This is a genomic window from Burkholderia sp. LS-044, assembly GCF_004803625.1.
In the GTDB taxonomy this organism is placed as follows: Bacteria; Pseudomonadota; Gammaproteobacteria; order Burkholderiales; family Burkholderiaceae; genus Burkholderia; species Burkholderia cepacia.
This window is the reverse complement of sequence record NZ_SSWO01000010.1, coordinates 1-55969: the sequence shown is the minus strand read 5'-3', so window position 1 is coordinate 55969 and position 55969 is coordinate 1. Positions and strand designations below refer to the sequence as shown.

58 protein-coding genes and 1 tRNA gene (1 of these 59 cut by a window edge) are annotated in these 55969 nt (G+C 64.8%); 37 read left to right on the top strand and 22 right to left on the bottom strand.

The features are described from left to right. From E9536_RS24660 to E9536_RS24610, 11 genes are all read right to left on the bottom strand, one after another. On the bottom strand, positions 1-228 hold the beginning of the coding sequence (locus E9536_RS24660; RefSeq protein ID WP_136471033.1) for a glycosyl transferase. The gene continues 1665 nt to the left of window position 1, outside the view; only the first 228 of its 1893 coding nucleotides appear in the window; the start codon lies at positions 226-228; its stop codon lies beyond the left edge, outside the window. Between the two features lie 229 nt (positions 229-457). After that, positions 458-1219 (bottom strand): SDR family oxidoreductase, encoded by a 762-nt coding sequence (locus E9536_RS24655; protein WP_027786852.1) that lies wholly within the window; start codon positions 1217-1219, stop codon positions 458-460. Positions 1220-1241: 22 nt separating this feature from the next. Next, positions 1242-1823 carry a TIGR00730 family Rossman fold protein gene (locus E9536_RS24650; RefSeq protein WP_021161118.1) on the bottom strand — a complete coding sequence of 194 codons (582 nt, stop codon included), beginning with the start codon at positions 1821-1823 and terminating at the stop codon, positions 1242-1244. Then, positions 1820-2578, bottom strand: a complete 759-nt coding sequence (locus E9536_RS24645) for a TetR/AcrR family transcriptional regulator (RefSeq protein WP_021161119.1) — start codon at positions 2576-2578, stop codon at positions 1820-1822. Before E9536_RS24645 ends, E9536_RS24650 begins: the two co-directional genes overlap by 4 nt. 206 nt (positions 2579-2784) lie before the next feature. Continuing rightward, positions 2785-3321 carry a diacylglycerol kinase gene (locus tag E9536_RS24640; RefSeq protein ID WP_136471031.1) on the bottom strand — a complete coding sequence of 179 codons (537 nt, stop codon included), beginning with the start codon at positions 3319-3321 and terminating at the stop codon, positions 2785-2787. Beyond that, on the bottom strand, positions 3318-4352 hold the full coding sequence (locus tag E9536_RS24635; RefSeq protein ID WP_136471029.1) for a glycosyltransferase family 1 protein: 1035 nt from the start codon (positions 4350-4352) through the stop codon (positions 3318-3320). Before E9536_RS24635 ends, E9536_RS24640 begins: the two co-directional genes overlap by 4 nt. A 31-nt stretch (positions 4353-4383) precedes the next feature. Then, a complete protein-coding gene (locus E9536_RS24630; protein WP_027786856.1) occupies positions 4384-5322 on the bottom strand; it encodes a UDP-2,3-diacylglucosamine diphosphatase in 939 nt (312 codons plus the stop codon). 243 nt (positions 5323-5565) lie between these two features. Further along, positions 5566-6072 (bottom strand): RDD family protein, encoded by a 507-nt coding sequence (locus E9536_RS24625; RefSeq protein WP_060086020.1) that lies wholly within the window; start codon positions 6070-6072, stop codon positions 5566-5568. Between the two features lie 6 nt (positions 6073-6078). Continuing rightward, complete coding sequence (locus E9536_RS24620) at positions 6079-6837, bottom strand: DUF3106 domain-containing protein (protein ID WP_027786858.1); 759 nt, start codon at positions 6835-6837, stop codon at positions 6079-6081. Positions 6838-6863: 26 nt separating this feature from the next. Further along, on the bottom strand, positions 6864-7304 hold the full coding sequence (locus E9536_RS24615; RefSeq protein WP_059697926.1) for a DUF3619 family protein: 441 nt from the start codon (positions 7302-7304) through the stop codon (positions 6864-6866). Continuing rightward, entirely contained in the window at positions 7301-7864 is a 564-nt protein-coding gene (locus E9536_RS24610; RefSeq protein WP_027784998.1) for an RNA polymerase sigma factor, read from the bottom strand. Before E9536_RS24610 ends, E9536_RS24615 begins: the two co-directional genes overlap by 4 nt. Positions 7865-8219: 355 nt before the next feature. On the opposite strand from E9536_RS24610, the gene E9536_RS24605 reads away from it, so the two are divergent. The 6 genes from E9536_RS24605 to E9536_RS24575 all read left to right on the top strand — a co-directional run bounded on the left by E9536_RS24605 (position 8220) and on the right by E9536_RS24575 (position 15227). Continuing rightward, positions 8220-9983: an acetolactate synthase 3 catalytic subunit gene (locus E9536_RS24605; protein ID WP_027786860.1), complete on the top strand. Its 1764-nt coding sequence runs from the start codon at positions 8220-8222 to the stop codon at positions 9981-9983. A 111-nt stretch (positions 9984-10094) separates the two neighbouring features. Further along, positions 10095-10586 carry an acetolactate synthase small subunit gene (gene ilvN / locus E9536_RS24600; RefSeq protein WP_011352712.1) on the top strand — a complete coding sequence of 164 codons (492 nt, stop codon included), beginning with the start codon at positions 10095-10097 and terminating at the stop codon, positions 10584-10586. 104 nt (positions 10587-10690) lie between these two features. Beyond that, positions 10691-11707, top strand: coding sequence for a ketol-acid reductoisomerase (gene ilvC, locus E9536_RS24595; protein ID WP_021162800.1), 1017 nt, complete (start codon positions 10691-10693; stop codon positions 11705-11707). A 127-nt stretch (positions 11708-11834) separates the two neighbouring features. Then, positions 11835-12479, top strand: coding sequence for a phosphatidylserine decarboxylase (locus tag E9536_RS24590; protein ID WP_060357711.1), 645 nt, complete (start codon positions 11835-11837; stop codon positions 12477-12479). A 15-nt stretch (positions 12480-12494) separates the two neighbouring features. Further along, a complete protein-coding gene (gene pssA, locus E9536_RS24585; protein WP_021162801.1) occupies positions 12495-13367 on the top strand; it encodes a CDP-diacylglycerol--serine O-phosphatidyltransferase in 873 nt (290 codons plus the stop codon). 315 nt (positions 13368-13682) lie between these two features. After that, positions 13683-15227 (top strand): 2-isopropylmalate synthase, encoded by a 1545-nt coding sequence (locus E9536_RS24575; protein ID WP_027786861.1) that lies wholly within the window; start codon positions 13683-13685, stop codon positions 15225-15227. Between the two features lie 71 nt (positions 15228-15298). Here the strand turns inward: E9536_RS24575 and E9536_RS24570 are convergent, their stop codons facing one another. The 3 genes from E9536_RS24570 to E9536_RS24560 all read right to left on the bottom strand — a co-directional run bounded on the left by E9536_RS24570 (position 15299) and on the right by E9536_RS24560 (position 18421). Further along, positions 15299-16849, bottom strand: coding sequence for a SulP family inorganic anion transporter (locus tag E9536_RS24570; RefSeq protein ID WP_124545850.1), 1551 nt, complete (start codon positions 16847-16849; stop codon positions 15299-15301). A 35-nt stretch (positions 16850-16884) separates the two neighbouring features. Then, entirely contained in the window at positions 16885-17526 is a 642-nt protein-coding gene (locus tag E9536_RS24565) for a carbonic anhydrase (RefSeq protein WP_060357710.1), read from the bottom strand. A 382-nt stretch (positions 17527-17908) separates the two neighbouring features. Continuing rightward, complete coding sequence (locus E9536_RS24560) at positions 17909-18421, bottom strand: hypothetical protein (RefSeq protein ID WP_027786864.1); 513 nt, start codon at positions 18419-18421, stop codon at positions 17909-17911. 169 nt (positions 18422-18590) lie between these two features. Between E9536_RS24560 and E9536_RS24555 the strand changes: the two genes are divergently transcribed. The 28 genes from E9536_RS24555 (at position 18591) to E9536_RS24415 (ending at position 45352) form a co-directional block, all read left to right on the top strand. Beyond that, entirely contained in the window at positions 18591-19850 is a 1260-nt protein-coding gene (locus E9536_RS24555) for a branched-chain amino acid ABC transporter substrate-binding protein (RefSeq protein WP_060207749.1), read from the top strand. Between the two features lie 118 nt (positions 19851-19968). Next, positions 19969-20238, top strand: coding sequence for a 30S ribosomal protein S15 (gene rpsO, locus E9536_RS24550; protein WP_006398792.1), 270 nt, complete (start codon positions 19969-19971; stop codon positions 20236-20238). 290 nt (positions 20239-20528) lie between these two features. Further along, positions 20529-22676: a polyribonucleotide nucleotidyltransferase gene (gene pnp / locus E9536_RS24540; protein WP_136471027.1), complete on the top strand. Its 2148-nt coding sequence runs from the start codon at positions 20529-20531 to the stop codon at positions 22674-22676. A gap of 152 nt (positions 22677-22828) precedes the next feature. After that, the gene (locus E9536_RS24535) at positions 22829-23848 is read left to right on the top strand and encodes an NAD(P)H-quinone oxidoreductase (RefSeq protein ID WP_136471025.1); all 1020 of its coding nucleotides are present in this window, start codon (positions 22829-22831) and stop codon (positions 23846-23848) included. 141 nt (positions 23849-23989) lie between these two features. Beyond that, the gene (gene tpiA, locus E9536_RS24530; RefSeq protein WP_021162811.1) at positions 23990-24745 is read left to right on the top strand and encodes a triose-phosphate isomerase; all 756 of its coding nucleotides are present in this window, start codon (positions 23990-23992) and stop codon (positions 24743-24745) included. Between the two features lie 72 nt (positions 24746-24817). Continuing rightward, positions 24818-25198: a preprotein translocase subunit SecG gene (gene secG / locus E9536_RS24525; protein WP_027786867.1), complete on the top strand. Its 381-nt coding sequence runs from the start codon at positions 24818-24820 to the stop codon at positions 25196-25198. Positions 25199-25310: 112 nt separating this feature from the next. Beyond that, positions 25311-25395: transfer RNA gene (locus tag E9536_RS24520), tRNA-Leu, on the top strand. A 153-nt stretch (positions 25396-25548) separates the two neighbouring features. Further along, positions 25549-25908, top strand: a complete 360-nt coding sequence (locus E9536_RS24515; protein WP_006398798.1) for an NADH-quinone oxidoreductase subunit A — start codon at positions 25549-25551, stop codon at positions 25906-25908. Positions 25909-25970: 62 nt separating this feature from the next. Next, positions 25971-26450: an NADH-quinone oxidoreductase subunit B gene (locus tag E9536_RS24510; protein ID WP_006398799.1), complete on the top strand. Its 480-nt coding sequence runs from the start codon at positions 25971-25973 to the stop codon at positions 26448-26450. 21 nt (positions 26451-26471) lie between these two features. Further along, the gene (locus E9536_RS24505) at positions 26472-27074 is read left to right on the top strand and encodes an NADH-quinone oxidoreductase subunit C (protein WP_006478264.1); all 603 of its coding nucleotides are present in this window, start codon (positions 26472-26474) and stop codon (positions 27072-27074) included. Positions 27075-27083: 9 nt separating this feature from the next. Then, a complete protein-coding gene (locus E9536_RS24500; RefSeq protein WP_006478265.1) occupies positions 27084-28337 on the top strand; it encodes an NADH-quinone oxidoreductase subunit D in 1254 nt (417 codons plus the stop codon). 185 nt (positions 28338-28522) lie between these two features. Next, a complete protein-coding gene (gene nuoE / locus E9536_RS24495) occupies positions 28523-29008 on the top strand; it encodes an NADH-quinone oxidoreductase subunit NuoE (RefSeq protein WP_006756903.1) in 486 nt (161 codons plus the stop codon). Further along, positions 29005-30315 (top strand): NADH-quinone oxidoreductase subunit NuoF, encoded by a 1311-nt coding sequence (gene nuoF / locus E9536_RS24490; RefSeq protein ID WP_006478267.1) that lies wholly within the window; start codon positions 29005-29007, stop codon positions 30313-30315. The genes nuoE and nuoF overlap by 4 nt, the downstream gene beginning before the upstream one ends. Positions 30316-30397: 82 nt before the next feature. Continuing rightward, on the top strand, positions 30398-32728 hold the full coding sequence (gene nuoG, locus E9536_RS24485; protein ID WP_060086025.1) for an NADH-quinone oxidoreductase subunit NuoG: 2331 nt from the start codon (positions 30398-30400) through the stop codon (positions 32726-32728). Then, positions 32729-33796: an NADH-quinone oxidoreductase subunit NuoH gene (gene nuoH / locus E9536_RS24480; RefSeq protein WP_027786869.1), complete on the top strand. Its 1068-nt coding sequence runs from the start codon at positions 32729-32731 to the stop codon at positions 33794-33796. 10 nt (positions 33797-33806) lie between these two features. Beyond that, a complete protein-coding gene (gene nuoI / locus E9536_RS24475) occupies positions 33807-34295 on the top strand; it encodes an NADH-quinone oxidoreductase subunit NuoI (RefSeq protein ID WP_009691265.1) in 489 nt (162 codons plus the stop codon). 103 nt (positions 34296-34398) lie between these two features. Beyond that, on the top strand, positions 34399-35049 hold the full coding sequence (locus tag E9536_RS24470; protein WP_021162815.1) for an NADH-quinone oxidoreductase subunit J: 651 nt from the start codon (positions 34399-34401) through the stop codon (positions 35047-35049). 18 nt (positions 35050-35067) lie between these two features. Continuing rightward, complete coding sequence (nuoK, locus tag E9536_RS24465; protein ID WP_006478272.1) at positions 35068-35373, top strand: NADH-quinone oxidoreductase subunit NuoK; 306 nt, start codon at positions 35068-35070, stop codon at positions 35371-35373. A 17-nt stretch (positions 35374-35390) separates the two neighbouring features. Beyond that, positions 35391-37445, top strand: coding sequence for an NADH-quinone oxidoreductase subunit L (gene nuoL, locus E9536_RS24460; RefSeq protein ID WP_021162816.1), 2055 nt, complete (start codon positions 35391-35393; stop codon positions 37443-37445). 17 nt (positions 37446-37462) lie between these two features. Beyond that, on the top strand, positions 37463-38953 hold the full coding sequence (locus E9536_RS24455; RefSeq protein WP_021162817.1) for an NADH-quinone oxidoreductase subunit M: 1491 nt from the start codon (positions 37463-37465) through the stop codon (positions 38951-38953). A 36-nt stretch (positions 38954-38989) separates the two neighbouring features. Beyond that, on the top strand, positions 38990-40444 hold the full coding sequence (gene nuoN / locus E9536_RS24450; RefSeq protein WP_027786870.1) for an NADH-quinone oxidoreductase subunit NuoN: 1455 nt from the start codon (positions 38990-38992) through the stop codon (positions 40442-40444). Then, positions 40444-40740: a DUF2818 family protein gene (locus E9536_RS24445; protein ID WP_021162819.1), complete on the top strand. Its 297-nt coding sequence runs from the start codon at positions 40444-40446 to the stop codon at positions 40738-40740. Before nuoN ends, E9536_RS24445 begins: the two co-directional genes overlap by 1 nt. A gap of 36 nt (positions 40741-40776) precedes the next feature. Next, positions 40777-41367, top strand: a complete 591-nt coding sequence (locus tag E9536_RS24440; RefSeq protein ID WP_059697917.1) for an NUDIX hydrolase — start codon at positions 40777-40779, stop codon at positions 41365-41367. A gap of 136 nt (positions 41368-41503) precedes the next feature. Continuing rightward, positions 41504-41926, top strand: a complete 423-nt coding sequence (locus E9536_RS24435) for a DUF1178 family protein (protein ID WP_136471023.1) — start codon at positions 41504-41506, stop codon at positions 41924-41926. A 104-nt stretch (positions 41927-42030) separates the two neighbouring features. After that, positions 42031-43227 carry an acyl-CoA dehydrogenase family protein gene (locus E9536_RS24430; RefSeq protein WP_060086026.1) on the top strand — a complete coding sequence of 399 codons (1197 nt, stop codon included), beginning with the start codon at positions 42031-42033 and terminating at the stop codon, positions 43225-43227. 19 nt (positions 43228-43246) lie between these two features. After that, positions 43247-44380, top strand: coding sequence for an acyl-CoA dehydrogenase (locus tag E9536_RS24425; protein ID WP_136471021.1), 1134 nt, complete (start codon positions 43247-43249; stop codon positions 44378-44380). A 37-nt stretch (positions 44381-44417) separates the two neighbouring features. Beyond that, positions 44418-44879, top strand: coding sequence for a MaoC family dehydratase (locus E9536_RS24420; protein WP_060207752.1), 462 nt, complete (start codon positions 44418-44420; stop codon positions 44877-44879). Continuing rightward, positions 44876-45352 (top strand): MaoC family dehydratase, encoded by a 477-nt coding sequence (locus E9536_RS24415; protein ID WP_136471019.1) that lies wholly within the window; start codon positions 44876-44878, stop codon positions 45350-45352. The genes E9536_RS24420 and E9536_RS24415 overlap by 4 nt, the downstream gene beginning before the upstream one ends. 47 nt (positions 45353-45399) lie before the next feature. Here E9536_RS24415 and E9536_RS24410 read toward each other — a convergent pair whose 3' ends face one another. Then, positions 45400-46092, bottom strand: a complete 693-nt coding sequence (locus E9536_RS24410; protein ID WP_059688508.1) for a glutathione binding-like protein — start codon at positions 46090-46092, stop codon at positions 45400-45402. Positions 46093-46296: 204 nt separating this feature from the next. Continuing rightward, a complete protein-coding gene (locus tag E9536_RS24405) occupies positions 46297-47088 on the bottom strand; it encodes an enoyl-CoA hydratase (protein WP_027786878.1) in 792 nt (263 codons plus the stop codon). 202 nt (positions 47089-47290) lie between these two features. Between E9536_RS24405 and E9536_RS24400 the strand changes: the two genes are divergently transcribed. Beyond that, positions 47291-47947, top strand: coding sequence for a glutathione S-transferase (locus E9536_RS24400; RefSeq protein WP_059697911.1), 657 nt, complete (start codon positions 47291-47293; stop codon positions 47945-47947). Positions 47948-47989: 42 nt separating this feature from the next. Here the strand turns inward: E9536_RS24400 and E9536_RS24395 are convergent, their stop codons facing one another. Both E9536_RS24395 and E9536_RS24390 read right to left on the bottom strand, forming a co-directional pair. Next, positions 47990-49162 carry a pyridoxal phosphate-dependent aminotransferase gene (locus tag E9536_RS24395; RefSeq protein ID WP_027786880.1) on the bottom strand — a complete coding sequence of 391 codons (1173 nt, stop codon included), beginning with the start codon at positions 49160-49162 and terminating at the stop codon, positions 47990-47992. Between the two features lie 34 nt (positions 49163-49196). Further along, on the bottom strand, positions 49197-49676 hold the full coding sequence (locus E9536_RS24390; protein WP_021162828.1) for a putative toxin-antitoxin system toxin component, PIN family: 480 nt from the start codon (positions 49674-49676) through the stop codon (positions 49197-49199). A 57-nt stretch (positions 49677-49733) separates the two neighbouring features. Here E9536_RS24390 and yaaA point away from each other — a divergent pair, with 57 nt between their 5' ends. Continuing rightward, positions 49734-50516 (top strand): peroxide stress protein YaaA, encoded by a 783-nt coding sequence (gene yaaA, locus E9536_RS24385; RefSeq protein ID WP_021162829.1) that lies wholly within the window; start codon positions 49734-49736, stop codon positions 50514-50516. 137 nt (positions 50517-50653) lie between these two features. Beyond that, on the top strand, positions 50654-51808 hold the full coding sequence (locus E9536_RS24380; RefSeq protein ID WP_136471017.1) for a M14-type cytosolic carboxypeptidase: 1155 nt from the start codon (positions 50654-50656) through the stop codon (positions 51806-51808). 82 nt (positions 51809-51890) lie between these two features. Here the strand turns inward: E9536_RS24380 and E9536_RS24375 are convergent, their stop codons facing one another. The 4 genes from E9536_RS24375 to E9536_RS24360 all read right to left on the bottom strand — a co-directional run bounded on the left by E9536_RS24375 (position 51891) and on the right by E9536_RS24360 (position 55699). Continuing rightward, complete coding sequence (locus E9536_RS24375; protein WP_060193485.1) at positions 51891-52544, bottom strand: hypothetical protein; 654 nt, start codon at positions 52542-52544, stop codon at positions 51891-51893. Positions 52545-52683: 139 nt separating this feature from the next. Continuing rightward, on the bottom strand, positions 52684-53358 hold the full coding sequence (locus E9536_RS24370; protein ID WP_124545855.1) for an energy-coupling factor ABC transporter permease: 675 nt from the start codon (positions 53356-53358) through the stop codon (positions 52684-52686). Positions 53359-53433: 75 nt separating this feature from the next. Further along, the gene (locus tag E9536_RS24365) at positions 53434-54270 is read right to left on the bottom strand and encodes a response regulator transcription factor (protein ID WP_060349728.1); all 837 of its coding nucleotides are present in this window, start codon (positions 54268-54270) and stop codon (positions 53434-53436) included. A 211-nt stretch (positions 54271-54481) separates the two neighbouring features. Further along, on the bottom strand, positions 54482-55699 hold the full coding sequence (locus tag E9536_RS24360) for a DUF2863 family protein (protein WP_027786884.1): 1218 nt from the start codon (positions 55697-55699) through the stop codon (positions 54482-54484). Between the last annotated feature and the right edge of the window lie 270 nt (positions 55700-55969).

Here is a 55969-nt window from a genome sequence, read left to right as displayed (position 1 = left end):
GCCCGGCAGCACGTACGCGCAGATCAGCGCGGCGACGAACAGCCATGCGCGCCAGCCGAGCAGGAACGAGCGCTCGTGCGTGGTGCTGGTTGCGACGGTCGAGGCGGCGTCGGGCGTGCCGGCAACGTCGAGCGTTGCAGTGAGGTCGGTGTCGGCGGTCGAGCGGGTGTGCTGAGCCGGAGCGGGCACAGACGTGCGTCGCCGGCCGGGCGCTGCGGTTCCGGGCATGGAAAAGATCTCGGGTCGAGTCGAGCCGGTCCGGCGACATGGGCAGGACCGATTAGGGCCACATCAAGGGATAACGGACAGGTGTTGATGACGCCTGTCTGAATGCCCGCTAGTAGACCATGGAATTGTTACGAGAGTTTACTGATAGTGTCACGAAATTGTGGAGATTTGTGGTGTCGTGACGACTGATCCTCTCGGGCGGCGGTTTTTGCTGCGCCGCAGTACGGTATTACCGGCCGCCGCCGACGTCGAGCAGGGCACCCGTCGTGTAGGACGCCGCGTCGCCAAGCAGCCAGACGATCGCTTCGGCGATCTCCTGCGCTTCGCCCGCGCGGCCGAGCGGCGTCGTTGCGCCGAGGCGGGCCGCACGGCCCGGCTGGCCGCCGCTCGCGTGAATTTCGGTCTCGATCAGGCCGGGGCGTACCGCGTTGACGCGCACGCCGTGCGGGCCGAGTTCCTTCGCAAGACCGATCGTCAGCGAATCGACCGCGCCCTTCGAGCCCGCGTAGTCGACGTATTCGTTCGGCGAGCCGAGCCGGGAGGCGATCGACGATACGTTGACGATCGCGCCGCCGCGACCGCCACGGTCGGTGGACAGCCGGCGCGCCGCTTCGCGCGCGCACAGGTACGCGCCGAGCACGTTGGTGTCGAACATCCGCCGCAGCCGGTCGGCCGGCATGTCGGCGAGCGGCATCGACGGCGCGACGATGCCCGCGTTGTTGACGAGCGCGTCGAAGCGGCCGAATGCGGCCGTGACGGTGTCGAACATCGCGACGACGTCGGCTTCGTTCGCGACGTCGCCCGCGACGACGCATGCACGGCCGCCCGCGTCGCGGACGGCCTGCGCGGTGAGTTCGGCCGCCGCCGCGTCGCGCGCGTAGTTGATGCCGACGTCCCAGCCGCGCCCGGCCGCGAGCACGGCGGTCGCGCGGCCGATGCCACGGCTCGCGCCGGTGATGAGGACGGCCTTGCGGTCGGACGGTGCGGTCATCGCGTGCGGGTTCCGGTGGCGCTTACTTGGCTGCGTCGGGCGCCCACTTGTCGCGGGCGGGCGGCTGGTAGCGACGCAGTCGCTCGATCAGCTCGACGGGTTCGGATTCGACGCACAGCGCGTCGAAATAGGCCGGACGCATGAAGCCTTCGTCGACCGTATGGCGCAGCAGCGCGATCAACGGATCGTAGAACGAATCGATGTTGTAGACCGCGACGGGCTTGCGGTGATAGCCGAGCTGCGCCCACGTGTAGACCTCGAATAGCTCTTCGAGCGTGCCGGCGCCGCCGGGCATCGCGACGAACGCGTCGGAGAGGTCGGCCATCATTTTCTTGCGGTGGTGCATGTCGGGCACGACGTGCAGTTCCGACAGCCCCGTATGGCCGACTTCCTTGTCGACGAGCAATTCGGGGATCACGCCGACCGCACGGCCGCCGGCCGCCATCACTTCGTCGGCGATCACGCCCATCAGGCCGACGCGGCCGCCGCCGTAGACGAGCGTGAGGCCCGCATCGACGAGCGCGCGGCCGAATGCGCGCGCGGCGTCGGCATAGATGGGCCGGACGCCGGACGACGAGCCGCAGTAAACACAGACTGCCTTCATTGCTTGGAATCCTTGGCGGGGGCCTGCCCGGTGACGACGGGGCTGTCTGCCGGTCGCGGCGAGCCGTCGCGCGGCGGCAGGTAGTCGGTGAACTGGCGCTTCGGCAGCTTGCCGGAGACCAGGTCGTCGAACAGCTGGCGCGAACGGCCGCGCAGATACGGTGCCATCACGGAGATCACGTGCATGCTGACCTGATGCAGTTCCTCGCGGATCGCGTCCTGGTCGTTGTACTTGCGCGGATGCATCACGTACTGATACGACAGCCAGTACGTCGAAATGACGGCCATGTTGGTGGCGATGACCTCGATCTCGGCGGGTGTCGCGACCATCTCGGCGTCGGATACGAGCAACTCGCACATGTCGCGCGCGAAGCGCACCTTGTGGCTGATGATCTGCTTGAAGTGCGTCTCGAGCGTGCGATTGCGCGCGAGCAGGTCGTTGAGGTCGCGATACAGGAACCGGTAGGTCCACATGAAATCGGCCATGTACTGCAGGTACGACCAGGTTTCGTCGATCGTCGGACGGTGATCTTCGGGAAAGCGCAGCCGCCGTTCGATCTGCTGCTCGAACTGCGCGAAGATGCTGTTGATGATGTCGTCCTTGTTGCGGAAATGGTAGTACAGGTTGCCTGGACTGATTTCCATTTCCTCGGCGATCGTCGTGGTCGTGACGTTCGGCTCGCCGATCTCGTTGAAGAGTTTCAACGACAACTCGAGAATCCGTTCGCGGGTGCGGCGGGGAGGTTTCGCTTCCATGTCGTCCGGCCCTGTGTGTGCCGGACTGGCGGGCGCTGCAATCGATGCTGCGTGATTCGTCCGGCGCGGGTTGCTGTTCTATGTCTAGCGGACGATTATAAACCGGGGTTTCGCCACACCGGGCGCATTTCGTGTGCGCGGCCCCGCACGGCGCATGGTGCAGCGCCGCACGCGGGCGGTGCGCGGCGCGTGCGCCCGGCGCTTGTCTAGAAGCCCAGCCAGTGTGCGACGACCGGGCCGAGCACGAAGGCCCACGTCGTCACGCATGCGAACAGCGCGACCGTCACGGCCGCGCTGCCGAGGTCCTTCGCACGTTTGGAGAGTTCGTGGCGTTCGAGCGAGATGCGGTCGATCGCGGCCTCGACGCTCGAGTTCAGCAGCTCGACGATCAGCACCAGCAGCACCGACGCGATCAGCAGCGCGCGCGAGGCGGCCGGCACCGGCGCAAACGCACCGATCGGGAGCATCAGCGCGGCGAGCGTGAGTTCCTGGCGAAACGCGCTCTCCTCGCGGATCGCGACGCGAAAGCCGTTCAGCGAATGCTTGAGCGCGTACCAGGCGCGCGTGATGCCGCGGTGGCGCTTGTACGGGTTCGGCGGCAGCGGCGTCAGCCGATCGTCGGGGCCGAGCGGCTCGTGCGCGTGCATGTCCGCATCGGCATGCGGCTCTTCCTCGTCGAACGGACGGTGCCGTTGCGGCGTGGCGTCGGGGGGCGGGGACTTGTCGTTCAGGTCTCGTTTCAAACGGCGGCACCTTCTGCTGGCGAGTACGCGGTCTTCGGCAGCGGCTTCAGATGCGACGCGAACTGCTCGGACGCCGCGCGCCACGAAAAGCGTTCGGCCCATGCGCGCGCAGTCGCGCGTTCGATCTTCAGCGCTTCGAGGCAGGCTTCCTGCAGGTCCTCGTGCATCGCGCCGGCGTCGCCTTCGCCGAGCACGTCGATCGGGCCCGTCACGGGATAGGCGGCAACCGGCGTGCCGCAGGCGAGCGCCTCGAGCAGCACGAGGCCGAACGTGTCGGTGCGACTCGGGAACACGAACACGTCGGCCGCAGCATACACCGTCGCGAGCTCGGCCTGTGACAGCACGCCGAGATAGTTTGCCTCCGGATAACGCGACTTCAGCTCCGCGAGCGCGGGGCCTTCGCCGGCGACCCATTTCGAGCCGGGCAGGTCGAGGCGCAGGAACGCCTCGACGTTCTTCTCGATCGCGACGCGGCCGACATAGAGGAAGATCGGCCGCGCGGTATTGAGCACCTTCGATTCCATCGGCCGGAACACGTCGAGGTCGACGCCGCGGGTCCACAGCACGACGTTCGTGAAGCCGAATTTCTCGAGATCCTGCTTGACCACCGGCGTCGGCGCCATCACCGCGAGCGACGGGCCATGGAACCAGTGCAGGAAGCGATAGGTCGCCGCGAGCGGGATGCCGAAGCGCGCCTGCACGTACTCCGGAAAGCGCGTGTGATACGCGGTCGTGTACGGCAGCTTGCGCGAACGTGCATAGCGCCGCGCGGCGAGGCCGAGCGGGCCTTCGGTCGCGATGTGCAGCGCGTCGGGGGCGAACGCGTCGATCCGCGCGCGCAGCTTGCGGTACGGCAGGATCGACAGGCGGATCTCGGGGTAGGTCGGGCAGGGCACCGTGCGGAATTCGAGCGGCGTCAGCAGTTCGACGCGGTGGCCGAGCGCGGTGAGTTCGCGCGACGTGCTCTTCAGCGTGCGCACGACGCCGTTGACCTGCGGTTCCCACGCGTCGGTGACGATCATGATCTTCATCGCGGCAATGTCCTGTAGGTGCGGGGTTGTGTCAGGCAGTGGCCTTGGCCTTGCGCGACGTGGTTTCCGACGGTGCGGTGCGCATCACCGTCCAGTAGACGATCTTCAGTTCGCCTTCCATCGTTTCGACGAGTGCGGACAGGCTCTCGACCCAGTCGCCGTCGTTGCAGTACAGCACGCCGTCGATGTCGCGGATCTCCGCCTTGTGGATGTGCCCGCACACGACGCCGTCGCAACCGCGGCGGCGCGCCTCGTCGGTCATCACGGTCTCGAACTGCGAGATGAAGTTGACGGCGTTCTTGACCTGGTGCTTCAGGTACTGCGACAGCGACCAGTACTGGAAGCCGAGCCGGCTGCGGATCCGGTTGAACCAGCGGTTCAGCACGAGGATCAGCGTGTAGAGCGTGTCGCCGAGGTACGCGAGCCATTTCGCGTGCTGGATCACGCCGTCGAACAGGTCGCCGTGCACGATCCACAAACGTTTGCCTGCGAGCGTCGTGTGGAACGCCTCGCCGCGCACCTGGATGTCGCCGAACGCGAGGTCGCAGAACTGCCGCGCGCCTTCGTCGTGGTTGCCCGGGATGTAGACGACCTGCGTCCCCTTGCGCGCCTTGCGCAGGATCTTCTGCACGACGTCGTTGTGCGCCTGCGGCCAGTACCAGCCCTTTTTCAGTTGCCAGCCGTCGATGATGTCGCCGACGAGGTACAGGTACTCCGAATCGTTGTGGCGCAGGAAGTCGAGCAGGTACGGCGCCTGGCAGCCGCTCGAGCCGAGGTGGATGTCGGACAGCCAGATGGTGCGGTAGCGATGCGCGGACGAATCGGGGTCGTCATGCCGCGTGGCGTGACCGGCAGGCGGTTCTTGCGACACCCGCCCGTCGGTTGCGGCGGAACCGGACAGGAAGGCGGTGGCGGCGCGGGCGCCGAGAGGGTGACGGAACAGGGAGGTCGCAGACGTTTTCTGGCCCATGCATGACTCGCGCCGGTTGACATTACCGGCATTCCGCCATGCGGGCGTGACTGTGCCGTGACAGTCACGAGACGTTCTTATTACGACCGCTGCAAGGTGTTTAGCAGTGAATGGCGGGGCGTTGTGTGGCCTGCCGTACGGAACGTCCGGCGCTTGTCCGGCAAGGCTGTCTCGGGCCGGGCGGGAGTCGCCTCGGCGACGTGCTTTCGTCTGGAGAATGCGGTGCGTCAGCGCTTCAACGTGTCAACGCGGGATGGCGACGACGCGCGTGCGTGCGATCCGGTCGTGCGGAAACTGGCGGCCGGCATGCAGCCGGGCCGCGCCGGCCCACACGACGATCCACGCGGCGGTGAGCGCGAGCGTGACGGGTACCGACAGGCCGAGGAGCGGATGCAGCGCGAGCGGCGGCAGGAACCACAGCCAGCCGAGCGCATAGCGGACGAGCGCGTGGCCCGCGCTCAGCGGCCGGCCGCTCGACGATTCGAGCCGCAGCCGCCATGTCTTCATCGGCAGCGTCTGGCCGCCGTGGGTCCAGAACCAGACGAAGTACGCGCCGACCACGAGCGCGATCCAGGCGGCGAGCAGGTTGTGATGGACGAGGCCGTTGCGTTGCTGCGTCGCGAGGCTGAACGCGAGTCCGGCGAAGAACACCACACCGAACAGCAGCACGCCTTCGTAGAGCAGCGCGGCGAGACGCCGCCGCACGGACGGCGCGGCGGCCGGGGTTTCGGGGGCGCGGGCGTTCGCCACGGCCGCTCAGGAGCCCTTGAACAGCGAGGGCGCGTCGGCGGGTGACACCGGCGCCACGGCGGCCGGCGCGGACGCGGTGCCGGCCGTCGACGACGCGGGCACCGGCTGCGCGGCGGCGGCCGAGACGGGCGCCGGCGCGGTGGCTGCGCCGCTTGCGGCGTGATCGTGCGAATTGACGAGGCGACGGACGTCACGGTCGGCGACGGTCGGCGGTGCGCTGACGACGCTCGGCCGGCGGCGGCGCTCGGCGGCCGCGAGACGTTCCTTCTGCTCCTCGGGGAGTTGCTGGTACGCCTTCCAGGCCCGCTCGCGTGCCTGCGCGGACAGCTCCTTCGCACTCTGGTAGTTCTCGCGCGCGACGCGGCGCTGCTCGGGCGTCATCCGCGCCCATTCGGTCATCCGGTCCTGCAGGCGCTTTTGATCATCGGGCGTCAACTTCGCGAAACGCGACGCGATCTTCAGCCATTTGCGCTTGCGTGCGTCGCTGAAGCCATCCCACTGGTCGGCGAACGGCGCGAGTGCCGCGTGTTGCGCCGGCGTGAGGCGCGCCCAGGACAGCGGGCCGGACGCGGCCGGCAGCGGCAGGGGCAGCGGGGGCAGTTCGGTGGTCAGCCCGGTCGCGGCCGATGCGGGCGCGGCAGGGCTGTTGGCCGCGGCGGTGGGCGTCGCGGGGGCCGGGTGGAATCGTGGGTACGTGGCGACGTAGGAAACGGCGATCGCGATTACGCATCCGAAAAATACGGCCAGGCCGCGCTTCTGACTCACCCGTGCGATCCCCTCGTTATTGTCTGTTAGTGCGCACGCGACAGATACGCGTTGAACCCGTGATCGAGATACGCGTTGAGCGGCAGGTCGTCGCTGAGCATCGCCGCGTCGATGTCGGCGAGTTCGGCGGTGCGCTGCATGTCTTCCCAGTAGGCGATGCCGACGAGCCCCGCGAGCAGCAGCGCCAGCGGCCACGCGCGCAGCAGGCGGCGCGCGAACGACGCGTACGGGCGGCCGGCCTGCGGGCGGCCCGCGGGCGCCGTGCCGTACGCACCGGCCGCGCCGGCGAAGGCCGGCACGAACACCGGCACGGTCGCGGCTTCGGGCTTCTTGCGCGCGAGCGCAGCCCGGCGGGCGGCGGCCAGACGGTCGGTGGTCGCGGCAGGCAGGTCGGCCGCGCGCTCGTCCAGCGCGCGGCGCACCTTCAGCGCGAATTCGTGTTCTCGATTTGCGGGAGCGGAGCTCATAGCGTGATTCCTTTGGCCTTGAGCGCTTGCGCCAGGGTGTGGGTGGCTCGCGAGCAGTGCGTCTTGACGCTGCCCTCGGAGCACCCCATTGCGGCGGCAGTCTCGGCGACATCCATATCTTCCCAATAACGCATCAGGAACGCTTCCCGTTGACGCGTCGGAAGTTTCTGGATTTCTTCGTCGATCAGGGCCAGAACCTGCTCTCGTTCGAGGCGGTGCTCGCTGCTTTCGACGCCCGCGTTGTCGTCCGCGGATTCGAGGGTTTCGAGCGGGTCGAAATCGTCGTCGTCGGTGTTGTTCAGCGACGAGAACAGCGTGACCCACGTGTTGCGGACCTTCTGCCGGCGGAACCAGTCGTGGATCGCGTTCTGCAGGATCCGCTGAAAAAGCAGCGGCAGCTCGGCCGCCGGCCGGTCGCCGTACTTCTCCGCAAGCTTGATCATCGCGTCCTGCACGATGTCGAGCGACGCATCGTCGTCACGCACGGCGTACGCGGCCTGCTTGAACGCGCGCCTTTCGACGCCCGCCAGAAAGTCGGCGAGTTCCTTGTCTGATGCCATTCCGTGAAGGTATGCGCTGCGGGCCGCTGCGTGGTGAAAAAGGTCGAAAAATTTCGTAAAACCCGCGGATGCTATCAAATTTTCGTGCCGCTTGGCACCGGGGCGGGCGCCGCACGTTGCGCGCGAGCCGCGGCGGCGGGGTGCCGGGCGGGGCCCATGATGCGCTGCGGGATATTTTGCTTGACGACCCATTCGCGACCCGCTATCGTCAGCGATTCGCAACATGAAGTGATGGTCTCATTTGAGGCTGGCCCAAGAAGCCTGCCCTTCAAACTGGACGCGCCGCTTGAACCCGAGCCACAAGCCCGGCAGAGAGCACCCGATCAATTTTTTGCCGAAAATTCGAAAGGTCAAAATGAACATGCCCAGCGCGGAATTCTCCACGTCGGAACCCCTTTCCCCTCCCGATAGCGACTCCATCGGCGGCACCGTGCTCATGAAGGCACTGGCCGATGAAAACGTCGAATTCATCTGGGGCTACCCCGGCGGCTCGGTACTCTACATCTACGACGAGCTTTACAAGCAGGACAAGATTCAGCACGTGCTGGTGCGCCACGAACAGGCGGCCGTGCACGCAGCCGATGCGTATGCGCGTTCCACCGGCAATGTCGGCGTCTGCCTCGTGACGTCGGGCCCCGGTGTCACCAACGCGGTGACCGGCATCGCAACGGCGTACATGGATTCGATCCCGATGGTCGTGATCAGCGGCCAGGTGCCCACGGCCGCGATCGGCCAGGACGCTTTCCAGGAGTGCGACACCGTCGGCATCACGCGTCCGTGCGTGAAGCACAACTTCCTCGTGAAGGACGTGCGCGACCTCGCGGAAACCGTCAAGAAGGCGTTCTACATCGCTCGCACCGGCCGTCCGGGCCCCGTGCTGATCGACATCCCGAAGGACATCTCGAAGACGCCGTGCCAGTACGAGCCGGTCAAGAGCGTGTCGCTGCGTTCGTACAACCCCGTCACGAAGGGCCATTCGGGCCAGATCCGCAAGGCCGTGTCGCTGCTGCTGACGGCGAAGCGTCCGTACATCTACACGGGCGGCGGCATCATCCTCGCCGACGCGTCGCGTGAACTGAACCAGTTCGCGGACCTGCTCGGCTACCCGGTCACGAACACGCTGATGGGCCTCGGCGGCTATCGCGCGTCGGACAAGAAATTCCTCGGCATGCTCGGCATGCACGGCACCTACGAAGCGAACATGGCGATGCAGCACTGCGACGTGCTGATCGCGATCGGTGCCCGCTTCGACGACCGCGTGATCGGCGATCCGGCGCACTTCGCGTCGCGTCCGCGCAAGATCATCCACATCGACATCGACCCGTCGTCGATCTCGAAGCGCGTGAAGGTCGACATCCCGATCGTCGGCGACGTGAAGGAGGTGCTGAAGGAGCTGATCGAGCAGTTGCAGACGGCCGAGCATGGCCCCGACACCGAAGCCCTCGCGCAATGGTGGAAGGACATCGAGGGCTGGCGCGCGAAGGACTGCCTGAAGTATGACCGCGAAAGCGAGATCATCAAGCCGCAGTACGTGGTCGAGAAGGCGTGGGAGCTGACGGACGGCAATGCGTTCGTGTGCTCGGACGTCGGCCAGCACCAGATGTGGGCGGCGCAGTTCTACCGTTTCAACAAGCCGCGTCGCTGGATCAACTCCGGCGGCCTCGGCACGATGGGCTTCGGCCTGCCGGCAGCGATGGGCGTCAAGATGGCGCACCCGGACGACGACGTGCTGTGCATCACGGGCGAAGGCTCGATCCAGATGTGCATTCAGGAGTTGTCGACCTGCCTGCAGTACGACACGCCCGTGAAGATCATTTCGCTGAACAACCGCTATCTCGGCATGGTTCGCCAGTGGCAGCAGATCGAATACAGCAAGCGCTATTCGCATTCGTACATGGATGCGCTGCCTGACTTCGTGAAGCTCGCCGAAGCGTACGGCCATGTCGGCATGCGGATCGAAAAGACCTCGGATGTGGAGCCGGCGCTGAAGGAAGCGCTGCGCCTGAAGGACCGCACCGTGTTTCTCGACTTCCAGACCGATCCGACCGAAAACGTCTGGCCGATGGTACAGGCCGGCAAGGGCATCACCGAGATGCTGCTCGGATCGGAAGACCTGTAACGGCGCGACGCGCGCCTGGGCCGAAGCGGCCGCCTTCACGAAGGGCGGTGCGGCACGCGGCGGCGCGCGGCGCGAGTGAATCGACACGGACACATTCTGGAAGAAGCGAACATGAGACACATCATTTCCGTCCTGCTGGAGAACGAACCGGGCGCGCTGTCGCGCGTGGTCGGTCTGTTTTCCGCACGCGGCTACAACATCGAAACCTTGACGGTGGCGCCGACCGAAGACCAATCGCTGTCGCGGCTCACCATCGTTTCCATTGGCTCCGACGACGTGATCGAACAGATCACGAAGCATCTGAACCGCCTGATCGAGGTGGTGAAAGTGGTGGACCTGACCGACGGTGCACACATCGAACGCGAGCTGATGCTGATCAAGGTACGTGCAGTGGGCAAGGAGCGCGAAGAAATGAAGCGGATGGCGGACATTTTCCGCGGCCGCATCATCGACGTGACCGAAAAGACCTACACGATCGAATTGACGGGCGCGAGCGACAAGCTCGACGCATTCATCCAGGGGCTGGACGCGGGCGCGATCCTCGAGACCGTGCGCACCGGCAGCTCCGGCATCGGACGCGGCGAGCGCATCCTGAAGGTGTGATGCCGACATTGCCAAAGTGGCACGCCGGGTGCGCCGTCATGTCCCGGCCCGCAGTACTCCATCCGAACGAATTGTTGAATTTTTGAATTAGCGAAGGAACCATCATGAACGTTTTCTACGACAAAGACGCTGACCTCTCCCTCATCAAGGGCAAGCAAGTCACGATCATCGGCTACGGCTCGCAAGGCCATGCACACGCGCTGAACCTGAAGGACAGCGGTGTCAACGTGACGGTCGGCCTGCGCAAGGGCGGCGCGTCGTGGAGCAAGGCCGAGAACGCCGGCCTGTCGGTCAAGGAAGTCGCGGAAGCGGTGAAGGGCGCCGACGTCGTGATGATGCTGCTGCCGGACGAGCAGATCGCCGACGTGTACGCGAAGGAAGTGCACGAGAACATCAAGCAAGGCTCGGCGCTGGCATTCGCGCACGGCTTCAACGTCCACTACGGCGCGGTGATCCCGCGCGCCGACCTCGACGTGATCATGATCGCGCCGAAGGCGCCGGGCCACACCGTGCGCGGCACGTACTCGCAAGGTGGCGGCGTGCCGCACCTGATCGCGGTTGCGCAGAACAAGTCGGGCGCGGCACGCGACATCGCGCTGTCGTACGCTGCGGCGAACGGCGGCGGCCGTGCCGGCATCATCGAGACGAACTTCCGTGAAGAAACCGAAACCGACCTGTTCGGCGAGCAGGCCGTGCTGTGCGGCGGTACCGTCGAGCTGATCAAGGCTGGTTTCGAAACGCTGGTCGAGGCAGGTTACGCGCCGGAAATGGCGTACTTCGAGTGCCTGCACGAACTGAAGCTGATCGTCGACCTGATCTACGAAGGCGGCATCGCGAACATGAACTACTCGATCTCGAACAACGCCGAGTACGGCGAGTACGTGACGGGCCCGCGCATCGTCACGGAAGAGACGAAGAAGGCGATGAAGCAGTGCCTGACCGACATCCAGACGGGCGAGTACGCGAAGAGCTTCATCCTCGAGAACAAGGCAGGCGCACCGACGCTGCAGTCGCGCCGTCGCCTGACGGCCGAGCACCAGATCGAGCAGGTCGGTGCGAAGCTGCGCGCGATGATGCCGTGGATCGCGAAGAACAAGCTCGTCGACCAGACGAAGAACTAAGCACCGCGTGCTGTTCCGGCCCCTCGAATAGAGGGCCGGTACCAAAAAGCCGCCCGAAGGCAGCAGTGCCCCGGGCGGCTTTTGTTATGCTACGGGCTTTGCAATTCACCGAACACAGAACGAATCCATGAACTATCCTCATCCGATCATCGCGCGCGAAGGCTGGCCGTTCATCGCGATTGCTGCCGTCATCGCGCTGTTGATCCACGCCGTCGGGGGCTTCGGCTTCGCGTGGCCGTTCTGGCTGCTGCTCGTCTTCGTCGTCCAGTTCTTCCGTGATCCGCAGCGCCCGATCCCGGCGCAGCCGAACGCGGTGCTGTGCCCGGCAGACGGTCGCATCGTCGCGGTCGAAACCGCGCAGGATCCGTACGCGAACCGCGAAGCGCTGAAGATCAGCGTGTTCATGAATGTCTTCAACGTCCATTCGCAGCGTTCGCCGGTCGATGGCGCGATCTCCAAGGTCGAGTACTTCCCGGGTGCGTTCCTGAACGCGGCGATCGACAAGGCATCCACCGAGAACGAGCGTAACGCGGTCGTGATCCAGACGGCGACCGGCAAGACCGTGACTGCCGTGCAGATCGCCGGCCTCGTCGCACGCCGGATTCTCTGCTACGTGCGCGCCGGCGAGCCGCTGTCGCGCGGCCAGCGCTACGGTTTCATCCGCTTCGGTTCGCGCGTCGACGTGTACCTGCCGCTCGGCAGCCGCGCGAAGGTGTCGATCGGCGAGAAGGTCTACGCGTCGTCGACGATCCTCGCCGAGCTCGAACAGTAAGCGGCGGGGCGCACGATGGCCGCATTCAAACCGCGTCGGCCGCGCAACGGCGCCGGCCAGACGCCACGCCCGTTCCGCCGCAACAAGGGGATGGCCGCCGATCCGGTGCCGATCGAGAGCCGCCGCGCCGCGCGCCAGCGGTTCCTGAAGACGCGCGGCATCTACCTGCTGCCGAACGCGTTCACGACCGCCGCGCTGTTCTGCGGCTTCTTCGCGGTCGTGCAGGCGATGAACGTGCGCTTCGAGATCGCCGCAATCGCGATTTTCGTGGCGATGGTGCTCGACGGGATGGACGGGCGCGTCGCGCGCATGACGCATACGCAGAGCGCGTTCGGCGAGCAGTTCGACAGCCTGTCGGACATGGTGTCGTTCGGTGTCGCGCCCGCGCTCGTGATGTACGAGTGGGTGCTGAAGGATCTCGGCCGCTGGGGCTGGCTCGCCGCGTTCGTCTACTGCTCGGGCGCCGCGCTGCGCCTCGCGCGTTTCAACACGAACATCGGCGTCGTCGACAAGCGTTTCTTCCAGGGGCTGCCGAGCCCGGCCGCCGCCGCGCTGATCGCGGGCTTCGTGTGGCTCGCCACCGACAACCGCGTGCCGATGAAGCTCGGCTGGCTGCCGTGGGTCGCATTCGTGCTGACGATCTATGCGGGCGTGACGATGGTGTCGAACGCGCCGTTCTACAGCGGCAAGGCGCTCGACGTGCGGCACCGCGTGCCGTTCGCGGCGATCCTGCTGGTCGTCGTCGCGTTCGTGCTCGTGTCGTCCGACCCGCCGCTGATGCTGTTCTGCCTGTTCGTGCTGTACGGGCTGTCCGGCTACGTGTTCTGGGCCTACATGGCCGTGCGCGGGCGGGCAAACCCCGCGCGCTCGTCGCAGCGCGATCACTGACGCGCGTTGTTTACCCGGAAACGGCGGCCTCGGGGCCGCCGTTTTCATTTGTCCCCTGTTCGGCCCGGACTGCCGGAAACCCCGGGTGCCGTCCGATTGCGCACCCAACGGAATGCCGCTATAGTCTTCGGCATGACTGCATTTTCCCGCCTCTCCCTCCTTCTAGCCGGTGCGCCGCTACGCGCGCTAGCTTCGGCGCGCCTGCCGCGCTGACCGTTCCCGCCCTCCGTCAAGCTTCGTCTGTTGTTGAGCGTCGCCAACGGTGGCGCGATCTCGTTACGTTTGACTTCCGTATAAAGAGCCCTGGAGCCCCCCATGACAGACAAGCTGATCATTTTCGATACGACGTTGCGTGACGGCGAACAATCGCCCGGCGCGTCGATGACGAAGGAAGAGAAAATCCGCATCGCGAAGCATCTCGAGCGGATGAAGGTCGACGTGATCGAGGCCGGCTTCGCGGCCAGCTCGAACGGCGATTTCGACGCGATCCACACGATCGCCGGTCTCGTGAAGGACAGCACGATCTGCTCGCTGGCGCGGGCCAACGACAAGGACATCCAGCGTGCGGCCGACGCGCTGAAGCCGGCCAACAGCTCGCGGATCCACACGTTCATCGCGACGTCGCCGCTGCACATGGAGAAGAAACTGCGCATGACGCCGGACCAGGTGTTCGAGCAGGCGCGTCTCGCGGTGCGTTTCGCACGCAAGTTCACCGATAACGTCGAATTCTCGCCGGAAGACGGCAGCCGTTCGGACCTCGACTTCCTGTGCCGCGTGCTGGAAGCCGTGATCGCCGAAGGGGCGACGACCATCAACATCGCCGACACGGTCGGCTACGGCGTGCCCGAGCTCTACGGCAACCTCGTGAAGACGCTGCGCGAACGCATTCCGAACTCGGACAAGGCGATCTTCTCCGTGCATTGCCACAACGACCTCGGGATGGCGGTGGCGAACTCGCTCGCCGGCGTGAAGATCGGCGGCGCGCGCCAGATCGAGTGCACGATCAACGGTCTCGGCGAGCGCGCGGGCAACACGTCACTCGAGGAAATCGTGATGGCCGTGAAGACCCGCAAGGACTACTTCGGCCTCGACGTCGGCATCGACACGACGCAGATCGTGCCGACGTCGAAGCTCGTGTCGCAGATCACCGGCTTCGTCGTGCAGCCGAACAAGGCGGTGGTCGGCGCGAATGCGTTCGCGCACGCATCGGGCATCCACCAGGATGGCGTGCTGAAGGCGCGCGACACCTACGAGATCATGCGCGCGGAAGACGTGGGCTGGACTGCGAACAAGATCGTGCTCGGCAAGCTGTCGGGCCGTAACGCGTTCAAGCAGCGCCTGCAGGAGCTCGGCGTGTCGCTCGACAGCGAAAGCGAACTGAACGCGGCGTTCATGCGCTTCAAGGATCTGGCCGATCGCAAGGCCGAGATCTTCGACGAGGACATCATCGCGATCGTGTCCGAGGAATCGGCGCTCGCACACGAGCAGGAACACTTCAAGTTCGTGTCGCTGTCGCAGCACTCGGAAACGGGCGAGCAGCCGCACGCGAAGGTCGTGTTCGGGGTCGACGGCAAGGAAGTTACCGGCGAGGCGCGCGGCAACGGCCCGGTCGACGCGACGTTCAATGCGATCGAGAGCGAAGTCGGCAGTGGTTCCGAGCTGCTGCTGTATTCGGTGAACGCGATCACGACCGGTACGCAGGCGCAGGGTGAAGTGACTGTCCGGCTGTCGAAGAGCGGGCGGATCGTCAACGGCGTCGGCACCGATCCGGACATCGTCGCCGCATCCGCGAAGGCGTATATCTCCGCGCTGAACAAGCTGCATTCGAAGGACGACAAGGTCAATCCGCAGCGCTCGTAAGCGCCGCGCGTCGCGCATCACCGAAACGCCCCGTGCGGCCCTGCGCCGCCGGGGCGTTTTTCATGCGCCGCTCATTCGGCGGCCGGCGCACGGAACAACCAGCGGCGCGCGGCCGTGCGCGGCACCGGGCTGCGGCGCCGGAACTCGACGGTGATGCCGCGTCGCGGCGCATCGGCGACGAACGCGTCGAGCAGTTCGAGCACGTCGTGATCGATGTAATCGGCGCGTGTCGCGTCGATGATCACCGCGGCCCGGTCGGGGATGTGCCGCAGGTGATGCTTGACCTGAACCTTGCCGAGAAACGACACGTCCTTGCGGAACGACAGCAGGAAGTGGTCGTCGTGCTGCGCGAGCGTGACGGGGCTCTTCAGGTTCGCGACGGCGACGGCCAGCACGCTGCACGCGAGGCCGAGCGCGATGCCGAACAGCAGGTCGACCGCGAGCACGCCGGCGATCGTCGCGGCGAACGGCACGAAGGCGGCCGGCCCCTGTTTCATCACCGAGCGGAACAGCGCCGGTTTCGCAAGCTTGAAGCCGGTATGGATCAGGATCGCGGCCAGGCTCGCGAGCGGGATCAGGTTGATCAGGCCGGTGAGCGCGAATACGCTCGCGAGCAGCAGCATCCCGTGCACGATCGCCGACATCCGGCTTTGCGCGCCCGCGTTGACGTTCACCGAACTGCGCACGATCACCGACGTGATCGGCAGCCCGCCGACCGCGCCCGCGACGAGATTGCCGACGCCCTGGGCCTTGAGTTCGCGATCGGGCTGGGTCGGCCGGCGCTTCGGGTCGATCTGCTCGACGGCTTCGAGGCTCAGCAGCGTCTCGAGGCTCGCGACGACCGCGAGCGTGATCGCGACGCGCCACACGTCCGGATTGACGAGCTGCGCGAAGTTCGGGCCGAGCTCCGCATGCTTGAGCGACGCCGCAAAGGCCGCGAACGAGCCGAGTTCGGGCAGCGTCACGCGATGGGCGGCGCCCGGCGCGACCGACGGTGCGACGATGCTCAGCACGAGCGTGGCGCCGATACCCAGCACGACGACCGCAAGCGGAGCCGGCACCGAGCGCACCAGTGCGAAGCGGCGTAGCGCGGACGTGTCCCACGCGATCAGCAGCGCGAGCGACGCAAGCGCGATGGCCGTGGCGGCCCACGCGACCGGCAGGCCGGGCCAGTTCGCAAACGATTGCGCAGCCGAGCCGCCGATACCGAACGCGAACGGAATCTGTTTCACGATCAGCAGCAGGCCGATCGCGGCGAGCATGCCCTTGATGACGGGTGACGGTACGTAGGCGGCGAAGCGGCCGGCGCGCAGCATGCCGAACCCGAACTGCAGGACGCCGGACAGCAGCACCGCGAGCAGGAATGCGGAGAAGCTGCCGAGTTGTGCGATGCCTTCGACGACGATCACGACGAGGCCGGCGGCCGGCCCGCTGACGGACAGCGACGAGCCGCTCAGCAGCGCGACGACGATGCCGCCGACGATGCCGGATACGAGCCCGGCAAACGGCTCGACGCCGGATGCATTGGCGATGCCGAGACACAGCGGCAGCGCGACGAGGAACACGACGACGCCGGCGACGATGTCGCGCGGCAGGGTGGACAGGCGCTGGTTCAGTTTCATGGTCGGGATGATTTCATTGGCTTTGTGGGGGCAGGTCAGCCGAGCGCGCAGGCCGCGACGGCCTGCACGGGTTCGACGTCGGCGGGCGGGGTGGTGTAGCCGGAATCGAGTTCCTTCAGGCGGCCGTCCGCGAGAGAAAAGATCCAGCCGTGCACGAGCGGTGGCCGTTCGCGGCCCCGCACGATCGGGGATGCGCGCAGCAGCCGCACCTGTTCGAGCACGTTGAGCTCGGCGAGGCGGTCGGCGGCGGCCGTATCGTCGAGCCCGTTCAGCGTGTCACGATGGCGTCGCGCGAGCGCGCACAGCGGCGCGATGCGGCGTGCGACGTGCGGCAGGTCGGACGGCGGCGGCAGCAGCGATGCGCGTACGCCGCCGCACCCGTAGTGCCCGCACACGATCACGTGGTCGACCTGCAGCACGCGCACCGCGTACTCGAGCACGCTGGCGGAATTGTCGTCGTCGGGATGGAACAGGTTCGCGATGTTGCGATGGACGAACAGCTCGCCGGGCGCGCAGTGCGTGATGGTTTCGGCCGGCACGCGGCTGTCGGCGCAGCCGATCCACAGCACGCGCGGGTTCTGGCCGCGCGCGAGCGCGTCGAAGAAACCGGGCGTGTGTTCACGCGTTTCGCGGGCCCAGGCGATGTTGGCAACCAGCATGCTCTTGGGGCGATTCATGAGGACTCCTTTGAGATAAAGGCAATCGAATATCGGCAAAAATGACGAAATGGCATTCTTTCTAAATTGAAAGGTTGAGTTTCGACTGATATTAGGGGTATGCCCTAGCGCTTCGGGGGTGTTGAAACAAATTGTTTCAAATTGGTTTGGCGTAGTGCATTGCATGCACCAACTCACCGCATGATATGCACTGCGCGTGCCTGTTTTCAGGCAAAGGCCCGTATGACGGGGATGTCAGCGAATTGCCATCGGCATGTCATCGATCGGAAAAGATTTCCGTCGCATTCGCCGAATTAATAAGCCGGCGGAAAAAAGGAAATGGCCATTCACGCAATGATTCGTGAATGGCCATCGAGATAATTGCGCGTAAATGCGTAATCGGTCAGAACAGGTTGCGGCGGTCGGGGTCGTGCAACGGGTCGGGTGTTTTCTGCGTGATGCGCAGGATGCCCTGCGGGTCGAAGTAGAAGCTGTACATCATGTACCAGACGTTGTCCTCGAGATACCGGTACGTCCATACCTCGCGCTTCATCAGCGGGAAGTAGGACGTCTCGACGGGGCGTCCGAAGTTGACGAGGACGTCGGTCTTCGTCCACTTGCCGATCTCCGCACGATAGAACTCGCTCGGCTGCAGGACTTGGCGCACATTGACGATCTTGTGGGCCGCATCGACGTCGGCCGCGACGGTGATCTCGCCCATCGGCTGGGTTGGCCACATCAGGCGCTTGCCGCCGCCGGGCAGGTCGTAGATCTCGCGCGGCGGGCCCATGCGTGCGACGATCGCCGACTCGTCCTGGCCGGCCTGGTATTGCTGCCACGGTTGTGCGCAACCGGTCAGCAGCGCGGCGGCGCTGGCGAGCAGCACCGGCAGGCGCGCGGAAATGCGAATGCGCATGGGGATTCTCCAGAACACGGAAACAAGTCCCGTTTTATCACGGACGGCAAGCGATCGCGCATCGCGCGCAAAAAATCGGTGCGGATCGCCGGTACGGTCACGCTTGCGGGCGGCGGGGGCGCCGGCCTATGATCCGCGCTTCTCGGGCTGATTGAAGGGCAGGTGGCCGATGCAGGGGTGGAAGCGGTGCGCGCTCGCGTTGAGCGCGGGGTGGATGCTGGTGTCGTCCGCATTTGCCGGCGGCGAGCCGGTGCGGATCGCGCTGATCGAAGGGATGTCGGGCCCGTTCGCGAACGCGGGCGCGGCGGTCGAGCGCAACCTGCGCTTCGGCGTCGAGCAGGTGAACGCGGCGGGCGGCGTGAAGCTGCGCGACGGCACGCACCCGCTCGAACTCGTCGTGCTCGACAGCAAGGGCAGCCCCGAGGAGGCGCTCGTGCAGCTGCGCGCGGCCGCGGATCGCCACATCGGCTTCGTCACGCAGGGCAACAGCTCGGCCGTCGCGGCCGCGCTCGTCGCGGCGCTCGACAAGCTGAACGCGCGCGATCCGGACAACCGGATGCTGTTCCTCAACTATTCGGCCGACGATCCGGCGCTGACCGGCGCGCGCTGCAGTTTCTGGCATTTCCGCTTCGATGCGCACGCCGGCATGCGGATGGCCGCACTCGCGGACGTGATGGCACGCGACCGCGCGCTGCGCAAGGTCTACCTGCTGAACCAGGACTACAGTTTCGGCCACGACGTCAGCACGCTCGCACGGCAGGCGCTGGCCGCGCGGCGCCCGGACGTGACGATCGCCGGCGACGAGTTCCACCCGATCGGCCGGATCAAGGATTTCTCGCCGTATATCGCGAAGATCCGCGCGAGCGGCGCCGACGCCGTTGTGACCGGCAACTGGGGCAACGACCTCACGCTGCTCGTGAAGGCGGCGCGGGAGCAAGGGCTGAATGCGAAGTTCTACACGTTCTACGGCAACAGCCTCGGCGCGCCGGCAGCCCTCGGCGACGCCGGTGTCGGGCGGGTCGTCGCCGTGGCGGACTGGCACCCGAACGCAGGCGGTGCGAAATCGGACGCGTTCTACCGGGCGTTCCGGAACCGTTTTCCAGCCGCCCAGGACGACTATCCGGTGCGGCGGATGAGCCTGATGATCGAGATGCTGGCCGCCGCGATGAACCGTGCGGGTTCGGCCGACCCTGTCGCGGTCGCGCGTGCGCTCGAGGGTCTGTCGTTCGACGACGGCTTCCATGCGTCGCGGATGCGCGCGCAGGACCATCAGTTGATCCAGCCCCTTTACGTGATGGAGATGGACAAGGCCGGCACGCCGGGCGTGCGCTTCGACAACGAGGGGTCGGGCTATGGCTTCCGGACGGTGCTCGCGGTGCCGGCGCAGCGTACCGAGATGCCGTCCGCCTGCTCGATGACACGCCCGTGACAGGGGGCGGTAAGAACGGCGTGGAGTTGTGCTACAATGCCCGCCGGTTGTAAGTCACGGCACGGCCATTCTTCCGTGTCCGCCTGTTCAGTTAGAAAGTAGAAACCAAGGAAATCTCATGTCTGTTGCAGATATCAAGAAGTCGGAAGTCGTTGCTCAGTTCGCCCGCGGTACGAACGACACGGGGTCGCCCGAAGTCCAGGTCGCACTGCTGACCGCACGTATCGTCGAACTGACGGGTCACTTCAAGACCCACGCGAAGGATCACCACAGCCGCCGCGGCCTGCTGCGCATGGTGAGCCGCCGCCGCAAGCTGCTCGACTACCTCAAGGGCAAGGATGCCGACCGTTACCGCGCACTGATCGAGAAGCTGGGTCTGCGTAAGTAATCGAGGCGATTGCCGCCAGCAAGATGCCTGTGTCAGTCCGCTGATACAGGCATTTTGTTTTTGCGCGTTGCGTAGCGTCACACGCATCGCAGGCTGTCCGGCACGACCGTGCGGGGCCGCCGCAACGACTGATACCGGGGCAGGATTTGTGTCATTCCAGCGCGTCGCTGCACGAGTGCCGCGCTGGAATGGCATAAAAAACACACCTTGCTCCGGGTGATTCGGTCGGGACGCCGCCGCGCGGGATGGCCGGCGCGGCGAATGAAATGCATGAATTCAAAGGAGCAACCATGTCCATGTTCAACAAGGTCGTGAAGGAATTCCAGTGGGGCCAGCACAAGGTGCGCCTCGAAACCGGTGAAGTCGCTCGCCAGGCAAGCGGCGCCGTGATCGTCGACGTCGAAGACACCGTCGTGCTGGCAACCGTCGTCGGCGCGAAGTCGGCGAAGCCGGGTCAGGACTTCTTCCCGCTGACCGTCGATTACCTCGAGAAGACCTACTCGGCCGGCAAGATCCCGGGTGGCTTCTTCCGTCGCGAAGGTCGTCCGTCGGAGCACGAGACGCTGACGTCGCGCCTGATCGACCGTCCGCTGCGCCCGCTGTTCCCGGAAGGCTTCTACAACGAAGTCCAGGTCGTGATCCACGTGCTGTCCGTGAACCCGGAAATCCCGGCGGACATCCCCGCGCTGATCGGCGCATCGGCTGCGCTCGCCGTGTCGGGCCTGCCGTTCAACGGCCCGGTCGGTGCTGCGCGCGTTGCCTACATCGACAACGCCTACGTGCTGAACCCGACGCGTGACCAGATCAAGGCATCGAGCCTCGACCTCGTCGTCGCGGGTACGGAGCGTGCGGTGCTGATGGTCGAATCGGAAGCCGACCAGCTGTCGGAAGACGTGATGCTGGGCGCCGTGGTGTTCGGCCACGAGCAGATGCAAGTCGCGATCGACGCGATCCACGAACTGGTGCGCGAAGGCGGCAAGCCCGAGTGGGACTGGCAGCCGGCGCCGAAGAACGAGGCGCTGATCGCACGCGTGACCGAGCTGGCACAGAACGACCTGCTCGCCGCTTACCAGCTGCGCGACAAGCAAGCGCGTTCGGCGAAGCTGAAGGAAGTTTACGCAGCGACCTCGGCGAAGCTCGAGGAAGACGCACTGGCAGCCGGTGCGGCGGCGGCCGACAAGGCCACCGTCGGCAACGTGCTGTTCGACATCGAAGCGAAGATCGTCCGTTCGCAGATCCTGAACGGCGAGCCGCGTATCGACGGCCGCGACACGCGCACCGTGCGCCCGATCGAGATCCGTACCGGCGTGCTGCCGCGTACCCACGGCTCCGCGCTGTTCACGCGCGGCGAAACGCAGGCGCTGGTCGTCGCGACGCTCGGCACGAAGGGTGACGAGCAGATCATCGACGCGCTCGAAGGCGAATACCGCGAGCGCTTCATGCTCCACTACAACATGCCCCCGTTCGCGACCGGCGAAACGGGCCGCGTCGGCTCGCCGAAGCGTCGCGAAATCGGCCACGGCCGCCTCGCGAAGCGCGCGCTGGTCAAGTGCCTGCCGAGCGCCGACGAATTCGGCTACTCGATCCGCGTCGTGTCGGAAATCACCGAATCGAACGGTTCGTCGTCGATGGCATCGGTGTGCGGCGGCTGCCTCGCGCTGATGGACGCCGGCGTGCCGATGAAGGCGCACGTCGCGGGTATCGCGATGGGCCTGATCCTCGAAGGCAACAAGTTCGCGGTGCTGACCGACATCCTCGGCGACGAAGATCACCTCGGCGACATGGACTTCAAGGTGGCCGGCACGGAGCAAGGCGTGACGGCGCTGCAGATGGACATCAAGATCCAGGGCATCACGAAGGAAATCATGCAGGTCGCGCTCGCGCAGGCGAAGGAAGGCCGCATGCACATCCTCGGCAAGATGACGTCGGCGGTTTCGGGTGCGAACACGCAACTGTCGGAATTCGCGCCGCGCATGATCACGATCAAGATCAACCCGGAAAAGATCCGCGACGTGATCGGCAAGGGCGGTTCGGTGATCCGCGCGCTGACGGAAGAAACGGGCACGACCATCGACATCTCGGACGACGGCGTCGTGACGATCGCGAGCACGAACAGCGACGGCATGGCCGAAGCGAAGAAGCGCATCGAGCAAATCACGGCCGAGATCGAAGTCGGCCAGGTGTACGAAGGCACGGTTCTGAAGCTGCTCGATTTCGGCGCGATCGTGAACCTGCTGCCGGGCAAGGATGGCCTGCTGCACATCTCGGAAATCGTCAACGAGCGTGTGAAGGACATCAACGACTACCTGAAGGAAGGCCAGCAAGTGAAGGTCAAGGTCATCCAGACGGACGAAAAGGGTCGCGTGCGCCTGTCGGCGAAGGCGCTGCTGAATGAAGCAGCGGCAGCGGCGCAGTCGGATACGCCGCCGCAGCAGTAAGCGGGCAGGCAGACGAACGGCCGGCAGTGCGAAAGCGTGCCGGCCGTTTTTTCTGTAGCATCGTTGTGCGGCGCAGCAGCGCCGGCAACGCGTCCGTGCCGCGTGCGGGCGCACCATCCGATTCCGATCCTGATCCCGGAGCGACCATCACCATGAAAGCCATCGAAATCACCGAATTCGGCGCCCCCGACGTGCTGAAGCTCGCGGAGCGCCCGCGCCCCGAACCGAGGCGCGGCGAAGTGCTGATCAAGGTGGCGGCTTCCGGCGTGAACCGGCCCGACGTGTTTCAGCGCAAGGGCGCGTATGCGCCGCCGCCGGGCGCATCGGATCTGCCGGGCCTCGAGGTCGCGGGTGAGATTGTCGGCGGCGACCTGTCCGACGCGGCGCTGAACCCGTTCGGCCTGAAGCTGGGCGATCGCGTGTGTGCGCTGCTCGCGGGCGGCGGTTATGCCGAGTATGCGGTCGCGCCGCTGCTGCAATGCCTGCCGGTACCCGACGGGCTTACGGATATCGAGGCCGCGTCGCTGCCCGAAACGTTCTTCACCGTATGGAGCAACGTGTTCGACCGTGCGCAGCTCGGCGCGGGCGAGGGCGGCGAGCAGGAGACGCTGCTCGTGCAGGGCGGCTCGAGCGGCATCGGCGTGACGGCGATCCAGATCGCGCATGCGCTCGGCTTTCGCGTGTTCGCGACGGCCGGTACCGCCGACAAGTGCCGCGCGTGCGAGGCGCTCGGCGCCGAACGGGCGATCAACTACAAGACGGAAGACTTCGTCGAGGTCGTGAAGTCGCTGACGCACGATCGCGGCGTCGACGTGATCCTCGACATGGTGGCGGGCTCGTACGTGCCGCGCGAACTGTCCGCGCTCGCGGATGGCGGCCGTCTCGTGCTGATCGCGCTGCTCGGCGGCGCGAAGGCCGACATCAACCTCGGCGAGATCCTGCGTCGCCGGCTGACGATCACGGGTTCGACGCTGCGCCCGCGTCCGGTCGAGTTCAAGGCGCAGATCGCCGCGCAACTGAAGGCGCGCGTGTGGCCGCTGATTGCCGATGGCCGTATCAAGCCGGTGATCTATCGTGTATTGCCGGCCGCGGATGCCGCGCAGGCGCATGCGCTGATGGAAAGCAGCGAGCACACCGGCAAGATCGTCCTGGATTGGGGGTCGAACGCCTGACGGCCCGTATGGCCGGGCTTGACATGCGCGGTTTGACCGGTTCAAGCCGTGCGCAGTAAAATCGCGGGTTTGCTTCGCCAGATCAAACCTGACGGCCGGTTTCCGGCACGTTAATGACCAAGCGGTGACGAGACAGACACGATGTCGAAACAGAGAACTAAGCGTGTGATCGGCAACTGGAAGATGCACGGCCGGCTGGCCGGCAACCAGGCGTTGCTGAACGAAGTGGTGCAGGGTGCGGGCGCGGTGGCGGCCGAAACATCGGTCGGCGTGTGCGTGCCGTTCCCGTATCTCGCGCAGGTTCAGGCGCAGCTCGACGGCGGCCGTGTGGCCTGGGGTGCGCAGGATGTGTCGGCGCACGAACAGGGCGCGTTCACCGGCGAAGTGGCGGCCGCGATGGTCGCGGAGTTCGGCGCACGCTATGCGATCGTCGGTCATTCGGAGCGTCGCGCGTATCACGGCGAGCGCAACGAGACGGTCGCGGCGAAGACGCAGCGCGCGCTCGCGGCGGGGCTCACGCCGGTCGTGTGCGTTGGCGAGACGCTCGACGAGCGCGAGTCGGGTGCGACCGAGCAGGTGGTCGGTGCGCAGCTCGACGCAGTGCTGGCCGTGCTGACGGCCGACGAGGCTGCGCGCATCGTCGTCGCGTACGAGCCGGTCTGGGCGATCGGCACGGGCAAGAGCGCGACGTCGGCGCAGGCACAGGACGTGCATGCGTTCCTGCGTGGGCGTCTCGCGGCAAAGGGTGCGGCGGACGTGTCCGTGTTGTACGGCGGCAGCGTGAAGCCGGACAACGCGGAAGAGCTGTTCGCGCAGCCGGACATCGACGGTGGCCTGATCGGCGGCGCGTCGCTGAAGGCAGAAGATTTCCTGGCGATCTGCCGGGCCGCGCGATAAGCGGTCCGGGATCGAATTGAACCATGAGGGCGGCCGGTCGTTCCGGTCGCCCGATCCAATCGGGTGGGTGTGATGCTGTTATTCAAGACGCTGATTATTGTGGTGCAGGTGCTGTCTGCACTCGGTGTGATTGGTCTCGTGCTGCTGCAGCACGGCAAGGGTGCCGACATGGGTGCTGCGTTCGGCAGCGGCGCGTCGGGCAGCCTGTTCGGTGCCACGGGGTCGGCAAACTTCCTGTCGCGTACGACGGGCATTCTCGCGACGATCTTCTTCGTCGCGACGCTGGCGCTGACGTATCTCGGTTCGTACAAGTCGACGCCGTCGGCCGGTGTGCTCGGCACGGCAGCGACCGCGCCGGCATCGGCACCTGCAGCATCGGCGCCGGTAGTCGCGGCATCCGCCGCCGTTGCGGGTTCGGCTGCGAGCGCGCCGGGTCAGGATGTCCCGAAATAAAAAGTTAAAATTTTTGCGATTGTGCGTTGAACAATTCCGGGACTCAGGTTAGAATTTAATTCTTGAAGCGATTCGCGGGAAACAAGTAGTTACAACCCCGGTTGCATGCAGTGCCGACGTGGTGAAATTGGTAGACACGCTATCTTGAGGGGGTAGTGGCGAAAGCTGTGCGAGTTCGAGTCTCGCCGTCGGCACCAAAGTTACTCAATGCCAGCCGCTTCTAGTGGCTGGCATTTTTCATTTCTGGGGTGTGCTTGCGGTTGTCTTGCGATCGCGTGCACTCCGAAATGATTCCTTCCGCCGGAAGTGGTATTCTCCGGACGCTCAGAACCAACCGATAGAGGATTGCCTTGAACCTCGCAGCCTATTACCCCGTCTTGTTGTTCCTCCTCGTGGGCACTGGTTTAGGTATAGCGCTGGTCAGCATCGGCAAGCTCCTTGGTCCCAACAAGCCGGACGTCGAGAAGAACGCACCGTACGAGTGCGGCTTCGAAGCCTTTGAAGACGCCCGGATGAAATTCGACGTCCGGTACTACCTCGTCGCCATCCTGTTCATCATCTTCGATCTCGAAACCGCATTCCTGTTTCCGTGGGGCGTCGCGCTCCGGGATATCGGCTGGCCGGGTTTCATCGCAATGATGATTTTTCTGCTCGAATTCCTGCTGGGCTTTGCCTATATCTGGAAGAAAGGCGGCCTCGACTGGGAGTGATGGGTTAATCGCCGGTTTGCATGGGCGGCCACGCTCGGTCGCTCGTCTGGAGTGGAAAGCAAATGAGTATCGAAGGGGTCTTGAAGGAAGGGTTTGTCACCACGACGGCTGACAAGCTGATCAACTGGACGCGTACCGGCTCGCTGTGGCCGATGACGTTCGGGCTCGCGTGTTGCGCCGTCGAAATGATGCATGCGGGCGCGGCCCGTTACGACCTGGACCGGTTCGGCGTCGTGTTCCGCCCGAGCCCGCGCCAGTCGGACGTGATGATCGTCGCTGGCACGCTCTGCAACAAGATGGCGCCCGCGCTGCGCCGCGTGTACGACCAGATGGCCGAGCCGCGCTGGGTGATCTCGATGGGATCGTGCGCGAACGGCGGTGGCTACTACCACTACTCGTACTCGGTGGTTCGCGGCTGCGACCGGATCGTACCGGTCGACGTCTACGTGCCGGGCTGTCCGCCCACGGCCGAGGCGCTGGTCTACGGCGTGATCCAGCTTCAGGCGAAGATCCGCCGCACCAATACCATCGCCCGTCAATAAAGCCCCGAGCGTCCCCTCAATATGGCAAGCAAAATCGAGACCCTCAAGGCAAACCTCGAAGCCGCGCTCGGCGCGCGCGTGGTGAGCCTCACCGAAGCGATCGGTGAACTGACGCTCGTCGTGAAGGCGAGCGATTACCTCGAAGTCGCAAAGACGCTGCGCGACGATCCGAAGCTCCGTTTCGAGCAGCTGATCGACCTGTGCGGCGTCGACTACCAGACCTTCGGCGACGGCGCCTACGACGGCCCGCGTTTCGCGGCCGTGTCGCATCTGCTGTCGGTCACGAACAACTGGCGTCTGCGCCTGCGCGCATTCGCGCCGGACGACGACCTGCCGATCGTGGCATCGCTGGTCGACATCTGGACTTCCGCGAACTGGTACGAGCGCGAAGCGTTCGACCTGTACGGCATCGTGTTCGAAGGCCACCCCGACCTGCGTCGCATCCTCACCGACTACGGCTTCATCGGCCACCCGTTCCGCAAGGACTTCCCGGTGTCGGGCTACGTCGAAATGCGTTACGACCCGGAAGAGAAGCGGGTCGTGTACCAGCCGGTGACGATCGAGCCGCGCGAAATCACGCCGCGCGTGATCCGCGAGGATCGCTATGGCGGTCTGAAACATTAAGGGGGCGTCATGGCAGAAATCAAGAACTACACGCTCAACTTCGGCCCGCAGCACCCGGCAGCGCACGGCGTGCTGCGCCTCGTGCTCGAGCTCGACGGCGAAGTCATTCAGCGTGCCGATCCGCACATCGGCCTGCTGCACCGCGCGACGGAAAAGCTCGCGGAATCCAAAACTTTCATCCAGTCCGTGCCGTACATGGACCGTCTCGACTACGTGTCGATGATGGTCAACGAGCACGGCTACGTGCTCGCGATCGAAAAGCTGCTCGGCATCGAAGTGCCTGAGCGCGCCCAGTACATCCGCGTGCTGTTCGACGAGATCACGCGCGTGCTGAACCACCTGATGTGGATCGGCGCGCACGCACTCGACGTCGGCGCGATGGCGGTGTTCCTGTACGCATTCCGCGAACGCGAAGACCTGATGGACGTGTACGAAGCGGTGTCCGGTGCCCGGATGCACGCGGCGTACTACCGTCCGGGCGGCGTCTACCGCGACCTGCCTGACGCAATGCCGCAATACAAGGCGTCGAAGATTCGCAACGAAAAGGCGCTCGCGAAGATGAACGAAGCGCGCAGCGGCTCGGTGCTCGACTTCATCGACGACTTCTTCACGCGCTTTCCGAAGTGCGTCGACGAATACGAAACGCTGCTCACCGACAACCGGATCTGGAAGCAGCGTCTGGTCGGGATCGGCGTGGTCAGCCCGGAACGTGCGCTGCAGATGGGCCTGACGGGCCCGATGCTGCGCGGCTCGGGCATCGCCTGGGACCTGCGCAAGAAGCAGCCGTACGAAGTGTACGATCGCATGGATTTCGACGTGCCGGTCGGCGTGAATGGCGATTGCTACGACCGCTACCTGGTTCGCGTCGAAGAAATGCGCCAGTCGATCCGTATCGCGAAACAGTGTATTGAGTGGCTCCGCAAGAATCCGGGCCCGGTGATGACCGACAATCACAAGGTTGCACCGCCGTCGCGCGTCGGCATGAAGACCAACATGGAAGACTTGATTCACCACTTCAAGCTCTTCACCGAAGGTTTCCATGTGCCGGAAGGCGAAGCGTACGCGGCGGTCGAGCATCCGAAGGGTGAGTTCGGCATCTACCTCGTGTCGGACGGCGCCAACAAGCCGTATCGCCTCAAGATTCGCGCACCGGGTTTCGCGCACCTGGCGTCGCTCGACGAAATGGCGCGCGGTCACATGATCGCCGACGCCGTCACGATCATCGGTACGCAGGACATCGTGTTCGGCGAAATCGATCGTTAATGGTTGCGCCGCCCGTTTGTCGCGGGCGGCGAGCGGTAAGTCACACGCGAAGTCACATGCTGCATGCGCTGAACCGGCGCGGCTTCGCAAGCTGTCAACAGAGTGAGCGCCAGGTCTGCCGTCCATGCACCCCAGTGTGCGGCAGGTTGTTCGTTCGGTAGGAATTGAAAGAGTCGTGTCTGAAAATGATCTCAGCTGAAGGCCTGAAGGAAATCGATCGAGCGTTGACGAAGTATCCCGCCGATCAGAAACAGTCCGCCGTGATGTCGGCGTTGGCCGTTGCTCAGGAAGAGCACGGCTGGCTGTCGCCCGAACTGATGCAGTTCGTTGCGGACTATCTCGGCATGCCGGCCGTTGCCGTGCAGGAAGTCGCGACGTTCTACACGATGTACGAGCTCAACCCGGTCGGCAAGCACAAGATCACGCTCTGCACGAACCTGCCGTGCCAGCTTGGCCCGCACGGCGGCGCGGAAGCGACTGCCGACTACCTGAAACAGAAGCTGGGCATCGGCTTCGGCGAAACCACGCCTGACGGCAAGTTCACGCTGAAGGAAGGCGAATGCATGGGCTCGTGCGGCGATGCGCCGGTGCTGCTGGTGAACAATCACAGAATGTGCAGCTTCATGAGCCGCGAGAAGATCGACCAGCTGCTTGAGGAGCTCTCGAAATGACGTCCCTCCACGACCGTCACATCAAACCGCTGATCCTCGCTGGTCTGAACGGCGAGAACTGGCATCTCGAAGATTACGTCGCGCGCGGCGGCTACAAGCAGCTGCGCCGCATTCTCGAAGAAAAGATTCCGCCCGAGCAGGTGATCGCCGACGTCAAGGCGTCGGGCCTGCGCGGCCGCGGCGGTGCGGGTTTTCCGACCGGCCTGAAGTGGAGCTTCATGCCGCGCCAGTTCCCGGGGCAGAAGTACCTCGTCTGCAACTCGGACGAAGGCGAGCCGGGTACGTTCAAGGATCGCGACATCCTGCGCTGGAACCCGCACGCGCTGATCGAAGGCATGGCCATCGGCGCGTACGCGATGGGCATCACCGTCGGCTACAACTACATTCACGGCGAAATCTTCGAAGTGTATCGACGCTTCGAGGCCGCGCTCGATGAAGCGCGTGCAGCGGGTTTCCTCGGCGACAACATCATGGGCTCGGAATTCTCGTTCCAGCTGCACGCGCACCACGGTTACGGCGCGTACATCTGCGGCGAGGAAACGGCGCTGCTCGAATCGCTCGAAGGCAAGAAGGGCCAGCCGCGCTTCAAGCCGCCGTTCCCGGCGAGCTTCGGCGTGTACGGCAAGCCGACCACGATCAACAACACCGAGACGTTCGCCGCGGTGCCGTTCCTGCTGTCCATCGGGCCGCAGAATTACCTCGAGATCGGCAAGCCGAACAACGGCGGCACGAAGATTTTCTCGGTGTCGGGCGACGTCGAGCGTCCGGGCAACTACGAAGTGCCGCTCGGCACGCCGTTCGCGACGCTGATGGAGCTCGCCGGCGGGATGCGCGGCGGCAAGAAGATCAAGGCCGTGATTCCGGGCGGGTCGTCGGCACCGGTGATCCCGGGCGACATCATGATGCAGACGGATCTCGACTACGATTCGATCGCGAAGGCGGGCTCGATGCTCGGTTCCGGCGCGGTGATCGTGATGGACGAGACGCGCTGCATGGTGCGCTCGCTGCTGCGCCTGTCGTACTTCTACTACGAGGAATCGTGCGGCCAGTGCACGCCGTGTCGTGAAGGCACCGGCTGGCTGTATCGCGTCGTGAACCGTATCGAGCACGGCGAAGGGCGCCAGGAAGATCTGGATCTGCTGAACTCGGTGGCCGAGAACATCATGGGCCGCACGATCTGTGCGCTCGGCGATGCGGCGGCGATGCCGGTACGCGGGATGCTCAAGCACTACTGGGACGAATTCGCGTACCACGTCGAGCACAAGCACTGCATGGTCGGCGGCCACGCGCACGCGGCGGCGGCCTGAAGCGAACCCGGTTGCGGAATTTGAGCGCACGGTCGGGCGAAGGCGCGAACGGGCGGAAATAGGTTAAGGACCATTCACCATCATGGTTGAACTTGAAATAGACGGCAAGAAGGTCGAGGTGCCCGAAGGCAGCATGGTGATCCAGGCTGCGCACAAGGCGGATACGTACATTCCTCACTTCTGCTATCACAAGAAACTGTCGGTTGCGGCCAACTGCCGGATGTGTCTCGTCGAAGTCGAGAAGATGCCGAAGGCCGTGCCTGCCTGTGCGACTCCCGTGTCGGCCGGCATGATCGTCCATACGCAATCCGACAAGGCCGTGAAGGCGCAGCAGTCGGTGATGGAATTCCTCCTCATCAACCACCCGCTCGACTGCCCGATCTGCGATCAGGGCGGCGAATGCCAGCTGCAGGATCTGGCGGTCGGCTACGGCAAGTCGTCGTCGCGCTACTCGGAAGAAAAGCGCGTGGTGTTCCACAAGAACGTGGGCCCGCTGATCTCGATGGAAGAGATGTCGCGCTGCATCCACTGCACGCGCTGCGTCCGCTTCGGCCAGGAAATCGCCGGCGTGATGGAGTTCGGCATGCTGGGCCGCGGCGAGCACTCGGAAATCACGACGTTCGTCGGCAAGACGGTCGATTCCGAAATGTCGGGCAACATGATCGACCTGTGCCCGGTCGGCGCGCTGACCAGCAAGCCGTTCCGCTACAGCGCCCGTACGTGGGAACTGTCGCGCCGCAAGTCGGTGAGCCCGCACGATTCCGTCGGCGCGAACCTTGTCGTGCAGGTGAAGAACAACCGCGTGATGCGCGTGCTGCCGTTCGAGAACGAAGCGATCAACGAATGCTGGATCTCGGACAAGGACCGCTTCTCGTATGAAGGCCTCAACAGCGAAGAGCGCCTGACGAAGCCGATGCTGAAGCAGGGCGGCCAGTGGATCGAAACCGACTGGCAGACCGCGCTCGAATACGTCGCGAAGGGCCTGAAGGGCATCGCCGCGGATCACGGCGCGAACGCGCTGGCGATGCTCGCGAGCGCGCACAGCACCGCCGAAGAGCTGTTCCTCGTGAAGCAGCTCGCCAACGAACTGAAGACGCCGAACGTCGATTTCCGTCTGCGTCAGCAGGATTTCTCGGCGCCGGTCCAGGGCGCACCGTGGCTCGGCATGCCGATCGCCGACCTGTCGAACGTGGATGCCGCGTTCGTCGTCGGTTCGTTCCTGCGCCGCGACCACCCGCTGTTTGCCGCCCGCCTGCGTCAGGCCGCGAAGAACGGCGCGAAGCTGCACTTCCTGCACGCGACCGGTGACGATGCACTGATCCCGACCGCGCAGCGCATCGTTGCCGCGCCGTCGGCATGGCTCGACCAGCTGGCCGGCATCGCTGCCGCGGTCGCGCAACTGCGCGGCGTCGCGCTGCCCGACGCGCTGGCAGGCGTCACCGCATCGCCGGCCGCGCAGGCTGTCGCCCAGTCGCTCGCGAACGGCGAACGCCGTGCGGTGCTGCTCGGCAACGTCGCGGTCCGCCATCCGGAATTCGCGAAGCTGCACGCCGTCGCCAAGTGGATCGCCGACAACACCGGCGCCACGTTCGGCTTCCTGACGGAAGCGGCGAACACGGTCGGCGCGCACGTCGTCGGCGCACTGCCGGGCGAAGGCGGCCTGAACGCACGTGAAGCGTTCGCGCAGCCGCGCAAGGGCTACATGCTGCTGAACGTCGAGCCGGAATTCGACACCGCTGATCCGGCACAGGCACTGGCCGCGCTGAACCAGGCGGAAATGGTCGTCGTGATGTCGCCGTTCAAGCACGGCCTCGACTACGCCGACGTGCTGCTGCCGGTCGCGCCGTTCACGGAAACGGCCGGCACGTACGTGAATGCGGAAGGCACCGTGCAGAGCTTCAACGGCGTCGTGCGCCCGCTCGGCGACACGCGTCCGGGCTGGAAGGTGCTGCGCGTGCTCGGCAGCCTGCTCGGCCTGCCGAACTTCGAATACGAGACCGCGGAAGAAGTGCGTCTCGCTGCGCTCGGCGACGCCGGCGTCGCGGGCCGCCTGTCGAACCAGACGTCGGTCGCGCCGGTGCGCGCCGCCGCGAATGCCGCGAACGGCGGCTTCGAGCGCCTGGCCGATGTGCCGATCTATCACGCCGACGCGCTCGTGCGCCGCGCAGGTGCGCTGCACCTGACGGCCGCCGCGAAGGCGGCGAATGCCGCAGCCCTGCCGGCCGCGCTGTTCGACAAGCTGGGCTTGAAGGAAGGCGACGCGGTGCGCGTGCGCCAGGGCGAGCGTGCGGTGCAGTTGCCGGCCGTGCGCGACGCGAATCTTGCGGAGACGGTCGTTCGCGTGTCGGCGGCAACGCCTGCCGGCGCAGCGCTCGGCAGCCTGTCCGGTGAACTGGTGGTGGAGAAGGCGTAAATGAGCTTGTTCGATACGATCAACGCGGGCGGGTCCCAGCTTCTCGGCTTCGCATGGCCGACGGTGTGGGCAGTCGTGCGCATCCTCGTCGTCTCCGTCGTCATCCTGCTGTGCGTCGCGTACCTGATTCTGTGGGAACGCAAGCTGATCGGCTGGATGCACGTGCGTCTCGGCCCGAACCGCGTCGGCCCCGGCGGCCTGCTGCAGCCGATCGCCGACGTGCTGAAGCTGCTGCTGAAGGAAGTCATTCAGCCGAGCGCCGCCAGCCGCTGGCTGTACCTGATCGCGCCGGTGATGACCGTCGTGCCGGCGTTCGCCGTGTGGGCAGTGATCCCGTTCCAGGCCGAAGCGGTCCTCGCGAACGTGAACGCGGGCCTGCTGTACGCGATGGCGATCTCGTCGATCGGCGTGTACGCGGTGATTCTCGCGGGCTGGGCATCGAACTCGAAGTACGCGTTCCTCGGCGCGATGCGCGCCGCGGCACAGATGGTGTCGTACGAAATCTCGATGGGCTTCGCGCTGGTGCTGGTGCTGATGACGGCCGGCAGCCTGAACCTGTCGGAAATCGTGGGTTCGCAACAGCACGGTTTCTTCGCCGGCCACGGCGTGAACTTCCTGTCGTGGAACTGGCTGCCGCTGCTGCCGGCGTTCGTCGTCTACTTCATTTCGGGCATCGCCGAAACGAACCGCCACCCGTTCGACGTGGTGGAAGGGGAGTCGGAAATCGTTGCCGGTCACATGATCGATTACTCGGGCATGGCGTTCGCGCTGTTCTTCCTCGCCGAGTACATCAACATGATCGTGATCTCGGCGCTGGCTGCGACGCTGTTCCTCGGTGGCTGGGACGCACCGTTCGAATTCCTGTCGTTCATCCCGGGCATCTTCTGGCTGGTGCTGAAGGTCTTCGCACTGCTGTCGGTGTTCATCTGGGTCCGCGCGACGTTCCCGCGCTACCGTTACGACCAGATCATGCGTCTGGGCTGGAAGGTGTTCCTGCCCGTCACGGTGATCTGGGTGGTCGTGGTCGGCTGCTGGATGATGTCGCCGCTGAACATCTGGGTGAAGTAAGGACGAAATCATGACGGCTATCCAACACTTCTTTAAGACCTTCTTCCTGACCGAGCTGCTGAAGGGGCTCGCGCTGACCGGTCGTTACACGTTCAAGCGCAAGTTCACCGTGCAGTTCCCGGAAGAGAAGACCCCGATTTCGCCGCGCTTCCGCGGGCTGCATGCGCTGCGCCGCTATGAAAACGGCGAAGAGCGCTGCATCGCGTGCAAGCTCTGCGAGGCCGTGTGCCCCGCGATGGCGATCACGATCGAATCGGAAACGCGCGCGGACAACACGCGCCGCACGACGCGCTACGACATCGACCTGACGAAGTGCATCTTCTGCGGTTTCTGCGAAGAGAGCTGCCCGGTCGATTCGATCGTCGAGACGCAGATTCTCGAGTACCACGGCGAAAAGCGCGGCGACCTGTATTTCACGAAGGAAATGCTGCTCGCGGTGGGCGATCGCTACGAGAAGGACATCGCCGCGGCGAAGGCTGCCGACGCGCCGTATCGTTGATTGTGTTTGCAGTGCCGGCCCGAAGCCTGGGCCGAGCCGCCGCGACGGGTGCGGGCGTCCCGCAAGCCGCGCCTGACTATGGCCTAACGATGAACCGGTAATCATGGAATTCACGACCGTACTGTTCTACATCTTCGCGCTGCTCCTGGTGGTATCAGGGCTGAAGGTGATCACTTCGCGCAACCCGGTGGCGTCTGCGCTTTTCCTTGTGCTGGCGTTCTTCAACGCCGCCGCGATCTGGATGCTGCTGGAAGCGGAGTTCCTCGCGATCCTGCTGGTGCTGGTCTACGTGGGCGCCGTGATGGTGCTGTTCCTGTTCGTCGTGATGATGCTGGACATCAACATCGACTACCTGCGACGCGACTTCAAGCGCTTCGTCCCGATGGCGACCGTGGTCGGCGCGATCATCGTGATCGAAACCGCGCTGATCCTGTGGCGCGGTTACGGCGACACGCAGACGGTGCACGCGATGGCGACGGGCGAGATGGCCAACTGGTCGAACACGCGACTGATCGGCAAGGTGATCTACACCGACTACATCTTCGCGTTTGAAATCGCCGGCCTCGTGCTGCTGGTCGCGATCATCGCCGCGATCGGGCTGACCGAGCGCAAGGGCAAGGACAGCAAGCGCCAGCGCGTGTCGGATCAGGTCAAGGTGCGCCGCAACGACCGTGTGCGCCTCGTGAAGATGGAAGCGGACAAGCCGCAGCCGGAAACGGCGCAGAGCGAAGCCGGTTCGGGCACCAACGGCTAAGCGGAGGAAAGGAAAACCATGCTGACTCTTGCTCATTACCTCGTGCTCGGCGCGATCCTCTTTGCGATCGCGATCGTCGGGATCTTCCTGAACCGCCGCAACGTCATCATCATCCTGATGTCGATCGAACTGATGCTGCTGGCGGTGAATACCAACTTCGTCGCGTTCTCGCACTACCTCGGCGATGTGCACGGCCAGATCTTCGTGTTCTTCGTGCTGACGGTCGCCGCAGCGGAAGCCGCGATCGGCCTCGCGATTCTGGTGACCCTGTTCCGTAAGCTCGACACGATCAATGTCGAGGATCTCGATCAGCTCAAAGGTTAATTTCAGGCAACGCTGTTATGTCAACGACACTCAATGAAAACCTGCTGCTGGCGATTCCGCTCGCTCCGCTGGCCGGCTCGCTGATTGCGGGGCTGTTCGGGAACGCAGTCGGGCGCAAGGGCGCACACCGGATCACGATCCTCGGCGTAATGATCGCGTTCCTCCTGTCGGCGAAAGTCTTCTTCGACGTGATGGGCGGCGCAAGCTTCAACGCGACCGTCTACGAATGGATGAACGTCGGCTCGCTGAAGCTCGAAGTCGGCTTCCTCGTCGATTCGCTGACCGCGATGATGATGGTCGTCGTGACCTTCGTCTCGCTGATGGTGCACGTGTACACGATCGGCTACATGGCGGAAGAAGACGGCTACCAGCGCTTCTTCTCGTACATCTCGCTGTTCACGTTCTCGATGCTGATGCTCGTGATGAGCAACAACTTCCTGCAGCTGTTCTTCGGCTGGGAAGCGGTGGGTCTGGTGTCGTACCTGCTGATCGGCTTCTACTTCACGCGTGAGAGCGCGATCTACGCGAACATGAAGGCGTTCCTCGTGAACCGCGTGGGCGACTTCGGCTTCCTGCTCGGCATCGGCCTGCTGCTCGCATTCGCCGGCTCGATGAACTACGGCGAAGTGTTCGCGAAGCGCGCGGAACTCGCGAGCCTGCACTTCCCGGGCACCGACTGGGGCCTGCTGACCGTGGCCTGTATCTGCCTGTTCATCGGCGCGATGGGTAAGTCGGCACAGTTCCCGCTGCACGTGTGGCTGCCGGACTCGATGGAAGGCCCGACCCCGATCTCGGCGCTGATTCACGCGGCGACGATGGTGACGGCCGGCATCTTCATGGTGTCGCGCATGTCGCCGCTGTTCGAGCTGTCGGACACCGCGCTGTCGTTCGTCACGGTGATCGGCGCGATCACGGCGCTGTTCATGGGCTTCCTCGGGATCATCCAGAACGACATCAAGCGGGTGGTCGCCTATTCGACGCTGTCGCAGCTCGGCTACATGACGGTCGCGCTCGGCGTGTCCGCGTACCCGGTCGCGCTGTTCCACCTGATGACGCACGCGTTCTTCAAGGCGCTGCTGTTCCTCGGCGCCGGCTCGGTCATCATGGGCATGCACCACGACCAGGACATCCGCAACATGGGCGGCCTGCGCAAGTACATGCCGATCACGTGGATCACGTCGCTCATCGGTTCGCTCGCGCTGATCGGTACGCCGTTCTTCTCGGGCTTCTACTCGAAGGACTCGATCATCGACGCGGTGAAGCTTTCGCACCTGCCGGGTTCGGGCTTCGCGTACTTCGCGGTCGTCGCGAGCGTGTTCGTCACGGCGCTGTACTCGTTCCGCATGTATTTCCTGGTGTTCCACGGTGAAGAGCGCTTCCGCAAGCCGAAGCATCCGGAATCGCCGATGGGCATGGCGGCCGCGCACGGCCACGACGACCACGGTCATGGCCATGGTCATGACGACCACGCGCACGAGCCGCACGAGACCCCGTGGGTCGTGTGGGTGCCGCTGGTCCTGCTGGCGATCCCGTCGGTGATCATCGGTGCAATCGCGGTCGGCCCGATGCTGTTCGGCGACTTCTTCCAGCACGGCGTTGCATTCGACAAGGTGATCTTCATCGGTGAAAACCACCCGGCGCTGGCCGAGATGGCCGAGGAGTTCCACGGCTGGGTGGGCATGGGCCTGCACTCGGTGTCGGGTCTGCCGGTCTGGCTCGCGCTCGCCGGTGTCGTTGTCGCCTGGTTCCTGTACCTGAAGCGTCCGGATCTGCCGGCGTCGATCCGCCGCGCGTTCGGCCCGATCTACACGCTGCTGGACAACAAGTACTACATGGACAAGATCAACGAAGTGGTGTTCGCCCGTGGTTCGGTGGCGATCGGCCGCGGCCTGTGGAAGGAAGGTGACGTCGTCGTGATCGACGGCCTCGTCAACGGCAGCGCCCGGTTCATCGGCTGGTTCGCCAGCGTGATCCGCTTCCTCCAATCCGGTTACATCTATCACTACGCGTTCGCCATGATCATCGGCATGCTGGGGCTCCTGACCCTGTTTGTAACGCTCGGCGGCAAATAAGGCGGGGGGACAACTTAATGCACGCTTTTCCGATTCTCAGTACCGCGATCTGGCTGCCGATCGTTTTCGGCCTCCTCGTGCTTGCGGTGGGTAATGACAAAAATCCGGGGACGGCCCGCTGGATCGCGCTGATCGGTTCGCTGCTCGGCCTTGCGGTCACGATCCCGCTGATCACGGGCTTCGATTCGAGCACGGCTGCGCTGCAGTTCGTCGAGAAGTCGACCTGGATCGAGCGCTTCGACATCGCGTATCACCTCGGCGTCGACGGCATCTCGATGTGGTTCGTCGTGCTGACCGCGCTGATTACGGTGATCGTCGTGATCGCCGCATGGGAAGTCATCACCGAGAACGTCGCGCAGTACCTCGCGGCGTTCCTGATCCTGTCCGGGATCATGATCGGCGTCTTCTCGGCGGCCGACGGCCTGCTGTTCTACGTGTTCTTCGAAGCGACCCTGATCCCGATGTACATCATCATCGGCGTGTGGGGCGGCCCGAACCGCGTGTATGCGGCATTCAAGTTCTTCCTGTACACGCTGGCCGGCTCGCTGCTGATGCTGGTCGCGCTGATCTACCTGTACACGGAAACGCATTCGTTCGACCTCGCGACGTGGCAGAACGCCAAGATCGCGATGACGCCGCAGATCCTGCTGTTCATCGCGTTCTTCCTCGCGTTCGCGGTGAAGGTGCCGATGTGGCCGGTGCACACGTGGCTGCCGGACGCGCACGTGGAAGCGCCGACGGGCGGCTCGGTCGTGCTGGCCGCGATCATGCTGAAGCTCGGCGCGTACGGTTTCCTGCGCTTCTCGCTGCCGATCACGCCTGACGCGAGCCACTTCCTGGCCCCCGTCGTGATCACGCTGTCGCTGATCGCGGTGATCTACATCGGCCTCGTCGCGATGGTGCAGGCCGACATGAAGAAGCTGGTCGCGTATTCGTCGATCGCGCACATGGGCTTCGTCACGCTCGGCTTCTTCATCTTCAACCAGCTCGGCGTCGAAGGCGCGATCATCCAGATGATCTCGCACGGCTTCGTGTCGGGCGCGATGTTCCTCTGCATCGGCGTGCTGTACGACCGCGTGCACTCGCGCCAGATCGCCGATTACGGTGGCGTCGTCAACGTGATGCCGAAGTTTGCGGCGTTCGCGATGCTGTTCTCGATGGCCAACTGCGGCCTGCCGGGCACGTCGGGTTTCGTCGGCGAGTTCATGGTGATTCTCGCGGCCGTCCAGTACAACTTCTGGATCGCATTCGGCGCGGCGTTCACGCTGATCCTCGGCGCTGCTTACACGCTGTGGATGTACAAGCGCGTGTATTTCGGCGCGGTGGCGAACGACCACGTTGCCAAGCTGAAGGACATCGGCCGTCGCGAATTCCTGATGCTGGCCGTGCTCGCCGCGTTCACGCTGCTGATGGGCCTGTATCCGAAGCCTTTCACCGACGTGATGCACGTTTCCGTGGAAAACCTCCTCTCCCATGTCGCGCAGTCCAAGCTGCCGCTGGCGCAGTAATCGCGAGCGGAGGAAATCAAGATCATGAACGCTCCTATGAATGTCCTGTTGCCTGACGCGCTGGTGATGGCCGCCATCGTCGTCGCATGGCTGAACGACACCTTTACCGGTGCTTCCGGCCGCCGCCTGACTTACCTGATCGCGGTTGTTTCGTCGGTCGTCGCCGGCGTGTGGTTCGCGGTGCAGGCACTCGACCCGCAGCAGTACTACTTCTTCTCGAAGATGGTCGTCGTCGACTCGTTCGCGAGCACGATGAAGGCCGTCGTGTCGTTCGGTTTCGCGGTCTCGCTCGTCTATTCGCGCAAGTACCTCGAGGATCGCGACATGTTCCGCGGCGACGTGTTCCTGCTCGGCATGTTCTCGCTGCTCGGCCAACTGGTCATGGTGTCGGGCAACAACTTCCTGACGCTGTACCTCGGTCTCGAACTGATGTCGCTGTCGCTGTACGCAGTCATCGCACTGCGCCGCGACGCCGCGCAGTCGAGCGAAGCCGCGATGAAGTATTACGTGCTGGGCGCGCTCGCATCGGGCTTCGTGCTGTACGGCATCTCGATGCTGTACGGCGCGACCGGCTCGCTCGAGCTGGGCGAGGTGTACAAGGCGGTCGGCGGCAACACCGACGCAGCCGTGCTGATGTTCGGCGTGGTCTTCATCGTCGCCGGTATCGCGTTCAAGCTCGGCGCCGTGCCGTTCCACATGTGGGTGCCGGACGTCTACCAGGGCGCACCGACCGCGATGACGCTGTTCGTCGGCGGCGGCCCGAAGGTTGCCGCGTTCGCGTGGGGCCTGCGCTTCCTGGTGATGGGCCTGCTGCCGCTCGCGCAGAACTGGCAGACCGCGCTCGTGATCCTCGCCGCGCTGTCGCTGATCGTCGGCAACATCACCGGTATCGTCCAGCGCAACATCAAGCGGATGCTCGCGTACTCGGCGATCTCGAACATGGGCTTCGTGCTGCTCGGCCTGCTCGCAGGCATCGTGAAGGGCGACGCGTCGGCGCCAGCGAATGCATACAGCTCGGCGATGTTCTACGCGATCGTCTACCTGATCACGACGCTCGGCTCGTTCGGCGTGGTGATGCTGCTCGCACGCCGCGATTTCGAAGCCGACACGATCGACGACTTCAAGGGCCTCAACAAGCGCAGCCCGGTGTTCGCGTTCGTGATGATGGTCATGATGTTCTCGCTGGCAGGCATCCCGCCGACCGTCGGCTTCTACGCGAAGCTCGCCGTACTCGAGGCGACCGTCAACGCGGGCCTCACGTGGCTGGCCGTGCTGGCCGTGATCACGTCGCTGTTCGGCGCGTTCTACTACCTGCGCATCGTGAAGCTGATGTACTTCGATGCACCGCAGGATGCAACGCCGATCACCGGTGATTTCTGCAAGCGCACGATCCTCGTGCTGAACGGTTTGGCGGTCGTCGTGCTCGGCCTGATCCCGAGCCCGCTGCTGACGGCCTGCCTGCAGGCAATTCGCCACACGCTGCCGCTGTAATGTCGGCAGCCGGCTGGTTTATCGTGCTGTTGGCGTTCGTCTGCGCCAACCTGCCGTTCCTGAACCAACGCCTCTTCGCCGTCGTGCCGTTCGGCGCGACGAAGAAGGGCGGGTGGGTGCGGATCGGCGAGCTGATCGTGCTGTACTTCATCGTTGGCGCGCTCGGCTTCTGGCTCGAGTCGCGCGCCGGCAACCGCTTCGAACAGGGCTGGCAGTTCTACGCGATCACGTTCAGTCTTTTCGTCGTGTTCGCGTTTCCCGGCTTCACGTTCCAGTATCTCGTCAAACGACGCTGACGGCTTCGGCCGTCGCGCTCATTCCCGGAGCCGCCGATGGCCGAACTACCCAATCACGACGCCGCACTGACCGAAACCTGCCTCGAGAGCGAGGCGATTTTCGACGGCGCGTTCCTCAAGCTCAAGCGCGATATCGTCCGCCTGCCGGATGGCAAGAAGGCCACGCGCGAATACGTCCAGCATCCGGGCGCGGTGATGGTGATCCCGCTGTTCGACGACGGCCGCGTGCTGATGGAAAACCAGTTTCGCTACCCGATCGGCAAGGTGATGGCCGAATTCCCGGCCGGCAAACTCGACCCGAACGAAGGCGCGCTCGCCTGCGCGGTGCGCGAACTGCGCGAGGAAACGGGTTACACCGCACGCGAGTACGTGTTCCTGACCCGCATTCATCCGATCATTTCCTACTCGACCGAATTCATCGACCTGTACCTGGCGCGCGGGCTGACGGCCGGCGAGCGCAAGCTCGATGAGGGCGAATTCCTCGAGACCTTCACCGCGACGCAGGCCGATTTGCAGGAATGGGTGCGCACGGGCCAGATTTCCGACGTAAAGACGATCATCGGTACGATGTGGCTCGACAAGGTGCTGTCCGGTACGTGGCCGCTCGGGCCGGTCCTGACGCCCTGAGTGCGGCGTCAGCGGCGGCTGGGGCGCCGCGTTACAATCCGGTGACGCGACGCCTCCACGTTGCGCGATCGGTAATTAGCACGGTCGTTCACAAAACCGCTTTTTGCGCTACACTCGCCACACGCCCTGATTCAGCATGAAGGTCCTCGATTTGCAGTGCCCGCACGGTCATCGGTTCGAAGGCTGGTTCGCTTCCGCCGATGAATTCGAAGCGCAGTTGTCCCGCAAGCTGGTCGAATGCCCGGTGTGCGGAACGACCGAGGTCAACCGTCTGCCGTCGGCGCCGCGCCTGAATCTGTCGGGTGCGACGCAGGCACAGCCGGCCGATCCGCGCGCAATGCAGGCGCAGGTGATGCGTGCACTGCGCGAGTTGCTGGAGAAAACCGAGAATGTGGGCGAGCGCTTCGCCGAGGAAGCGCGGCGCATCCATTACAACGAGGCGCCGGCACGCAGCATTCGCGGTGTCACGACGCCCGAAGATGCGCAATCCTTGGCCGAAGAAGGCATCGACGTGATGCCGCTGCCGATTCCTGCCGCGCTGAAAGAACCGCTGCAATGACGTATGCAGTGGGTCCTTGCCGGGCTGGACGGCCGCGGCCTGCGTCTGCATGGGACCGGAGTAAGTGTTGAAGCACTACCTCCGGTCGACAGGAGACACTGCGCATGGATCTGGATTATTCCCCCGCCGACGACGCGTTCCGCGTCGACGTTCGCGCCTGGCTCGAGGCCAACCTGCCTCACGCACTGCGCGCCAAAGTACTCGATCACAAACGACTCGACCGCGAGGATTTCGCGAGCTGGCACCGGATTCTTGGCCAGCGCGGCTGGTCCGCGCCCGCCTGGCCGGTTGAATACGGCGGGCCGGGCTGGAACGCGACGCAACGGCACATCTGGGATGAGGAGTGCGCGCGGATCGGTGCACCGACCGTGCTGCCGTTCGGCGTATCGATGGTCGCGCCGGTGTTGATGAAATACGGCAGCGAAGCGCAGAAGCGTCATTATCTGCCGCGGATTCTCGACGGCTCGGACTGGTGGTGCCAGGGCTATTCGGAGCCGGGTTCGGGATCCGACCTCGCATCGTTGCGCACGCGCGCCGAGCGCCAAGGCGATCACTACGTCGTCAATGGCCAGAAGACCTGGACGACGCTCGGCCAGTACGCCGACATGATGTTCTGCCTCGTGCGCACCGATCCGGCCGCGAAGAAGCAGGAGGGCATCTCGTTCCTGCTGATCGACATGAAGACGCCCGGCATCACGGTGCGGCCGATCGTCATGCTCGACGAGGACCACGAGGTCAACGAGGTGTTCTTCGAGGATGTGAAGGTTCCGGTCGAGAATCTCGTCGGCGACGAGAATCGCGGCTGGACCTACGCGAAATACCTGCTTGGCCATGAGCGCACCGGCATCGCGCGCGTCGGCGCGTCGAAGCGCGAGCTCGCGTTCCTGAAGCGCGTGGCGTCGAACCAGCGCAAGAACGGCAAGCCGTTGCTTGCCGATCCCGTGTTCGCCGCCAAGGTCGCGGCGCTCGAGGTCGAGCTGATGGCGCTCGAGGTGACGGTGCTGCGCGTCGTCAGCCGCGAGACGAGCGGGAAGGGGCCGGGCCCCGAGGCGTCCATGCTGAAGATCAAGGGCACGGAAGTGCAGCAGGCGCTCACCGAGCTGATGGTCGACGCGATCGGCCCGCTCGCCGCACCGTTCGACGTTCCGTTCCTCGACGGCCAGCGCGAGCACAGCATCGCCGGCGACGACGACGCGGCGCCGCTGGCCGCGTACTACTTCAACTACCGGAAGACGTCGATCTACGGCGGTTCGAACGAGATCCAGAAGAACATCATCGCGCAGATGATTCTGGGGCTGTGATCAGGGAACGGAGACAACCATGGATTTCAGCTTTACCGATGAGCAGCAGCAGTTCGCCGACGCGCTGCGCCGGTATCTCGGCGAGCAATACGGTTTCGACGCACGTCAGGCCATCGTGCGCAGCGACGCGGGCGTGTCGGACACGCAATGGAGTGCGTTCGCCGAGCTTGGGTTGACCGCGCTGCCCGTGCCGGACGCACAGGGCGGCTTCGGCGGCGGCCCGGTCGACATGCTGGTCGTGATGCAGGAACTCGGCCGCGCGCTCGTGATCGAGCCGTACTGGGCAACGGCGGTGGGTGTCGAGGCCTTGCGCATCGCCGGCTCCGGCGCCGGTGAGGATGCCGCGCTGCTGGAGGCGGTCGCGCAGGGGCAGAAACGTGTTGCGGTTGCTTTCCACGAGCCGCATGCGCGCTACGACCTGTTCGAACTCGATACGCATGCGCGCGAGCAGGGCGGCACGTACCGCCTGACGGGCACGAAGTCGGTCGTTCAGCATGGCGCGCAGGCGCATGCGTGGATCGTGCCTGCGCGCGTCGACGACGGCGGCATCGGCCTGTTCGTCGTCGAACGGGATGCCGCGAATGCGAAGGTGGCCGACTACCGGACGATCGACGGCCAGCGTGCCGCGACGATCGGTTTCAATGAAACGCCGGCGCGACTGCTGACGGGCGGGGCGCGCGACGCCGCCGCCTTCGAGCAAGTTGCCGATTACGCGACGTTCCTGCTGTGCGCGGAGGCGGTCGGCGCGCTCGACGAACTGAACCGCGCCACGGTCGAATACACGAAGACGCGCGAACAGTTCGGCATGCCGATCGCGCGTTTCCAGGCACTGCAGCACCGGATGGTCGACATGCTGATCCATGCCGAGCAGGCACGTTCGCTGACCTACCTGGCAGCCGTGCGCTACGCGAGTGGCGATGCCGACGCGCGGCGCAAGGCGGTGTCGGCCGCGAAAGCGCGTGTCGGCGCCGCCGCGCGTTTCGTCGGCCAGCAGGCCGTTCAACTGCACGGCGGCATGGGCGTGACCAACGAGGTCGCCGCTGCGCACCTGTTCAAGCGGCTGACGATCATCGAGACGACGCTCGGCGACACCGATCATCATCTTGCGCGCATCGCGGCACTGCCCGATTTCGCGCAGGCCGACGCGGCATGACGGCGACGCGCGAGCGCGCCAGACAAGGAGACATCTAGTGGGCATCAGTTACGAAGACCTGGTGGTCGGCAGCACCACCGAAGTGGGCCGTTACACGTTCGAACCCGACGACATCAAGACGTTCGCGCAACGCTACGATCCGCAGCCGTTCCATCTCGACGAAGAAGCCGGGAAGGCATCGCATTTCGGCGGGCTTGTCGCGAGCGGCTGGCATACGTGTTCGGTGTTCATGAGCCTGCTCGTCAAGAAGCTCGGCCAGGACTCGACCAGCATGGGCTCGCCGGGCATCGACTCGATCCGCTGGCTCAAGCCGGTGCGTGCGGGCGATACGATCACGATGTACCAGAAGGTCCACGACAAGCGCGTGTCGGAGAGCAAGCCCGACCGCGGCATCGTGTCGACGGAATGGGTCGGCGTGAACGAGGCCGGCGAGACGGTGATTACCGTGCACACGAAAGTGATCTTCGGGCTGCGCCATCCGGGAGGCGTGCAGGCATGACGGAGATGACGTTGCCGCTGATCGCGTCGGCGCAGGCGCTGCAGGCACGTGTCGGCGCGGAGCCGCTCACGAGCGGCTGGATCGCGATCGACCAGCATCGCGTCGACGGGTTTGCCGACGCGACCGGCGATCATCAATGGATTCACGTCGATCCCGAGCGCGCGCGACGCGAGTCGCCGTTCGGCGGACCGATCGCCCACGGGTTCCTGACGCTGTCGCTGATTCCGGCGTTGATGACCGACGCGATGCGTTTCGAGCAGAAGATGGGCGTGAACTATGGACTGAACCGCGTGCGGTTCCTGAAGCCGGTGCCGGTCGGCGCGCGCGTGCGTGCGCTGTTTGCGGTAAAGGAAACCGCCGAGGCCGCGCGGAACGGCGTGCAGGTGACGTGGTCGGTGACGATGCAGGTCGAGCGTCCCGATGCGCCGCAGCCGGTTTGCGCGGCGGAATTCATCACGCTGCATTACTTCTGAAGCGGGGAGCGGCATGCACGGATGCCGCTCCGCCCGTCACTTGCGTGTCAGTGCTTCGCGTATTGCGTTGCGCCGAACAGCACCTCGCGTGCCTTGTCGTCCTGCAGCGCCTTGCGCATCGACGCGAGCACTTCGACACCGCGCTGCACGGCCGGTCGTGCGGCGATCGTGTCGTACCAGCGCTTCACGTTCGGCAATTCGTCGAGCACGATGCCCTGGTTCTGCCATGAGCGCGTCCACGGGAACGTCGCAATGTCCGCGATCGTGTACGTGTCGCCCGCGAGATATTCGGATTCGCCGAGTCGCTTGTCCATCACGTTGTACAGGCGTTTCGCCTCGTTCGTGTAGCGGTTGACCGCATACTCGATCTTCTCCGGCGCATACAGGCGGAAGTGGTGCGCCTGCCCGAGCATCGGCCCGACGCCGCCCATCTGGAACATCAGCCATTCGAGCGTTGCATAGCGTGCGGCCGGATCGGTCGGCAGGAACTTGCCGGTCTTCTCCGCGAGGTAGATCAGGATCGCGCCCGATTCGAACAGCGCGATCGGCTTGCCGCCGGGGCCGTCCGGATCGACGATCGCGGGGATCTTGTTGTTCGGGCTGATCTTCAGGAATTCCGGCTTGAACTGGTCGCCTGCGCCGATATCGACCGGATGGACACGATAGGCGAGGCCCGTTTCCTCGAGCATGATGTGCACCTTGTGGCCGTTCGGGGTCGCCCAGCTATAGACGTCGATCATCGTGAACTCCTTTGTTGCGTGCGCGAAAACGGCGCTGGCAGCGCCGCGACAGGCGGTCATTAGAGCATGGATCGATGCGCGCTGCTGGCGACGCAAACGTGCGTGCCGATACGGGTACGCGGGCGAGCGAGCGCTCGCCGCCGACGTCGCGCGCGGCGCTTCCTGGCGGATGCGTTCAGGCAGGTGGAACGCGGGCGTGGCGGCTCAGCGCTTGTAGCGGGGCGGGCGCTTCTCGAGAAATGCGGTGATGCCTTCGAGCCCGTCCGCATGATGCAGCGACGCGACGAAATGATCGCGTTCGGTGCCGAGATGCGCGTCGAGCGGTTGCGTCGTTGCGTCGTCGAGCAGCGACTTGATGCGCGTGAGCGCGTTCGGCGAGATGCCGGCGAGTGCATCGGCCCATGCCAGCGCGTCGGTCAATGCCGCGCCCGGTACGGCGAGCCGGTTGACGACGCCGAGCGTGTGCAGACGTTCGGCTGCGACGGGTTTGCCTTCGAACAGGATCTCGGCCGCGAGCGCGCGCGGCAGTGCGCGGGCGATGAACCACGAACCGCCCCCGTCGGGTGTCAGGCCGACACGCGCGTATGACATCACGAATTTCGCATCGTGCGCGGCGACGATCAGGTCGCACGCGAGCGCGAGCGAAAAGCCCGCGCCGGCCGCCGCGCCTTCGACCGCCGCGATCACCGGCTTCGTCGAAGCGTGGATCGCCGTTACCCATGCGGCGAGCTGATCGATGCTGTCGGCCTGGTAGGACGGATCCTTCGAGCGGTTGTCGAGCAGCCGGTTCAGGTTGCCGCCCGCGCAGAAGAAGCGATCGGCGCCGGTGAGCACGACAGCGCGAATTCCGGGATCGCGCTCGGCGGTGGCGAGCGCCTCGACGCCGGCCGCGTACATGTCGGGATGCAGCGCATTGCGTGCGCCGGGATTGGATAGCGTGAGGACGAGCGTCGAGTCGCTCTCGGGCGGACGCGAGGCCAGCAGTTCAGCACTCATGCGAGCGTGTCTCCATCGGATGGCGGGGCTGCGGCGCCACGCGCGCCGCGCACGCGGATGCGACCGATGCCGTAGCGGATGTAATGTTGTCGTGACGAACGCAATACTTGCTTTAGACTAGCACGAACGTGCTTTTCAGCGCGACGAATCTCGCTGCGGCCGGCACCGTTGCGGCCGCGTTCCAGCAACGAAGGAGACTCCGATGCTACAGCTGTGCGGTATTCCGTTGTCCAACTATTACAACAAGGTGAAGTTCGTCCTGCTCGAGCACGACATTCCGTTCGAGGAGTCGGTGTGCGGTTTGCCGATCAGCGATCCGGCCCGGCTCGCCGATTCGCCGCTCGGCAAGATTCCGTTCCTGAAGACCGAAGAAGGCGCATTGTTCGAGTCGCAGGTGATCATCGAATACCTGGCGGCGCGTTATCCCGAGAAAGGCATTTTCCCGGCGAGCCCGTTCGCGGCCGCGAAGGTGCGCGAACTGGTCGAGACGCTCGAGCTGTATCTCGAATGGATGGCGCGCGAGGTCTATACGGAAGCGTTTTTCGGCGGCAAGGTCAGCGACGGGACGAAGGCGCACGTCGAGAAGCGCCTGCCGCGCGCGATCGATGCGTTCAACCAGATGACGCAATTTTCGCCGTATGTGCTCGGCGAGTCGTTCGGCCTCGCCGACATCGCCGCATGGGTCCATCTGCCAGTCATCGGGATGGCGACGAAGGCCATTTTCGGACGCGATTTCCTGCTCGACGCGGGCATCGACTGGAAGGCGCACGCGAAGATCGTCGGCGAGCGTCCGGCCGCGCAGCGCGTGGCAGCCGAGCGCAAGGCGTATATCGAGGCGACGAGCGTCGCGCGTTCGTAAACGCGGTTCCTGCAGGGCGGCCTCTGGCCGCCCGTGCGGGACTTACAGGCGGGCGAGCCGTTCGAGCGCCGATGCGAGCGTGCTTTCCTGCTTCGCGAAGCAGAAGCGTACGACGCCCGATTCGTGCGGCTCGTGATAGAACGCCGACACCGGAATGGCGGCCACGCCGATCTCCGACGTGAGCCACTTCGAGAATTCCGCTTCCGGCAGGTCGCTGATCGCCGAATAATCGACGCACTGGAAGTACGTGCCCGTGCAGGGCAGCAGCTTGAAGCGCGTACGCTCGAGGCCGGCCCGGAAGAAGTCGCGCTTCTTCTGGTAGAAGTCGGCAAGCGTCAGGTACGGTGCCGGGTCACGCAGGTAGTCGGCGAGCCCGACCTGCATCGGTGTGTTCACCGTGAACACGTTGAACTGGTGGACCTTGCGGAATTCGGCGGTCAGCGCGGCAGGGGCTGCGACATAACCGACCTTCCAGCCCGTCACGTGATAGGTCTTGCCGAAACTCGACACGATGAAGCTGCGCGCGGCGAGCTCCGGATAACGCGCGACGCTCTCATGGCGCGCGCCGTCATAGACCATGTGCTCGTAGACCTCGTCGGACAGAATCAGCACGTTGGTGCCACGCACGATCTCTTCGAGCTTGCGCATGTCGGCCTCGCGCCACACGGTACCCGTTGGGTTATGCGGCGTGTTGATCAGGATCATGCGCGTTTTCGGCGTGATTGCGGCCGCCAGACGGTCGAACGGAATCGCGTAGTCGGGCGCCTCCAGCGTGACGAACACAGGTGTGCCGCCCGCGAGTTCGATCGACGGCAGGTAGCTGTCGTAGGTCGGTTCGACGACGATCACTTCATCACCCGGATGCACCGTGCACAGGATCGCGGTCAGCAGTGCCTGCGTCGCGCCGGCCGTGACGGTGATTTCGGTCGCCGGATCGTAACGACGGCCGTAGACCTGCGCGATCTTGTCTGCGATCGCCTCGCGCAGCGGTGCGACACCGGCCATCGGCGGATACTGGTTGTGCCCGTTACGCATCGCGGCGGCAACCGCGTCGACGATGCGCGGATCGCAGTCGAAATCCGGAAAGCCCTGGCCGAGGTTCACGGCGCCTTTTTCTGCTGCAAGCGCGCTCATGACCGTGAAGATCGTCGTGCCGACGTTCGGCAGGCGCGAAGGGAAAACGGGAGTCGTTGGCATGTCTGAAGGAGCGTTCATCGATACAGTCGAAATCGGGTGGTGTTGCGGTGCGTCAAGCAGGCGTGGCGTCGAGCGCGCAGGCCTCGGCAAAGGGGGCCGGTTGCGCGATCCGGAAGCCGAAATCGCGCGCAGTGCGCTTCGCGAGCTTCAGCAGCGCGCGGTCTTTCGACACGAGCCAATCGGCCTGGGCGGCGCGGGCGAGTTCAAGAAACTTCTGGTCGTCGCGGTCCTTGCACTTCGGCAGCGGCGGCGCGTCGGCGTCGACGGCCGGCGGCTCGACGAGGCTCGCCAGGCGGGCGACGGTTGCGAGCGCGGCCGCCTTGTCGACGGCGCGCGCCTGGAATTGCGGATAATCGAGCACATACTCGAGTTCGGTCAGGCAGCGGCCGTCGATCACGGCGGCAAGCGTGCCGCGTTCGAGCGCGGCGCGGATCGGGCGCGTAGCGGGGTCGTCGAATACGAGGATGTCGATCCAGACGTTCGAGTCGAGCACGACGCGATGCGCGGCATGCGGGGCGGGAGAGCGGGTCATTCGTTACAATCGGTGGTTTTCGTCTGACCGCAAGGCACGGCGTGCCAGCGAGCCTCTATGATAATCGTTCTCTCTCCCGCCAAATCCCTCGACTACGATACGCCCGCGCACGTCCAGTCTTACACGAAGCCTGCATTCGTCGACGACGCGTCCGAGCTGATCGACGGCCTGCGCAAGCTTTCGCCGCAGGACATCGCGACGCTGATGGATATCTCCGATCCGCTTGCACGCCTGAATTTCCAGCGCTACGCGGACTGGTCACCGACCTTTACGCCGGCCAACGCGAAGCAGGCCGTGCTCGCATTCAACGGCGACGTATATGAAGGATTCGACGCCAAATCGCTGTCGTCCGCCGATCTCGACTATGCGCAGCAGCACGTGCGCGTGCTGTCGGGGCTGTACGGGCTGCTGCGTCCCCTCGATCTGCTGCAGCCGTACCGTCTCGAGATGGGTACGCGCTTCGCGAACGCGCGCGGCAAGGATCTGTACGCGTTCTGGGGCGACCGCATCACGCGGGCGCTGAACGAGCAGCTCGAAACGCGCAGCGGCGCGGCGCGCGTGCTCGTCAACTGCGCATCGACCGAATACTTCAAGTCGGTCAAGCCGAAACTGCTGGCCGCGCCCGTCGTCACGCCGGTGTTCGAGGACTGGAAGGGCGGCCGCTACAAGATCATCAGCTTCCATGCGAAGCGTGCGCGCGGCCTGATGGCGCGTTTTATCGTCGAGAACCGGATTGCCGACCCGAAGGCGCTGAAGGAATTCGCGACGGAAGGCTATGCGTTCGATGCGGCTGCGTCGAACGATTCGACTTACGTATATCGCCGGCGAGTCGGCGAGTGACCCTGCCGGCCGTTCACGAGACGGCCGGTGCATGCATGAGGCCGGGCAAGCGCTACACCGCCTGTTCCGGTCGCCAGCTTTACATGTGACCGGTGTAAGCGCTCAAGCGCTAACTCCGGTCGACAAAGGAGAGACAGATGGCCCTTTCGATCACCAGCAATTTCGACGCAGGCGCAATCGACGTCGTGTCGTGCGACAGCCCCGATGCGATTCGGTTGCGCGTGCGCGGCGACAACCGCTCGGAATTCGCGCAATGGTTTTACTACCGCTTGACGGGCGCGCGCGGCGAGCGCTGTGTGATGACGTTCGAGAATGCTGCCGAATGCGCGTATCCGTCGGGCTGGCGCAATTACAGCGCGGTGGCGAGCTACGACCGGGTCGACTGGTTCCGCGTGCCGACGACGTTCGACGGCAAGACGATGACCATCGACCATACGCCGGAATTCGACAGCATCTACTACGCATATTTCGAACCGTACTCGGAAGAGCGTCATGCGGCATTTCTCGGTGCGGTCCAGCAGTTGCCGCAGGCGAGCGTCGTCGAACTCGGTCGCACGGTCGAAGGTCGTCCGATGTCGCTGCTGACGCTCGGTACGCCGGAGACCGACGGCGCACCGAAGAAGAAGGTATGGATCATCGCGCGCCAGCATCCCGGCGAGTCGATGGCCGAGTGGTTCGTCGAAGGCCTCGTCAAGCGGCTGGCCGGATGGGGCGACTGGGCCGGCGATCCGGTCGCGCGCAAGCTCTACGATCGTGTGACGTTCCACATCGTCCCGAACATGAATCCGGACGGCAGCGTGCATGGCAACCTGCGCACCAACGCGGCGGGCGCGAACCTGAACCGCGAGTGGATGGCGCCCGATGCCGAGCGCAGCCCCGAGGTGCTGGCCGTGCGCGATGCGATCCATGCGATCGGCTGCGACATGTTCTTCGATATCCACGGCGACGAGGATCTGCCGTACGTGTTCGTTGCCGGGTCGGAAATGCTGCCGAGCTTTACCGAGCAGCAGGGCAAGGAGCAGACCGCGTTCATCGAGGCGTTCAAGGTTGCGAGCCCGGACTTCCAGACTGAGCACGGCTATGCGGCGAGCAAGTACAAGGAGGACGCGCTCAAGCTCGCGTCGAAGTACATCGGCCACCAGTTCGGCTGCCTGTCGCTGACGCTCGAGATGCCGTTCAAGGACAACGCGAACCTTCCCGACGAGCGAGTCGGCTGGAACGGCGAGCGAAGCGTGGCGCTCGGCGCGGCGATGCTGGCTGCGATCCTGGTGCACGTCGACACGTTCGCGTAAGCGCAGCGTCACCGTATGAAAAAAGCCGGGGCATCTCTGGATGCTCCGGCTTTTTTGTTTCTGTTGATGTCGCTTCGTCGAATCAGGACTTCTTCGCGCTCTTCTTCACGACCTTCTTCTGTCCGCTCGACTTTTTCGTTGCGGCGGCCTTCTTGCTGCCGGTGCGGCTCGATGCTTTCGCCTTGACCTTGCCTCGGTGCGACTTGCCCTTGAACTTCTTCGTCGAGGACGTGGAGCGCTCGACGCGCGGCTTCAGCGGCGGAACCGGGTCGTTCCAGCTGAAGGCGAGCATTTGCTGACCGACATAGCCGCATCGGAATTTCAGCGGCGTCGGGTCGCTGCCGTCGCTGTGGATACCGAGTCCGTCGACAGTGACGATATTGTCGACCTTCACGCGCTGCTTGCCCTGGTCGAACGAGTCGTTCCATGGCGTGATTGTCGCGTTGCCGCTGTCGAATGTGTTCGGCGCGAAGTCGACGCGGTCGAACGCCGACGACGTGCTGGCGATGAAGCTGCCGTGCGCCGCACAATCGGCGGCGAGCGGATCGGCATGCATTTCGTTGACGAATTTGTTGATCAGTTCGGAGCGCTGGTCGAGCAGGTCGGCGAATGCCGGTGTCGGAAGCGCAAGCGACAGGCCCGCAATACAGGCTGCCAGCTTGCCGAGCGCCCGGAAAATCCGGAGCGACGCAGGAGAGCTGTCCATCTGGTTATTGGTGAGGAGCGAATGAGACATCGGGCACGTATAGATGCCCGATGAAGAACCGGAGTTCAATCTTAGCGTAAAAAAGTTGTGCGGCAGTAGATGTCGCATTCTGCCGCACCGCGCGAGGCCCTGCCGGTGGGTGGTGGCGGTGCCGCCACCGGAGGGCGATTCAGGCGCGCGGGCCGCCGAGGCGATAGCGCCGGACGTCGAAGGTCGTGACCCACGCGGGACGATAGACCGCGATGAGTGCCGTTGCCATGCCGGTGAACCACGCTTCGCCGAGTGCGAGAAGCGCAGTGTTCAGCAGATAGCCGGCCGGAATCACGACAGGCACGCCGTCCGCCAGCGCGAGCTGGACCCCGGCCGCGGCAGCAGCGACTGTGATGATTGCGATGGCCGGCGACAGGAATCCCTGGCCGGTGATGAACGACGCGAGATTGTGCGGCAACCATGCGAGTGCGGCGCGCTGCAGCAATGCCGACACGGCGACCGGCAGCGCGCCGTAGATCAGATAGGTCAGGCCAATGCCCTGCCAGGGCGCGTCGAAAATGATCGCGGCAACCGCCGTGACGGTGCCCATCGCGATCAATGCGAGTGTCCAGTCGAACAGTGTGACGAGCAGCGTCGCGCCAAGCAGATGCATGACGATGCCGTCTTCGAGCCACGCATTCGAGGCCCAGAGGACCGTAATGGCGGTGACGAGCGCAAGCCACACGTGCTGGAGCGTGGCGTCCTGCAGGCGCACGAAGGGACGATTCCAGATCGCGAGCGCGAGCAGGGCCACGGCGGCGATCCAGCCACCGATGCCAACCCAGAGCGGAAGCGGTGTGAAGAGAAAACCCATTCGTCCATATTACTCGTTGAGCATCAAAGGTGGGAATCCACACACGCCGACCGTCGCAATATCGAGACTGTCTGGTTAGCGTTCGCGCCGGAACCGCGCCGCCGGTTCAGCGGCGATCGGCAAGTCCTGCGTGCTGTCGATCGAGGCTGGCAACGGGTACGGGCGGTCTTTCCGTTGCGTACGCAGCGGAACCGGGCCCTGTTCGCCGATGGGCGGCTTGCGCGTGCGGTTGCGATTCGCCAGCAGCACCTCGAGGTGGGGCGACAGCCAGCCGTTGTAGATCGCGACCGCGGCGGCGCGGTTGGCGGCACCGAGTTGCTGGAAGATGCTGGCGAGGTGGATCTTGACGGTGCCTTCGCTGATGCCGAGCGTACGGGCGATCATCTTGTTGGTGCTGCCCATATGGACGAAGCGCATGATCTGAGCTTGGCGGGGCGACAAGAGGCCGCTCGGCGGCCGGCGGGGAAGCGACCCGGCGAGTGTCTGGAAATGGGCATCGTAGCGCGCCGCAGCAGTGGAAGGCAGCAGACGGAGCGCGATCGGCGGGATGTAATGCCCGCCCAGCAGAACGATCTCGAGCGCACGCACGATCAGGTGTGGCCGGGTGGAATGCGGGATCACGCCGGAGACACCATAGTTGAAGAAGCGCTGGATGGCTTCCGGCGATGTTTCGTCGACCAGAACGGCGACGGGTGTCGGCGAGCACGCGCTGCAGAGCGCCTGAAGCTCGCTGAGTCGGCCGACGTCGAGCCAGTCGATCGCGACGAGGTCGAAACGCTGGTTGCGCAGCAGCCTGCGCGCCTGAAAACTGTCGGGCGCATCGTTGATGCTGGCGTGACGGTTGATCTGTCGCAACAGAGCCTTCAGTCCGTCACGCCGCTCGGCGTCTGAATTGAGCATCAGGAACCGCATATTCAACCTCCTTAATGTGAGCCATTGATTTGCCGTCTGGCATGCCTTGGGTCTGATGATGACAAAGACCTTACACGATGTCTGCTTGGCTGAAAGGCTTAGGAAAAGTATGAAATTTCGGGCGGCAGGATGGCGGACAAGAAAAAAGCCGCTCCGGCGGGAACCGTGAGCGGCTTCGGACGGGCAGGCCGTCAGGGTACTGCTGTGTGGTTCAGTGAAAGTGCGGCTGGGCGGGTGACGCGTCTTCCGGCATTTCCGCGTGGACGATTTCGCCGAGCGGATCTGCGTAAAGCGGTACGCCGCAGTCGTCGCAGTATTCGGGTTCGAAGCGGCCCGCGTGCCGCCGGACGTCGGTTACACCGCATTCCTTCAGCAGGCTCACGATTTCCTCGAGCGGTCCTTCGATCGGCGCTTCGCCTTCGAGCGTCGCGCTGTCGATCGACACGTCGCCGTTTTCACGGCCGTAAAGCGGCCATACGACACCGTAGATTACGTCGTTGCTGGCACGCCGCGTGAAGCCGACACGATACTCGTCGATACGGCGTTCGCCGAAGCCGGCGACCACCGCGCGCAGCTCTTGCGGTGCCGCACCAAGTGTGTCGAAAAGATAACGAATGGCGGTTCGCACCGTGTGCGGACGCACCCGTTCGTCCGCATCCCGGCAAGCCGAATAGTACGCGTCCGGAAGTAGGCATTCGAACTCGCAGCCGGGCAGGGCGATCGACAGGTTCGGGCCGCCCTGGGCCGTCCATTGCTCAAGGCACTGGCCACGCTCGATCCGGCTGCCGTTTTCCTCTTCCTGCCATCGGAACAGCGGCGCGCCGGCGGGTGCGGCGACGACGGCGAGCAGGAAGCGCGGGTCGGCCAGGATCGGCGAGGTTTCAGGCAGGTCGCCGAAGCTGAGCTTGGGGGTGTGCTGGGTGATCGCTGCATGAGCGAGCTGCTGGGCCAGTCGGTAGGTCTCGACGTGGTGCCGCGGCAACTGGTCAATGCTGTAAAGGAACGGTGCCAGGCCGACGAGGGTGCCGTTCGCAAGGACGTGTGCCTGCAGGTGCGTTCGCAGCGCGTCGGCAACGTCACTCTTGAGCGGGCCGGACGGAATCATGTAGCGCGTCCATGCGAGAACCGGGACGGCGACCAGCAGCGCGTCGAACGGTTGGCCGTCGTGCTCGATCACCATCGACTCGCTGTGCGTCTCGGCCATGTCGGCGAGCGCGCCATAGGCGTCGGGATGATTCTGCTGAAGATGGTCGAGCGCTGCGTCGAGCGTGGTCTGGTTGCCGTTGCGGACAATCTTGGCGAGCAGCGCGTCGAGCTTCGCTTCCCAGAAGCGATCCTCGATGCGGCTGCCCGACGCGAAGAGCGCAAGCGACAGACCGACCAGTTTGTCGGCATCGGGGGGGAGGCGTTTGGCGATTCGCTGGCGCATATTAAAGACGTATATAGAAAGAGGCGAAGAACCTCACATTCTAGTCCGTTCTTTGCACCATAAGCGGTCTCGTGCCAAGGCATGGCAGATCGGCCGGATTGCAGCCCTTGTAAAAAAGTTGCGTCAAACCCCTTGCGCAGTTCGAAGAGGGTGCTTAGAATCACGCCTCTTTCGCGCTAACGGAAACGCAGCGCGGGAGAGGGAAGCGAAGCTGGTGGTGTGCTGCAGTGACGGGCGCGCGGCTGGCTTGGAAGTTGAGCCCCGCAGTCG

Coding starts and splice junctions, on each gene's coding strand:
- pssA (WP_021162801.1), top strand. CDS start 12,495: ATGGCCGCATTCAAACCGCGTCGGCCGCGCAACGGCGCCGGCCAGACG.
- E9536_RS24505 (WP_006478264.1), top strand. CDS start 26,472: ATGGCAAGCAAAATCGAGACCCTCAAGGCAAACCTCGAAGCCGCGCTC.
- E9536_RS24500 (WP_006478265.1), top strand. CDS start 27,084: ATGGCAGAAATCAAGAACTACACGCTCAACTTCGGCCCGCAGCACCCG.
- E9536_RS24535 (WP_136471025.1), top strand. CDS start 22,829: ATGAAAGCCATCGAAATCACCGAATTCGGCGCCCCCGACGTGCTGAAG.
- E9536_RS24655 (WP_027786852.1), bottom strand. CDS start 1,219: ATGACCGCACCGTCCGACCGCAAGGCCGTCCTCATCACCGGCGCGAGC.
- E9536_RS24650 (WP_021161118.1), bottom strand. CDS start 1,823: ATGAAGGCAGTCTGTGTTTACTGCGGCTCGTCGTCCGGCGTCCGGCCC.
- nuoG (WP_060086025.1), top strand. CDS start 30,398: ATGGTTGAACTTGAAATAGACGGCAAGAAGGTCGAGGTGCCCGAAGGC.
- tpiA (WP_021162811.1), top strand. CDS start 23,990: ATGTCGAAACAGAGAACTAAGCGTGTGATCGGCAACTGGAAGATGCAC.
- E9536_RS24390 (WP_021162828.1), bottom strand. CDS start 49,676: ATGACCCGCTCTCCCGCCCCGCATGCCGCGCATCGCGTCGTGCTCGAC.
- E9536_RS24370 (WP_124545855.1), bottom strand. CDS start 53,358: ATGGGTTTTCTCTTCACACCGCTTCCGCTCTGGGTTGGCATCGGTGGC.
- nuoN (WP_027786870.1), top strand. CDS start 38,990: ATGAATGTCCTGTTGCCTGACGCGCTGGTGATGGCCGCCATCGTCGTC.
- E9536_RS24560 (WP_027786864.1), bottom strand. CDS start 18,421: ATGCGCATTCGCATTTCCGCGCGCCTGCCGGTGCTGCTCGCCAGCGCC.
- E9536_RS24555 (WP_060207749.1), top strand. CDS start 18,591: ATGCAGGGGTGGAAGCGGTGCGCGCTCGCGTTGAGCGCGGGGTGGATG.
- E9536_RS24445 (WP_021162819.1), top strand. CDS start 40,444: ATGTCGGCAGCCGGCTGGTTTATCGTGCTGTTGGCGTTCGTCTGCGCC.
- ilvC (WP_021162800.1), top strand. CDS start 10,691: ATGAACGTTTTCTACGACAAAGACGCTGACCTCTCCCTCATCAAGGGC.
- nuoF (WP_006478267.1), top strand. CDS start 29,005: ATGACGTCCCTCCACGACCGTCACATCAAACCGCTGATCCTCGCTGGT.
- E9536_RS24630 (WP_027786856.1), bottom strand. CDS start 5,322: ATGGGCCAGAAAACGTCTGCGACCTCCCTGTTCCGTCACCCTCTCGGC.
- E9536_RS24430 (WP_060086026.1), top strand. CDS start 42,031: ATGGATCTGGATTATTCCCCCGCCGACGACGCGTTCCGCGTCGACGTT.
- secG (WP_027786867.1), top strand. CDS start 24,818: ATGCTGTTATTCAAGACGCTGATTATTGTGGTGCAGGTGCTGTCTGCA.
- E9536_RS24425 (WP_136471021.1), top strand. CDS start 43,247: ATGGATTTCAGCTTTACCGATGAGCAGCAGCAGTTCGCCGACGCGCTG.
- E9536_RS24455 (WP_021162817.1), top strand. CDS start 37,463: ATGCACGCTTTTCCGATTCTCAGTACCGCGATCTGGCTGCCGATCGTT.
- pnp (WP_136471027.1), top strand. CDS start 20,529: ATGTCCATGTTCAACAAGGTCGTGAAGGAATTCCAGTGGGGCCAGCAC.
- E9536_RS24435 (WP_136471023.1), top strand. CDS start 41,504: ATGAAGGTCCTCGATTTGCAGTGCCCGCACGGTCATCGGTTCGAAGGC.
- E9536_RS24395 (WP_027786880.1), bottom strand. CDS start 49,162: ATGAACGCTCCTTCAGACATGCCAACGACTCCCGTTTTCCCTTCGCGC.
- rpsO (WP_006398792.1), top strand. CDS start 19,969: ATGTCTGTTGCAGATATCAAGAAGTCGGAAGTCGTTGCTCAGTTCGCC.
- nuoL (WP_021162816.1), top strand. CDS start 35,391: ATGTCAACGACACTCAATGAAAACCTGCTGCTGGCGATTCCGCTCGCT.
- E9536_RS24405 (WP_027786878.1), bottom strand. CDS start 47,088: ATGAGTGCTGAACTGCTGGCCTCGCGTCCGCCCGAGAGCGACTCGACG.
- E9536_RS24510 (WP_006398799.1), top strand. CDS start 25,971: ATGAGTATCGAAGGGGTCTTGAAGGAAGGGTTTGTCACCACGACGGCT.
- E9536_RS24365 (WP_060349728.1), bottom strand. CDS start 54,270: ATGCGGTTCCTGATGCTCAATTCAGACGCCGAGCGGCGTGACGGACTG.
- E9536_RS24605 (WP_027786860.1), top strand. CDS start 8,220: ATGAACATGCCCAGCGCGGAATTCTCCACGTCGGAACCCCTTTCCCCT.
- E9536_RS24360 (WP_027786884.1), bottom strand. CDS start 55,699: ATGCGCCAGCGAATCGCCAAACGCCTCCCCCCCGATGCCGACAAACTG.
- E9536_RS24470 (WP_021162815.1), top strand. CDS start 34,399: ATGGAATTCACGACCGTACTGTTCTACATCTTCGCGCTGCTCCTGGTG.
- E9536_RS24410 (WP_059688508.1), bottom strand. CDS start 46,092: ATGATCGACGTCTATAGCTGGGCGACCCCGAACGGCCACAAGGTGCAC.
- yaaA (WP_021162829.1), top strand. CDS start 49,734: ATGATAATCGTTCTCTCTCCCGCCAAATCCCTCGACTACGATACGCCC.
- E9536_RS24575 (WP_027786861.1), top strand. CDS start 13,683: ATGACAGACAAGCTGATCATTTTCGATACGACGTTGCGTGACGGCGAA.
- E9536_RS24590 (WP_060357711.1), top strand. CDS start 11,835: ATGAACTATCCTCATCCGATCATCGCGCGCGAAGGCTGGCCGTTCATC.
- E9536_RS24380 (WP_136471017.1), top strand. CDS start 50,654: ATGGCCCTTTCGATCACCAGCAATTTCGACGCAGGCGCAATCGACGTC.
- E9536_RS24645 (WP_021161119.1), bottom strand. CDS start 2,578: ATGGAAGCGAAACCTCCCCGCCGCACCCGCGAACGGATTCTCGAGTTG.
- nuoI (WP_009691265.1), top strand. CDS start 33,807: ATGACGGCTATCCAACACTTCTTTAAGACCTTCTTCCTGACCGAGCTG.
- nuoK (WP_006478272.1), top strand. CDS start 35,068: ATGCTGACTCTTGCTCATTACCTCGTGCTCGGCGCGATCCTCTTTGCG.
- E9536_RS24400 (WP_059697911.1), top strand. CDS start 47,291: ATGCTACAGCTGTGCGGTATTCCGTTGTCCAACTATTACAACAAGGTG.
- E9536_RS24440 (WP_059697917.1), top strand. CDS start 40,777: ATGGCCGAACTACCCAATCACGACGCCGCACTGACCGAAACCTGCCTC.
- E9536_RS24570 (WP_124545850.1), bottom strand. CDS start 16,849: ATGAAACTGAACCAGCGCCTGTCCACCCTGCCGCGCGACATCGTCGCC.
- E9536_RS24635 (WP_136471029.1), bottom strand. CDS start 4,352: ATGAAGATCATGATCGTCACCGACGCGTGGGAACCGCAGGTCAACGGC.
- nuoH (WP_027786869.1), top strand. CDS start 32,729: ATGAGCTTGTTCGATACGATCAACGCGGGCGGGTCCCAGCTTCTCGGC.
- E9536_RS24610 (WP_027784998.1), bottom strand. CDS start 7,864: ATGGCATCAGACAAGGAACTCGCCGACTTTCTGGCGGGCGTCGAAAGG.
- E9536_RS24415 (WP_136471019.1), top strand. CDS start 44,876: ATGACGGAGATGACGTTGCCGCTGATCGCGTCGGCGCAGGCGCTGCAG.
- E9536_RS24565 (WP_060357710.1), bottom strand. CDS start 17,526: ATGAATCGCCCCAAGAGCATGCTGGTTGCCAACATCGCCTGGGCCCGC.
- nuoE (WP_006756903.1), top strand. CDS start 28,523: ATGATCTCAGCTGAAGGCCTGAAGGAAATCGATCGAGCGTTGACGAAG.
- ilvN (WP_011352712.1), top strand. CDS start 10,095: ATGAGACACATCATTTCCGTCCTGCTGGAGAACGAACCGGGCGCGCTG.
- E9536_RS24375 (WP_060193485.1), bottom strand. CDS start 52,544: ATGTCTCATTCGCTCCTCACCAATAACCAGATGGACAGCTCTCCTGCG.
- E9536_RS24615 (WP_059697926.1), bottom strand. CDS start 7,304: ATGAGCTCCGCTCCCGCAAATCGAGAACACGAATTCGCGCTGAAGGTG.